The following is a 45,437-nucleotide window of genomic DNA, read 5'->3' on the forward strand; positions in this document are numbered from 1 at the left end:
GGTAGTGATTTTCGAAAAAAAACCTGTGGAGGTAGAACCTCGTCTTCAGCATTTGTTAAAGGAGAAACTGACTATGATAGATGAGCATATTAAAGATCTACAAAAGTTACGACAACACGTTGGAGCGTTTCTGGATTCCCCGAAAGACGTATTCAATCAAGTATATCTTCCTAAGAATTTTACAATCGAATGTAGATATAATCATGTAAGTAACATCGAAAAACAATAAAACTGACAAAAAAATCCAAGGAGGAAAAAGTCATGAAAACTGAAATTCAGGAACTTGTAACCCTATTTGACCAGAACAAGGGAGAGGGAGGAGGCTCCATGAAGTGGCTCTTTCGCCCGTTGTTACAAATGCTAACAAAAGGTGAACCAGTTACCGTTGAGGACATTGCAACAACAACCGGGAAGCCCCTCGATGAGGTTAAGGACATTCTCTCGACCTTATCCAGTGTGGAACTCGATGAACAGGGTCGTGTTGTCGGTTTTGGTCTCACCTTAATCCCTACGCCCCATCGCTTTGAAGTTGATGAGAAACAATTGTATGCGTGGTGTGCTCTTGACACCCTTATGTTTCCGGAACTTATAGGGCATATGGTTCATATTGAATCGCCTTGTTACAGTACTGGAAAGCCTATAAGATTGACAGTGGAACCGGATCGTGTTTTAAGCCTGGAACCAACGACGGCTGTTGTCTCAATAGTAACACCGGATGATACGTCCTCTGTTCGGTCGTCATTCTGCAACGAAGTCCATTTTTTTAGCACGGAAAGTGCAGCCCAAAATTGGCTTAACCAACATCCAAATGGGAAGGTGTACCCCGTTAAGGAAGCCTTTGAATTAGGTCGCCTTCTGGGAAAACGTTACGAGGAATCTGGCCCTACCAATGAGTCTTGCTGTGACATCTAATCCTAAATAATACCCAATCGTCTTGTTTAATTTTTGAAGTACGAAACCCAAACCAATGAATGAGACCGTGAGACTGCGAAATTTGCGGTGTTTAACAGTAGAAGATGGGGTAGAGTCCTGAAAATGCGGATTTACAACGGTAATGTAATTTTCACCCATAAATAAAGCCGATTTTAAGAAATCGACTGTTGAACTAAAGCTCCCTTTACTTTAAGTACATTTCTTCACAATCTTTAGATTAATTTATTGGATTATTTTTATGTGAAAGAGTGATATTAAATAAGAGCTTTAATTCGATTGACAAAAAAACCGTCCAGAAGGTATATTATATGTATCTAAGTTATGGAGGTTATTATGTCTATTTCAAAGCATGCTAATAAGAAAAAAAATATATTGATTGCTGCATCTGAAATTGTAAAAGAAGAAGGAGTTGTCAAACTCACATTAGAGGCAGTCGCCCAAATAGCTGGCGTGAGTAAAGGTGGATTATTATACCATTTTCCTAGCAAGGAAGCATTAATTAAAGGAATGGTGGAAGATTGGACAAATAATTATTTCGAATGCATTAATACGTTAGTTAATAACGACGATGATAACGCAATAGGAAAATGGAATAGGGCTTATCTTAAATCTACATTTTCCGATTTAGAAAACAATAATCTAAATTCCGCACTAATGGCTGCTATGTTTATTAATCCAGATTTATTAGATGAATTCCGGCAGAGATACGATATTTTGCATACAAAGTTAATAACTGATGGAATTGATCCTGTCAAAATAACAATTACAAGATTATCCATAGATGGTCTTTGGTTTTCAGAAATATTTGGAATGGCACCATTAAATGAAGAACTAAAAACACAAGTTTTTGATGAACTAATAAACATGATTCAGGAGGACGAATAATGTCATATCTATATTTAGCACTTGCAATAGTGGGGGAGATTATTGGCTCTTCCCTATTAAAAGCATCTGAAGGCTTTTCAAAACTCTATCCTACAATAGGGGTAATAATAGCTTTCGTTGGTTGTTTTTTCTTTTTATCCTTGTCGCTAAAAACAATCCCCTTAAACACTGCATATGCATTATGGGCAGGTTTAGGACTTGTTTTGACTACAGTAATTTCAGTTTTAGTTTGGAAGGAAAAACTTAACATGGCTAGCATTGCAGGAATAACACTGATTGTTGTAGGAGTTGTAATATTGAATTTGTTTGGACCAGGACATGGAGAATCTGGTCATGAAGCAAGCGAAACTATTACAATGAATGAGACAATGGAATAACACATAAAAAAGTCCTTCTTAATAAAGAGAAGGACTTTTTAGCTTAATTAAGGGTATTTTTTGAAGTCCTTATTCAACAAACCTGCGTACGTTAGTTTAAGTGTATCACTTCACAATTCCAATAGAGTAGAGTTTATTGAGACATAATGAAATTAGCGTTTTAAATGACTTCTGACTGTCTCATAAGACTTGTATCAAATGCTTACCGTTGTAAATCCGCATTTCCCTGACGCTACCCCAAGATCTTCGCGAAACCCTTGCTCCCTATTTGACAATGGCAGAAGAACTAAAGCTGGCTGCCCTTACGTTTGATAAAGATGTATCCAAATTATCTTGTTGTACAGGATAACCATCTTTTATAATATCAAGCCGATATTCCTTAAAGTAAGGAAATCGGCTTTTTTTCATCCGGAAATTGGCTTAGCGTATGTTTTCCGCGTTTTGTTGGTAGGACCCCGTTATGATCGTTCACTTAAAAATTTGGCTGTTGCTTCGAAAATTGCTGACCGGACATACGTTTTTGACAATACTTCGGAGTTTACGCAATTACTCGAAATCAATGAGAGAGGACAAGTACGCTATCTCGTGGACAAGCTGCCTGAATGGGCCAGACATTCGTTTGACTCGCGTTCTACGTTAGCGGAAAAATTGAACCGGATTAAACCTCTAATAGACAATCGTAAGACTGAACGGAAACCTAAAAGCAAGGATGAACCAGAGAGATAGGCTGTGGCCCCTTATCGTTTTTTTATGACCCTAAATGATACATAACAGACCCATCAGGAGGTGTGTTAATGGCTAGAACAACGTCTAAGGATGCAAGGCCGAGGGTGGATTGCAGCAGCGGAGTCAAGGCATCATTACGTTCAGTACGTGAGGCGTTGAAGTGCAAGACCGATTCAGAAACACTCGCGTATTTATTGGCCCTATATGATGATTCTTATGAGAAGATAACGCTTGTGAAGGATAAACAGTATCGTGAGAAGGCAGAAATAATTGATCGGCAACAATCATTCTAATTCTGTACACAAATAACAATCCTGGCGAGCTGCTTCAGATCCATTTTTGTACACAATAAGAGTCGAACCGGCGAGATCCGGAATGATTTTTTGAGTACGATTCTGTCCACTTAACTAAAGGATCAAAACAACTTTATAAGGAGTGTGTGTACGTGTCGAGAGCAACAATACAGGTTCCAGATGAATTGAAAGTGGAGATAGAGAACTTGAAAGATAAGTTCAATGCAAAGACAACATATGGCGTCATTGAAAGCTTAATTCAAATCTATAAAGATTTTCAGAATTATAAACAGGAGATAAAAAAAGAGAAAGCACGTTTGGAAAAAGAGGCTTTAGAAATAGGTGAGGATCACAAGCAGAAATTTGTCGCACTCAAGCAAGAACTTAATCTAAACGAGAATTCTTCGGCGCTTGAATTTCTCTTACATCATTACACGACATCAAACAGACTTGATAAGTCTACGTTTGAGCTGTATCGGTCTTTAAAGTGATGCTGAATCGTCTGCGGAGGGGAAATGCGTAAAGCTGATACAGAGGACATGGCGTTAGTTAAAGCGTACTTGGAATTGCCAGTCTTACTAGATGTTTTAGAGCTGAACATCCAAAAAATGAAGGAAGCTGATTTCAAGCTTCGCCACATATTTGAATTGCAGCTAAAGAGTATACAAGACGAAATTATAAAACAGCAGCGTTCTATTAGGCAGAGAATGAGGCAAAAGGGAATTAAAATAATTGACGAGAAAAGAACGCCTCATTCCCTTGCTGCTGAGTTTCTTTGCAGAGGATATGTGGACTCCATTTCGATGCTTTGGGGTAAGGTGAAAGCTGATGCAGAGATTATGCTTGCAGATCATTTGGGTGTAGATATTAAGCGGATTGAAAGAGATTGAGTGGTTTTAAGTTAATGCAAAAGAAAACGGAGGCGTACGGTATGTACTTTGTAAACGATGCCCATCAAAGTAACTATTATAAGCTTGTTGAGTTTTATCATTCGGTAAATGATCCAGAGTATAAGTCTTTATGTTATATTCTTGCGCTGCCCGAAATTTACAACCGGACTAGTGGGAAGTTTGGTGACGAAGGCCCCATGGAGTGGATGTACAAATTTCAGGACAAGGAAGTTGAAGTGGAAGACATTTTAACAAAAAAGAAGAACGTCATTATTGAGCGAACTTATGAAGAGGATGAAAGCGGAAATGGAATTGAAACCGAAGCATATTCGACTTTATCTAGTGGATATCGAAAATTGATACTTTTGGGGGCTAACCTGTTCAACAGCAGCTATGACGATTTTAACCTTTGCGATGCTTTAAGAACTTGGGACAATGAATTGATCAAAGTTTATCAGCAAGCAGTTTTAGTAAGGTTAGATCGTGAAGTTAATTGATATTAGGACGTGAATGCGATGACTAACCTCTTACAAGAATTTGAAGCATGGCTTTTCGAAGATGGAGCGAGTAAAAACACTGTAGATCGTTATGTTACCGTAGCAAAAATATTCATCGAGTGGCACAACCGGATAATGAAAAGCGAGGCGTTTGATCCCGTAAATGTGTCAGGCCGGGACTTGAATGCATGGAAAAAGTATTTGCTTGAGGAAGCGACTTACCAGCGAGGAAACGAAGAACCAAAACGCTATTCGGTCAGTTCAGTAAATAATTTTGTGAAATCAATTCGCTCTTTCTTTCGGTTTCTTAATGAGAATGAACTTATCCAAAGTAATCCAGCATTGAAAGTAAAAACGCAAAAAATAGCTGCTGATTTTGACCAAGACCCGAGATGGTTGGAGCGCTTTGAACGTAATAAATTGCTCAGGGCTGTTGATGATAAGAATTTAGAGCAAAAGAACCGTTGGAAGTTCACACGTAATCGAGCGATCGTCTATGTACAGCTGTATGCTGGGCTTCGGGTAAGTGAAGTTACTGACCTGGAACCAGAAGATATCTCATTTGAAACGGGATATTTATTTGTACGCGACGGTAAAGGAGGCAAAGCCAGACGTATTGAAATGAATAAAGATTTACGTATGGCACTCACTGAATGGCTGGCTGAGCGCGGCAATCCAGCCACTAAAAAATTATTTACTTCATCAAGAGGCGGCACTAGCCTTACTAAACAAGGTATTGAATATCTATACCGAACATTAAGCGAAAAGACAGGCATAGATGACTTAACTACTCATGTTCCTCGTCATACACTCGCTCATGATCTTATAGAGACTGGTTATTCTCTTCAAAGGGTAGCTGATATCTTGGGTCACACGAACCTGAATTACACTCGCGTTTATACAAAGTCGAGTAGTCAGGAACGCAGGGAGGCTTTAGAAAGTCTTTCCTCAATTGAATGAAAGGGGATTTGATTTATGGAGAAAGGGAGTGTAAGGGCAATAGCTTTGGCTTATCAAACGGCAACACTTACTTATCCTAGTTTCGAAATTATGGAATTGCTAAGACCGTTACCTTTTGAACGAGTATTGGAATTATTACTTATTATGAGGCAGTCACCACGTCCGGTTAAATCACCTTTGAATTTTCTTCGAAGAGCTATTCAGGAAGGCTGGAGTCCTGAAACAATGCCAGAAAAAGTTGATCGACACATGGAGTATGTGGAAGAAAATCATTATATTCGTCAGGGTTACACGATAGATCAAGCTCGGGAAAAAGTCCAAAGGAATAGACGATAACCTATAGATTAGGAGAGTGCGTGGAATGGACATGAAAGATCAAATGAAAACGGAAAAAGTACAATCTGGACAACCTGCCAAAAGAGGCATGACGTTAGGGAATGTTTGGTTTGCTTCTAAGGAACACGGAGAAAACTTCATTCAACTTGTAGAGAGATTTAATGCTTACAAAAATCCGGAATATGCGGCTGCTTGTTACGTTGTTTCCCACCCCGAAATTTATTACAGAGTAAATTGGAGTGAGTCTGATGGGCCGATAGGATGGTACTGGGGAGAGTGGATTGGTGAGGATGATAACGACGAAAATGGTTATCATGCTGAGTCTGAAATCGTCGATCAACTTTCCAGTTCATATCGAGGTTTGATTCGATCAACAGTTGAATTGTTTACTGGTAGTCAGCATTACTTCGACTTAAGTAGCTGGCTTGGGAACGCTGGTGACGAAGTGTACAAACTATTCATACAATCGTTAGAACTTCGCAGGGATCGATTTGTAATTGAACTTTTGTAATTCAATATGAATAAGGAACGTAGTAGCAATATGGGTTTAACTAATTGTTGGAGTTAGGAACGTTTCGCTAAAAGCGTAGCCACCTCATCCCTTTTATACCGTCTGCCGATCTGGCAGGGTACGAGAGGACCTATGGTATAAGGACCTTCCTTTGTAGGGAGGTTTTTTTGTTTTTTCTTTATTCTAAATGATGGAAATGATAAAATGATGGGTAAAGGCGTTTTGGGTTGGTTTAGGGTAGCAAGCATTGGAAGTGTAGCCACACTTCCGAAAAAAACGCTTGTTAGGGTTTCACCCTAATACCCGTTTCATTTAGGGCTGCGCCCTAATACCCCTGTAAAATGAGGATGGTGATCCTGTTGGCAAAAAAGCGATACAGAGATAAAGAAGTGAAGTTTTTTGTTACTGAGGGTGAACTTGAGATTATTGATAAAAAGGCAGATGCCGCTGGTTTAGATAGAAGTAAATACTGTCGCAGCATGACTCTTGATGGTCTGATAGTCAAACAAGATTTTAAACAGGTGGACGATTTGGTTTATGAAGTGAATAAGATCGGGACGAACATTAATCAGGTAGCGCGAAGAGCTAATGAGCTGGAGCATGTGACGCTCGATGACATCAAGTATCTGAAAAAACAACTGGACGTTATCTATCAGCAGATTGAAAAATTTTACGGTGGAGGTTGATTTCATTGCCGTATGTTAAACAAATAACGATTAGATCAACGCTGAACCGTTCTCTTAAATATATAGTGAATGATAATAAGACCGATCATGGCTGTTTGGTTACTGGGGTTAACTGTGCTTCTAATGATAAGCTTGCTTATAAGCAGATGCTTGCGAATAAAAAAAATCATAAAAAAGAAAAAGGAACGCTGGGGTTTCACTTCATGCAGTCCTTTAAAGAAAATGAGATTACTGATCCATACAAGGCGCATGAAATTGGGTTGAAGTGGGCCGAGAAAATGTTTGGCGATAAGTATCAATACGTTCTAAGCACTCACATAGACAAAGGCCATATTCATAATCACGTTGTTATAAATTCTGTTTCGTTGAATGGCAAGAAATTCAATGCTTGTAAACAGAGCTTACAGGATGCAAGAGATTATTCAGATGAGATTGCAAAGGAATACAGCCTCAGTGTTATTCCTCAAAATGAACATGCTATTCCGAAATCTTATAAAGAATGGAACGAAGAGAAGAGGGGGAATTCGTGGAAAGCACATATCAAGCAGGACATAGATGAAGTCATTAAATCATCTAAATCCTTCGAAGAGTTTATGCAGAACATGAAGCGACTTGGGTACACGATGAAGCAAGGTCATGTTAAATATATGACGTTCAAGGCTCCTGGCATGGAAAGATCAGTTCGCGGAAAAACCCTAGGGCCAGAATACACAGAAGATCGTATCAAGGAACGAACTCAGCTTAGAGAATTTAATTTTGTTGAATCAAAACGGAAATACAAATACCGCTTTAAAAGGAAGCCGACTCGAACACAAATTTTTGACGCAGCAAGGAACTACAAATATAAAAGAGGTTCATTGGCGGTTAATTTCATGCTGACTATTGCGTTGCTTCGGGCGCTCACTAACCGGAAGGTAGAAGAGGCAACAAGGAGAAATTCGCGTAGAGATTTTAGCACCGACATTGAAATATTGAAACTGTCCAAGCAGCTCCAGCTAATAACAGATTACAATTTAAAAAGTCGCAGTGATCTACAACAAGCGATCAAAGATACAGAGCAACGATTGAAACAAATCAATGGAGTTATTGAGGAAGCAGATAAAGCAAATCGAAGTATCATACTCATTAATCAGACAATCGAAGCTTACAACAAGCATAAGCCGATTTATGAAGAATATAAGTCAGCGACAATCAGAAAAATGCTCGTGAAGAAAAAATATAGTGCGGAGATCGAAACATTTGAAAAAGCAATGAACCAACTGGATAAGCTTAATATTCAGGAGAAGGACTTTTCAATTTACAGAGAGAGACAAGAAACATACGGAATAAAAATCGAACAGTTGAGGGAACGGCATAACGCAATGACTAAAGAACTATATAAGCTCACTGATATTGAAAAAACGCTGAATCAGAGAGGGCGTTTCGATTTGTCCAAGAATAAAAATAATGAGCGTGATGAAAGGAAAGAACGCTAAAAACAATTATATGTACACAAAATTTAATCCAGGGATCTTGCTGCAGGAGTTCGATTGTACTCATTTCATTTCTTGGCCACAATTGAACTCCTATTATTTGTACACAAAAATAGGACCGGCATCGAAAAGATCGGGACTAGATGCATAGATTTTTTGTATACATGGACTCATTTTGCTCAAACGGATACCTGATAAAATTGGGTGTAAACCAATTATTAGGAGAAGGGAGAACGCATGAACTACATTACAGACTTTTCTTACATTGACGACTTGATTGACAACAAAGGAGTGAGGAACGCTGTTATTGATGTAGATAACACAATAACAAAAAGTAACATCGTACAATTTTATCTGTTTATAAAAAAACAAGAAATTGGAGAAAAGTTGTGGCCCCTATACTTTTCAACATTTGTTCTCCGTGCCCCATATTTTTTAGCATTGGATGCCGTGTCACGGGATTCATTTAATAAACTTTTTGTGCTTCGAAAATTCAAAAAATATTCTTATGCTCAGTTGGAATACTTATCGAAGTTATTTTTTGAGAAAAGCTTAAAAGGTAGGTTCATTAGCTTTACTCACGATTTGATTTTCCATCTGAAAGAAAAAGGTGTTTATGTTGAATTGCTTTCGACGAATTTTGATTTATTGGTAAAACAGTATGGGGAGTATTTCGATGTTCCTTACAGCTGCTTAAAGGTACAACCGGATGGGAATGGGATAACAATAGATTTCTCAAATCTTGATGGATTTAAGGGCAGGGAGATTGCCAAGTTTGATCCTGCCGTAACTCTATCCATTGGAGATTCAAAATATGATTTACCAGCACTGAATCATGTGGACTATCCTTTAGTAGTTGCGAAGAAAGATGAAAAGTGGATGGGTCAGATAAAGAAAGAGGCCCGTTTTATTAAAGCAGATATAGTTCAACTGGGCGAAACATTGTAGGAGGAAATATGGTTTTTGTTCTTATTTTTTTATGGACAATTGCTGCTGTTCTTCTTGTAAATAACCCAAAAAATGAATCTACTCGGTGGGTTGCATTTTCTGCTTTTGCGGCTGGCGGTGGTGGCCTGTCTCGTGCCATGACAGAAACGGCCATTCCTTACTTACATACACATGAGCTGATCACGCCGACCATTGAAAACATACTTTTTAAATTACACATAATAGGTTCATTCATGAATCATAATGGATTGCCCTATTGCTTTTTGATGTTCGCCATTAGTTACAGCGGATTCTTCAACAAACAATTGAAGAGCAAGCTTGCTTATGTTTTACTGATCCCAATAGTGATAATGCTTTTCAACACTCCATTCTATCCAGACATAAAAAATAATTTTCGAATACTCTTTATGTGGTGTGTGCCTTATTTATTGGTGGGGATGACTTTATTGATAGTCAGCTATGCTAAAGAGAGCATCCAGTTAATTAAACGGAATCGCTTCTATATTATTTTGTTCACCTTTCCACCGATCATCTTTCAAATTTTTGTGAACTACACGTTTAAGGCATTTTTTGATTTTGAGGAAGTGTGGAGGTTAATGCCTTTAGTTATAACCCTTTTGTTTATGGCTTTTGTTATTTTGATTTCAAAGCATGGACTTTTAGGGGTCAGACTTCGATTCGATAATAACAAGCGTGAAAGTGCGATGCGTGCGGTTACTTCCGGGGCATCAGCGTTAAACCATACTATAAAAAATGAGATTGGTAAAATTGACATACTTTCTGATCGGATTAAGTATGAAGCTGAACGGGAAAACCCGAAGCCGATTGTAAAAGACATTAATACTATAATGGACTCCACTTCACACATGCTCTCAATGGTTGATCGAATTCAGAAACATTCTCAGGAGATTATACTTATACCTGATTACCATAAGGTCTGTGAGATCATTGAATCCAGTATTGAAATGAGTTTACCGTATTTGGAAAAGAAAAATATAGACGTTGTTATACATGTCAAAACCAATGTGAAAATGTATTGTGACAGTGTGCATATGCAAGAGGTTTTACGGAATTTGATTAAGAATGCAGCTGAGGCTATGGAACAAAATGGGCAGCTGCGAATATCTGCATATGAAACCAGAAAGGCTATCGTTATTGAAATCCAAGATAACGGCTCGGGCATTGATCAGGAAGATTTAACTCGTATATTTCATCCGTATTTCACAACTAAGAACAGAAGCAAAAATTTCGGATTAGGGTTGGCCTACTGCATGAATGTTATGCATAAGCACGATGGGAAAATTGATGTACAATCCAAGAAGGGGTTAGGTACAACTTTTATTCTGCAAATTCCTATAACTGAACAACTTGTATAACGCCATACTGTGTGTTTGAAAAGAAGGTTCTTTTACCGCTATAGGAGGGAATTTGATGACCCAAATAAATGTTATGTTGGTTGAGGATGATCCAGTATGGGAAGACTGCTTGTCTTCCTTCATAGAGAGAGAACAGGATTTGAATGTGGTTAGCTGCGCGGCAAGTAAAGAGGCAGCAATAAGGGCTTATAAAGAAAATAACGTTGATGTAGCCTTGGTCGATGTCATGTTAAGTCCTAACGAATGTGACGGGCTGGATACGGCTTTGGAGTTAAAGCAGCTAGGACTTAGCAATATAATTATGTTGACCGCTCTAAACGACAAGGAAATCATCCTGGATGCCTTTGATAAAGGCGCAGTTAATTATATTACTAAAACGTCTTACCGGGACATACCAAGGGCTGTACGGGAAGCTTACAGTGATCATCCGGGTATTCATTCTGACGCGTCCGCTGTACTCGTTGCGGAGCTGAAAAAGGAGAGGAAGCTAAAGTATATCCTTACTCCCACAGAGAGAGAGGTCTACGATCTACGGGAAAAGGGGATGAATAAAGCGGAGATAGCAAAGGTGCTGTTCAAGTCTGTTGAGACTGTAAAGAAGCAAATAAAGCAAATACAAATCAAAATAAGAGGCTGACCCTATATGGTCAGTCTCTTATTTTTGATTGAGGGGGTATAATTTTGGCCCTCCCTTGAAATTGTCGAAACTTGTACGATATAGCTATCACCTGTTATTTAATATCGAATAAAGAAGGGTGTGAAGATTATTACGTGATTTTTCATCCAACTCATCTAAAGCTGTTAATAAAGGGGTGATTTGCTTTATTACCGGAAGTATGTTGGCCGAGAGTAAAAATTGTATTGTTTTAATTTCTGCATCCGTTAGTTCATCTAATAACCCAAGTAATTGTCTCTTTCCGGAATGATCCGGTTGTGTGTCGGGCAATAAGCCGGCAGGAAGAATGTCATTAAGCGATATTTTGAGAGCATCACATATCTGTATTAGGATTTCGATACTGGTTGAACTTCCATTTTCGATCTTACTGATCGTACTTTGTGATGTTTTTGATAACTCAGCTAATGTCGTAGTGGACATTTTTACTGCTTTTCTAAAATGTTTAATATTGGCTCCAATTATACTGTTTAGCTGATCCATTCACTTCACGCACCATTGCTGAGAATTTTACTTAAATCATAACAGAAAAGAATAAGCGATGCCCGTTACTCAAATAATTATTCGAATAAGAATAAAAAACTGTTGACTAAAATATTCGTTTTCGAATATAATGTCATCAAGGAGGTGCGAGTTATTTATAAACTTAAAAAAAAGAGAAAGGAGAAAGGTTGGACTCAGCTGAAGCTTTCGGAAAAATCGGGGGTTCCGCAACCAACCATATCCCAAATCGAGAAAGGGAATCGCAAGTACCCGACTCACGAAAATATAAGAAAGCTTGCTAAGGCGCTGGAGGTTGATATTAAAGAGCTTGAAGATGAAAGCGAAGATACAGCAACAGTGTAATGGTCATCAATGAAACGTGTACTGTTCCAGTGAAAAATTCGTAATGAGGGGCGATAGAATGTCTGATATCGGCGGTGATGTTTCAACAATTGTTACGCGAATGGCTTCTGACTTCTCCAGAGAAACCGCTAAAATGACTAACGAATCAATAAAACAGATGTTGATATTCCTCATCAATAAGGCTAGAGAACAGGGCGACAAGCCGGGCGAGAAATCATTGAAAAAGCTCCTTGCCAGCAAGGATGAAATTAAGCTATTCGATCTGGATAAAAGCAGATTAAAGGAATTTGCAGAGAAAGCTAAACGTTATCAAATCGCCTATGCTGTGGTTGAAGATGAAGGCCGACATTCTGTTTTCTATAAACAAAGCGATGAAGTTCGGGTCAAAAGTATTATTGAAAACCTTATAAATAAAGAGCTGACCCCGACTGATCGCGCCGATAAGCAGCCTGAAAGAGCATTACCCTATCAGGTGGTTGGAGAATCAAGCATCCGGGTTCCTAATGCTGTGTTGGATATGGACATTAAATTTCATCGTGAATTGGCAGCAAAGGAAGGTATCAATTTAAGTGACCTTCAAGTGAATAACGCACGTCTCGAAAATGAAAAGGCAGTAAGAGATAGTGCGGATACGCCAAACAACGGTAAATCGAAATATGACGTTGTTGGGGACAGTGAAATTAAGGTTAACGATGCCGTGCTGGATATGAATGTGGGTTTTCAACGTGAACTGGCTGAAAGAGAAGGAATTGATACTTCTTCATTCACTGACCCGCAAAAAAATATGGCAGACGAACGTTACTTGCAGGCTGTCGATCTTGCGAGAGAGGCCGGGGAAATAGCGATCCCAAAACTACAGTCCGAGCTTAATGTCGGCTACGGTGAGGCGAGAAGCCTCATTGATCGCATGGAATCGGAGGGACTTGTATCTCAGTATGATGGCTCTAAACCGCAGATTTACATCGGAGGGCAGGCCAAAGAAGCTGAACTACAGGCCGAGCCTCAGAAGGAAGCTCCAGATACTATTCCTGATTTTCTCAAGCAGAGAGAGGGAAGGCAATCTGAGGCAAGTGAGCCTGAGCCAGAGCAGCAAATGCTTTATGAGCGGCTTGAGGGGAATAAAATAAAAGTTCCACATGTAACACTAGATATGAATAATCCTCAACATCGTGAGTTGGCAGAAAGTTACGGCATTAAAGTTAATGAGATTGATTTCAAACGTGAAACGTCTGACTTAACTATTGAAAAGGAAGAAGTGAAGGGTAGGGAATCCCTCACAGAAAGGTTAGGTGCGACTGGTAAGGGGCCAGTACAGGATGACAGGGCCACAATGGTACGCGACATGCTGCACAGAGTTAATACACGCATGAACTTAGATGAAAGAAGACAACAAATTAGGCCGCTAGTGGAAGCTCAAAAACAGGCTCCACCTACAAAAAACAGAAATAGGGAGAAAGGGGGGAGGTAGTTACAATAATGACCGATCAAGAAAAAAGGAAAATACAGAATAGGAACTTTTTGATCCTCTGTGTAATCCTTTACGTTGTTATCGCTTATATAACCTTGCATGTTCATCATGTGATTGAGCTTTCAGGGAAGCCGTTTGATATTGAAACTGTGGATGTAAAGCAGCTTACCGAAGCTTCTAAGGCCAGCATGATCAACAACATTTTTGTATTGCCAAGTGAGAAGACACTTCAAATTTTATTTTTTGAATTGATCGCTGTATTCATTTTTGCACTATATAAGGTCACAACTCAAAAGAACCTTATGCCAGGAAAGGAACACGGCACAGCCAAGTGGGGAGGTAATGCAGAGAGAAATCGAATAAAAAATAGCAAGGATCAATTTGCAAATATTATCTTAACTCAAACCGAACGGCTTAGCCTTGATACAAAGAAGGTAAGGAAGAATTTAAATCTCTTAGTTATTGGGGGAGCTGGTACAGGGAAAAGTAGATTTGTTGTTAAACCCAACATTCTACAGGCAAATACAAGCTTTGTCATTACAGACCCTAAAGGCGAGCTGCTTCGGGATACGGGATATTCCTTAGCACAACAAGGCTATAAGGTTAAGGTTTTTAACCTGATAGATATGTCGCAAAGTTGCAGATATAATCCCTTTGCCTATGTCAAAAAGGAGAGTGATATCCTAAAGGTCATTAACAACCTGATCAAAAATACCAATGGGAACAAACATGGAGCATCAGATCCATTTTGGGAAAGTGCAGAAAGAGCGCTTTTGCAAGCTATATTCCTCTATATCTTTTATGAATTGCCTGAGTATGAACATAAATTTGCAACAGTATTCACTATGTTGAGGCTGGCAGAGATAAAGGAGGATGAGGAAGACTTTAAAAGCGAATTCGATTTTCTGTTCGAAGTGCTACGCGAAGAAAACCCAAATCATATCGCCGTCAAGCAATATGATATTTTTAAAATGGCTTCCGGTAAAACTGCAAAAAGTATTCTCATATCGGCAGGTGTACGTTTATCGCCATTCGGTATTGAAGAGGTAGAACACCTACTAAGTGACGATGACCTTGAACTGCAAGCGTTGGGAGACGAGAAGACAGCACTGTTTGTATTGATACCGGATAGCGATACCACATTTAATTTCCTTGTAGCTATGATGTATGCCCAGCTGTTTGACTCTCTATATTATCAAGCTGACTTTGTGAGTGGCGGCAGCCTAAAGCATCATGTTAAGTTCTGGCTCGATGAGTTTGCTAATATCGGGCAAATTCCGGAATTTGATAAGTTAATTGCCACCATGCGAAGCCGAAATATTTCAGTAGCACCAATAATACAAAATATGACACAACTTAAATCGCTTTATAAAGAGACATATGAAACGATTATAGGTAACTGTGATTCGATTCTGTTTCTAGGTGGACAGGAGCGTTCTACACTTGAATGGGTGAATAAAGGGCTTGATAAACAAACGATTGACACCAAAAATACAAGTCAGTCCAGAGGAAGGAATAGCTCATCAAGTACCAGTTACGGTACTCAAGGCCGTGATTTAATGACTATCTCCGAACTTTCACGAATGCCAGATAATAAATGTATTCTTTTTGTAAGGGGCCTTGATCCTTTTTATTCTGACAAGTATAAGCTAGAGTCCCATCCTAACTATAAGTTACTTTATGAGGCGAATGAGAATAATTACTTTGATTCATCCATGAGTTTGAAACAATCCCCGTCCTCCGATCCGATAGCTGAATTGGTGAACATGCGAGTTCCCGATAAAGAGTTAGAGGAAAGGATGGAAGATTTAACTGTTGTAAATGTTGATGAGTTGGATAGTTTAGAAAAGCAAATGGATGAGCTAATTTAGCTAAAGCTGAATTAGTCACTGCTAAAGCATATTCCAAAAACCTATTATTCTGATATGAAAACTAAAAATTAAAATATGAAAGAGGTAGATTTTTAAATGAAAAATTTTATCATGAACACTTTCAAAAAACCTGTGGTTGCTAAAGTCCTGTCCTTGTCTTTTGCCCTTATGTTGGCGGGTACTAAAATTTATGCCGCAGCCGGAGGGGCAGAGGGAATGGACCAATTCGACGGTGTTGTTGATGTAATTGCCACTTGGGCAGGAAGAATTGGTCTCGTTGTCGCCTTCTTTGGGGGTATCCAAACAGCATTAGGTTTTAAACAAGATGATGCCGATGGGAAAGTTCGAGGAATGAAGACAATGGCCGCAGGGTTTATGGTCTTTGGTATCTCCAAATCACTGGCACTTTTCGGACTGTAATTGTGAGGGGGCTTGCAGCCCCCTATCTCAAAAAAAGTGGGTGGTGAAATAGTTGGCGTCTTCTCCGATTGAGGATATAAAAGCGGCTTTTGAAGGCTTTAGCGGAATTATTACAGAGGTTACAGGGTTAGTAAATCAGGGGCCTTCCGAGTATCCGGGGGTGTACTCGGTTATAACAGAAATTCATCAAGCCATTCTGCCTGTTGCATACAGTCTGCTGACTCTATATTTTTTATTGGATTTTATGAACAAGTCAATGAACTTCGCTTTTTTCAGGTGGGAAACGGTTGTCTCATGTATGTTAAAACTGGTGTTTGCCAAGTTAGTCATGGAACACACGCTTGACTTGTTAAACATCATTTTCCATGTATCCTCTTATGTTTCAAGTCTTGTGGGAACTACTGGAGCTGATTCATCACTTTATAAAATTGATTTTTCAGCCATGGAAGCTGAGTACGAAGATATGGGCTGGTTCGATAAAAAGCTTTATTCAGTTAAACTGATGCCTTTCGAATGGATTCTGCAGGGGATCAAAATCGTTATCATGTTGATTGTTTTTGGACGACTATTCCAGCTCTTAATATACACGGCTGCTGCCCCTATTCCAATAGCTGCATTTATACACGATGAACTTAAAGAAAAGGCTAAAAGGTTCGTATTCGATTATGCCGCGGTCTGCTTACAGGGAATCATCATCATCATCGGATGTATTGTATACGTGGCGATCATAGCCAATGTATCATTCGGATTCTTTACCGGAAATGGGGCTAATATGGAGCTTTGGAAAGGTATGCTGACTTCATTGGCCTTACTGCTTGTTGTGATCAAATCAGGATCATGGTCAAGAAAGATAATGGGTGACTAAGTTCGAGTGTACACAAAATTTAAGCCTGGTTCAGCTGCAGATCCAAAAGTATGTATACAATTTTAAAGCCGGCAGCCAGGAAGATCCCGTTATTTTGTGTACATTCACCGTCTCTCCTAAATCACTAAACATAAATGAGTACACTAATTGGAGGTACTATGATTGAGATAAGAATCCCCAAGGAGATAAGAACCTATAAAGAAAAATTGTTCTTTGGTTTAACGCTCAGACAGTTGATTTGCACCCTAATCGCCGTTGTGGTTAACGTGCCGCTGTACTGGTTTGGCAGGGACGTTATAGGAGCCGATGCTGCAAGTTGGGTGGTTATATTCGTTGCGATGCCATTATTCTTAATCGGATATTTTAACTATAACGGTATGACCTTTGAACAATTTATAAAATCTGTGATTCAGCAGGAGTTCATTTATCCGCAAAAAAGAAAATATATCACTTTGAATATGTTTGAGCTGCTTACAACAGAAAACCAAAAGGGGGGGAATAAGCGTGCTGTTTCTAAACAAAAAAAGCGCAAAAAAGAAAGCGAGAATTCCTAAATCAAGTCAACAATCCATTCCATATTCCGCAGCTTCTGAGGACGGGATTTTGAAACATGGCAAGGATCGCTACTCTAAAACCTTCTCTTATGTGGACATCAATTATCAGGTTAGTAAGCAAGATGATCAAGAAGAAGTATTTTCGAAATACTGCGAGTTTTTAAACTTCTTTGATGACACTGTTAATCTCCAAGTGACCATAATCAATAAAAGCTTTAACAAAGAAGATTTTGAAAGCAGAGTAATGATTAAGTCTCGGAATGACCATATGGAGCCATTTCGTGAAGAGTACAATCAAATGTTGAAACGCAGAATATCGGGCGGTAAGAATGAGATAAAAAAAGAGAAATTTGTCACGGTCAATATTGAGTCTATTTCCATGGACGAAGCACGCAACACATTCCTGAGAATGGAGAGAGAGACGCAGGCCGTATTCAAAAGAATGGGTAGCTCCATCAGTGGTTTAAACCTTAATGAACGTCTGGAGCTGCTACATGATGTGTATCGTATGGGTCAAGAAGGACACTTTACTTATGATCCGAAAGAGCATAAGAGAAAAGGGCTTATAACCAAAGACCTTATAGCTGCGGACTCTCTTACCTTTAAACGGGATCATATGATAATAGGCGATAAATACGCAAGGGCTATTTACATCAAAGATTTGCCTACCTTTCTAAACGACAAATTCCTTAGCGAGATCACCGATTTCTCTTTTAATCTGATCACGACTATGAATATCAAATCTGTGGACTCTTATAAGGCGCTCAGGATCGTTAAGAAGCAGATTACAGGCATGGAAGCTAATAAGATTGAATACCAGAAACGAAGCCTTAAAAACGGTTATCTGGAGGCGTTTATTCCTCATGAATTAAAGCACTCGCTTACAGAGGCAAATGAACTTTTGGATGATTTGATCAATAAAAATCAAAAGATGTTCCTAACAAACATCGTATTGATTCATTTTGCAGATACGCTTGAGGCATTAAACAAGGATACTAAAGAGATTTCAGCCATAAGCAGTAAATTCCTTTGTCAAACGGGTACATTGCATTACCAGCAAGAAGATGCATTGAATTCGTGCTTACCATTTGGGCTGAATCTGCTTAAAATATCACGGACATTGACTACAGAAAGCACAGCTATTTTCATGCCATTCACCAACCAAGAATTGTTTCAGGAGGGTGGAATGTATTACGGGCTGAATGCTGTATCACGAAAATTGATTATGTTCAACAGGCTTTCGCTGGATACACCGAACGGCTTTATATTGGGAACGCCGGGTTCAGGTAAATCTTTCGCGGCAAAAAGGGAAATGGTAAACGTGCTTCTCAACACGGATGATGATGTGATCATCATCGACCCGGAGCGCGAATACACACGACTTGTATCCAATTTCAAAGGAGAAGTTATTCATATTTCTGCTGGATCAAAGAACTACATCAATCCGCTGGATATGACAATGGACTATGCAGATGATGATGACCCATTGATGCTTAAATCTGATTTTGTACTCTCTCTCTGCGAGGTAATAGTCGGTGGTAGATATGGCCTTACACCAAAGGAAAAATCAATTATTGACCGATGCTTGAAACTCACATACCACAAGTATCTACAGACGTTTTCGAAAGATGATATACCGACACTAATTGATTTCTATGAACAGCTCAAACAGCAAGAAGACCCGGAAGCTATCGAAATTGCTACAGCGCTTGAGCTTTATGTTAAGGGTAATCTGTCTGTATTCGCTAATAAGACAAATATCAATATAGATAACCGTCTTGTATGCTTTGACATTAAGGATTTAGGGAAGCAGCTCAAGACAATGGGGATGCTCATTGTGCTTGACCAAATTTGGAACCGAATCACCCTTAATCGTGGTAAGGGTAAGCGGACATGGATATATATTGATGAAATTTACTTGCTCTTTGCTAATGAATATTCAGCAGCTTTCTTATACGAACTGTACAAACGGGCCAGAAAATGGGGAGGGATTCCAACAGGAATCACCCAAAACGTCGAGGATTTGCTTAAATCAGACCTTGCACGAACGATGCTTTCTAACTCCATGTTCTTGATGATGCTCAATCAAGCTAAATCGGATCGCCGCGAGTTAGCGACTTTGCTGGACATATCGGAAACGCAGCTTAGCTATGTGACAAATGCAGATAGTGGGCAGGGGCTAATGTTTATCGGGAACGGTGAAGGTAAAGGGATTGTTCCTTTCCATGACGAGTTCCCAAGGGATACGAAATTATACAAAATGATGACGACCAAGGTTGATGAAGTAAGGGAGGCTAATCTGGAGAGTAATACAGCATGAGGAAGAACAATATCCGTACCCGTACTTCATCTAAAACCACTGTCAGAAATGTATATGCTAAGGGCGTCCTCAATAACAAAGTGAAGTCTAACCGGAACACGGCTGCTCATCCCTCCAGTAACGGAGGGATGAAGTCCAGATTACGCAGCCATATTTCAAGGGAAAGCCAGAATGAAAAAATAAAGACCACTGTCAGAAATACGCATGTTAAGCGTGGCCTCAGTAACAGAGCGAAGATTAACGGGAGAACAGTTGTTCAGCCCTCCAGCCATGACAGGAGGATGAATGCTAGGCTACGCAGCCATATTTCAAGAGAGAGCCAGAATGAAAAGGTAAAAGCCACTATCAGGAATACACATGTTAAGCGTGGAGTGAAGGTTAACCGGAGGACAGCTGTTCACCCCTCCAGTAGTGACAGGAGGATGAACGTTAGGCTACGCAGACATATTTTAAGGGAACGCCAGGACAAAAAGATAAAGACCACCGCCAGAAACGTATATGTTAAGCGTGGCCTCAGTAACAAAATGAAGCTTACCCGAAAAACACCTGTTCATTCCACCAGCAATATCAAAGGGATCAGGGCTGCACTTCGCAACCATATTTCAAGGCAAAGCAAGGAAAAGATAAAGACCGCTGCCAAAGAGACTGCAAGGCAGCTTACACGGACAATAGATCCTCATGATCATGAGGAAGCACATGACGTTATTACATCCTTGGAGCTTCCGAGGGATGGGGTAAAAAAAACCAGAACCGCGTATAAAAATATTAAAAAATCAACAGACCGGATTAAACATGCCAACCATTATATAAAAAATCGCCGCTACCGTGTGCCAACTATCTCAGCACATCGCAAAATAAAGGGAAGCAATGCTACTAAGGGCAGTTCTAAAATCAGTGTCAACAAGATCAAGACATTAAGCAGCAAGTATGTACCCAAAGGGCGTTATTCATCGCTTGGCCTTAAAAATGGGATGAGAAAGGCTGCTTCTTCTGCCGCTTCCTACTTAAAGCTTGCTGCTCAACAGGCTGCTAAAAAATTTGTGGCGGCTATAGCAGCTAACCCCAAAGTTTGGATTGTAGGAGCGGCTGTGGCGGCAGGTATATTCTTCCTAATGATGCTGACAAACAGCATGGGGGGAACCACCACATCTTCAGCTGGTTCGTTTTTTATGACAGATGAAGATAATGCTCGAAAATACAAGGAGGTTGTGGAGAGGCTTAATAATGAATTTCAAGAAGAAATCAACCGGCTTCAAAATAGTGGTGGTTACGATAAGGTTCGAACAGACTATATGAATGAAGATGGTTTTGCCCATGCTAGTTGGGTTGAGATGTTCGCCATTCTTGCAGTTCAATTCGAACAAGATTTAGAGTTCACAGATAAACAAGAAAAATTTATGGAGGAAATTTACGAGAAATTCAATGTTATAGAAACAAGGACAGAGACTGAAAGAATAAGAAAATGTTCTACGGACAGCGATGGGAATAGAGACTGTGAAACGGAAATTAAAACAACACTTGTTATTGAGATTTACACCTATGATATGGAGGATATTTTCGAACAGATTGGTTTCAACGAAGAACAACAAGAATGGGCTAGGCGACTTGTTACCTCGGGAGCGATACAAGAGCAATTTCCGGATTTGGCCCAAGAATTACCTGGAGGGGGAACCGGACCGGGACCGGGGATTCCACCGCCTGAATTTACTGGTGATGTAAGCGAGGCGAGGAAAAAGCTGATTGAAACTGCTCTAACGCTGGAAGGTAAGGTCAAATATTTCTGGGGAGGGAAAAGCGGCCCCGGTTGGAACGATAAGTGGGGAACTCCGGTTAAAGTAACAGCGCCGGGAAGTAGGACGACCGGGACATATCAGCCTTACGGGATGGATTGCAGCGGCTTTATAGATTGGGCATTTAAAACAGCTGGCCTTGGCAACTCGTTTTCTGCTGGCGGTACCTCTTATCAATGGAGTAAAACCTATGCGATCAAGGAAAGCGAGTTAATACCCGGTGATTTGGTATTTAAGAACATACCGGGACAGGGCGGTGTGAATCATATTGGTATTTTCATCGGTAGAGACAGTAAGGGTAAACCTATCTATGTACATTGTCAGGGAGGGACGGGGGTCATTGTAAACAGTTATAAAGGCTTCAAGTACCCGAGAAGACCCTTATTATTTTCAGGAGAGTAGGTGAATATGTGCGAAAGCGTTTTGTCTCTAGTATAGCGATCGCTTCTGTTATCTTCTTTGCAGTATCCGCTGGTTCTTCCTTTGCAGCGGAAGCCACTAAAACGCCGCCGCCTTCTTCGAAGGCGGCAAGCCAAACCAATAAGGCGAATAAGGCTGATCAGAAGCCAGTTACAACCGGATCAACGAGTAAACCAACAAAACAGCCAGAAGCTGAATCTGCGGTAGGGAACATGCTTCAAATAAGCGCTGCTGTTCCTCCAGAATTCGATAAGACTATCCTTGTTAATTTCACATCTACTGACAATGAGAATGTTATGGCCCGACTGGATAAGTTGAACGGATATACGTATGAAGAAGACGTGAAGCCAGGGACTTACAAAGTTGATTTCATTAATGTTGTGGGGGAAAATGCCACGGACTATAACATTGATTCGTCCGAGAAAGTTATCGTCAAGAAAGGTGATACGGTTGAATTCAAAATACAGCTTTCTTTGAAACCCACGGCTAAGCCAAAAGAAGAGCTTTCTTCAAATGAGGAACCTACAGAGGCGAGCGTCGAAAGAATGCTTAACGGGACGGATTCGAGCGGGAATCAGAACGCTGTTACAGATCGCGGTGTTCAAAGCTCCGCAAACAGTGCTTTAAGTGAATCAGCTGCTGTTAAACCAACCGAAAAACCACAGCGGCAAAAATTCACCATACAACCCCAAACACTGAAAATCATTATTGGGATCACTATTATTGCTTTGTTGGCACTCATGGTATTTCTTTATAAACAGATTAGTTACAAGCATGATTACTATGATTGCTAAGGATTTTGTTAAGGAGGTTTTTTTGTGGAAGATAAATTGCTAAAGCTGATGGAGAAAGAAGAGGCTTTGAAAAAGAAAAAGGAGAAAATTGAGGAAGACTTACGGAAGGTAGCCAAACAGATCAAGGAAGTTGAACATCAACAGAAGGTAAGAGATATTGAGGACAGCATAGTGATTTTGAGTAGCCATGGCATTAATTTGAATGATGTAATCAAGGAAATCCAACAAGGGAAATTTGACCATTTAAAGAAAGCTTCTGCTGATGCTGGAGGGAATACATCCGGTGAGGCTGTGGGGCAAGGTTAAATCATTATATCTGAGGGCTGAATAATCGCTATTCAGCCCTTTATTTTGAAGGGAGTATTGTGATGGTGAAACGTAAAAAATGGTTGTTTGTCAGTCTTGGAGTAGTTGTACTGCTTATGATCGCTGGAGCAATGGTGGTGAACACAAGCACCTCAAGAGAAGGTGTCCTAAATAGAATCAGCGCGGCAATAGACAATAACGATACAGAATTGCTCATATCTGTAATGCCTGATGAAATACAAGGCTATCCAACAGTGGAGGATTCGGCTAAATACTTTTTGCAGACAGCAGCTGACAACAAGGAGCTGACAATGCAACTCTTGGATAAGGAAAATTCTGATGTAGCAAACAGCGTTAAAGAAATGCGTTTGAGTGGAGAGTTTCCATTCAGCATAGAAAAATCGGGGAAGAAACTGCTGTTTTTTGATAAATACGTGTTGTTGCCTAAAGAAACTTATGTGACCTTTAAAGACCTTAGCAATGATGTTACGTTGAAACTTAATGGCAAAGAAGTGAAGCGTGAGGACTTACAAAAACCATTACTAGCAGGAAGCTATGAAATTGAAGCTATCAAGTCATCTGCATGGACAAGCATCACTGATAAGAAATCAGTAACAGCTGGAGAAAAGCCGAGTAGGGAATTGTCATTTGACTTAACGGGGTATGTTCTGGATTTGTCTAAGGAACTAAAAGGAGCTGAAATTTTGTTTAAAGGTAAAGGGACAGGAATCCGTGTTGGCGACCCTAAATCAGCAGAGTTTGGGCCTATAGAGGAATCTGACGAGAAAGAGATACAGCTTGCAGCGCAATTTCCGTGGGGAGAAACGTTAAGCTCGCATTATGATAAATCATACTATACCCTTGGTAGCGGATCACACTTCTATTTTATTCCTGATATAGAATTCGCAAACGAGTTGTTCCTTGGTTTTGCAGAGGAATACGCTCAAGCAAGTGTAAAACAAAGTGTTGAGCCTTTCAAAAGTGCCACGGACAAATTCAAGGCTAAACAAGCAAATGCTTATCAGCCTTCAATGTTTGGTAACTACTCTTATAATTTAATTAAAACCTATTTCAATAAGGAAACACCCAAAATTGTAATCGACAAAGAGGGTAATCCGGTCATGCAGCTGGACGGAGTTATTCGATTGAATAGACTGAAAACCGATTATCTTAGGGAAAAGGAGTATGTTTATTCTCTTTCCCTAAAAGCTTTATATGATGAGGAAAAGCAGATATGGAGTATTGATGAGGCAAACTTAGGGTCTTTTGCAAGTATTCCTAATCAAAATGAAGAGGGTAAATACGTTATCACGACTGCAAAAAAATAGAATTGTACACATACACAAGAATGGCCACTCTCGATCAGCGTGGCCATTCTTGTTTTTTGTATACATTAAACGATTCCGGAAAGAGCCGGCAGCTCACATTTTGTATACAGATTATGCTCTGTTGCACATGCCAGGATAGATTTTGTACTTTTTATACTTCGTCAAATACCTCTTTCAATATGTTAAGTGCTTTTCTTTGCTCTTTCTCGCTTCTTTTTAATAGCAGTGCATGGATTTCCATAATATCTTCGCTGTCTTGTCTTCTTCCTAAACTCATAAGTTCAAAGAACTCAATATTTAAAGCGCTTGATATCTTTATGATGGTCTCTAATGTAATGTTGCTTTCACCGCGCTCAACTCTGCCGACAAAGGAGAAGGATGAGCCTATTTCATCTGCTAGGGCCTGTTGGGTTAAACCCTTTTCGGTCCGCAACTTCCTTATAATACTTCCGATTTGTTCAGCAATAGTTTGATTCATAAAAGTGATCTACTCCTCTTACTAAGAAGTGTAGACAATTGGCGAAATGTAGTGGAGCCACTATAAGATTTAAAAGTTTTAAATATTGTTCCCATATGTGTCATGGGGTATACTGTAAATATCTTCAAAAGAAACAATGTTTTGTCGATATATAGTTTCATGGTCAAACTACTTGATACTAAGGGGATTTGACTAATGGGGATTTCGTTGGTTATATTTGTAATTATATGGAGGAAATTTCTATGTAATGACAGCTAAGATGCTCTTATATAGTGAAATGAATCTATTTTATGGAGGCGGTTGGTAGTGGAAAACCAGAACGATATAGACAATGAATTTTATTTGCTGTCGGATCATGTAAATGCCTTGGATAAAGGGTTTGAGTTATTCCGACTAAACTACAGGCAGAACAATTGGAACGAAGCGGATCGCGTTGCTAATCATATTTTGTCCTTGGCAGAACGGATGTATGAAAACAAGAAAAAATGGGGTGAACTTGTTATTCCTTTAAATCAAATGCTAAAGCGTCCTTTGATTTTTTATTTTGGATACGGATATTTAGCAAAGTCAATCGTTTTCCAGAAGCAAGGTCTTTTTGACCGCGCTAGAGAGTACATAGCCAAATATGCGGATTTGGGATGGTATGAGAATGCCACAGATGAAGATATGGAGGAAATTGAGCGGTTTAAAGGATTTGCGAAGGCTAACGGGTACGCCGTTGATTTATTGTCTGGCAAGATAGAATTATTAAAAGAGTATGTTGATTTTATATTTGAGAACGATGAGGAAACACTGCCCGGATTAGTTACAATTTTTGAAGCTGCAAACTTGAATGAATGGAATATAGACGAATATTACTATAGCTCTATTCCTGAGCAGTTAGACACTGTCCAATGATACAAACATGCCATAATTAATACTCAATAAAATCAAGGGTTCTTATTAGTTGAAAGGGGATGTTTGTGTCCTAGTTCAGTGACACAAACATCCCCTTTTACGTATCTGGTGACACAAACATATACTTATAAGGCGCGAAAATTATTTACCGAAAATTATGACTATGATAAGATAATAGCAAAATCTTGTCAAAAAAAGGTGTTTTATGTACGAGCCAATATTCCTATTAAACGAAGCAGTCGGTAGTAGCTATTGGGAAAGGTATAGTTACAAGCTTCAAAAGGACGTTCAATTGTTCGGTGATCTTAAGTACGATCATTGGATATTGGTCGAAACGGATCCCAACATTCTTAAATTTTGCGAAAGACCAAACAGTGAGAAACTGCTAGAAAATAATTTACATAAGATAAGGTTTTTGATATGTGGCAGCTTGAACGAAACGGAAAAGAAACGTTTGTAAACGTAAGATATAAAAACCAAGAGACTGATCATGAGAGGTTAGAAAAATGGTGCTTTAAATAAGGATATGACTATAAAGTACTCTACGAAGAGGACATACGCGGACAAGATCTTTACCTGAAAAATATGAAGTAGTTACTGCCATATATCGGTCAACGGAATATTCCCATCGAAACGGATAAAAGGCACATTCTACGTGCTCTCGGTGACGAAACTAAAACTATCGGAGAGTTGCAAAGCATATGTTCAACAATTCCGATCAGTCGTATCCATATATTTCTTAATTTATTCAGGAGAACTAATTGCATCCAATATAAAGGAAGTCGAATTAGGAATCTTGACCGAGGTGAAGCGAATTGGGTAGAAAACGGATTTTAGAAAATGTCGAAATTGAACCGAAATATTTGGATATAAACAACTGGCCAGTCGTTTTAACCGACGATTGGTCGGAAGAACGTAAAGAGGTTTTCCTTAAAAGGAAAGCTGCAGTCGAAATGAGGGGGAACTTGGATACTGTCAACTTTAGCAGTGGCGATGGGGGCGGCAGTGTTTAGGTTTATCCAAGGTTAGCTGTCTAAACAAAAGAATAGTGGCGAAAAGAGATCAAACCCTACTCAACTTGTAGGGTTTGATCTCTTTTCTAATCTGTTCACCGATGAAAACAGACAAGCCATGTCCTCAATATTCATGGTTTGTCTGTTTTTCTTAAAACCCCTTATATTGAGGTTCTTCATTTTCCAACTGTTGTACGCGGCTTTCTACTTGCTGCACGATTTGTTGGGTTTGTTGGGCCGCATTCGTAAAGAGCGATTTTGCTTCTTGATTTTGTGTTTCCAAAGCAAATTGTTCCAGACTCGCCTGAGCACTTTTTAAAGATGCTACGCACGTTTTCACTTGAGAAGCAACTGTCACGGAATGTCACCTCCTTTACCTTAGGATAGGATAATGTTTCAGGGGTAATAGGAATAGATGCTTACATTCTCCCAATACCGAAATTAATATTTCCGTCTCGCAACAAAAGCATACGTTAGAAAAATTTTCAAATGGAAATGTATGAAAATAATGGAATAGGGACATATTAACTTTTGTCGATTAAATGTGATTGGAAAGGAATGGTGATATTATGCCGGATTGGGTAGAAATTGCTTTGCGAACGTTATTGGCTATGGGGGTTCTTTTTGTCCTAACGAAGATATTGGGTAAACGACAGGTATCAGAGCTTTCATTGTTTGAGTATATCACCGGCATCACGATCGGCAGCCTTGCAGCTTACGTTTCGTTGGATCTGGAGTCCAATTGGTATCTGGGCTTGGTTGCGATGACGGTTTGGACCGTTGTTTCTTTAGGGATTGAACTTTTACAGCTGAAAAGCAAAACGGCAAGAGACCTATTCGACGGCAAAGCAACAGTACTCATTAAGGACGGCAAGATCATGGAGGATAACCTAAAAAAAGAAAGGATTACCACGGATGAACTTATGGAACAGCTTCGAATAAAGAATGTGTTCAAAGCTGCCGATGTTGAATTCGCCATCATGGAGTCAAGCGGTGACGTTAGCGTTCTTTTAACCAAGGAAAATCAACCGTTTACGCCTAAACACCTGGGGATAAATGTCGGGCCAGAACAAGAACCTCAATCGGTCATTATGGATGGAAAAATAATGGACGAACCGCTTGCCACGATAGGTCTAAACAGGCAATGGTTGGATACGGAACTGGAGAAATTAGGTGTTTCGATTGATAACGTATTTCTTGGACAGGTGGATTCCTATGGCCAGCTATACGTTGATTTATTTGATGATCAGATCAAAGTACCGAAACCCCAGAAAAAAGCCGCGTTGCTTGCAACATTGAAAAAGTGTGAAGCGGATCTCGAAATGTTTGGCTTATCTACCAAAGAACAAAATACAAAGCAGATGTACGAGCAATGTTCAAAAGCGTTAGAAAAGATTATTGATGAAGTTAAACCATTGCTGATTCGTTAACAATTCGCCAATTATACGTCAGCTGAAAATCGAGGAGGATGTTCATGGCAAATAATAGCGCGTGGTGGATCGGCTCTTTCGTAGATCAGAAGTCGGTTTCCAAGGCTAGAGTTCGAGGAACCTCCAAGTTAAGCTGGTCTCAGTAACCCCCGCAGAAGAATTCCCTGAACACTCGGCATTACAATCGATCGTAGGGCAAGTTTGGCAGGATAAAAAGAATTACTCGGGAGTACTCGTGCAAGAGAGGTTAGATGGCAAATTGCGATCCATGAATGATCACCAGGACGAGACAAATAGGCTACCAGAAAAAGTAAGTCAGGCAGCCTATTTGCTCTAAATACAAGGAGGGGACTGTACCCCACCATTAGTATATATACCGTGGAGGTTGTATAAGTACAATTATCGAGTTGGAACGAGGTCCGATCAGTGCTGATAGATAAAAATTCTTCGAGGTAAACTTTCCACAACGAATACGAATAAAAGGCATCCAAAATTGGGCACCGTTTTTGCAGCCACGACGAGAGCACGCATCATTTCCTCAATAAGACAGTTTTTTAAATGGGCTGTTAAACAACAATACCTTCGATATGATGTTTCCCAGTATATAGAGAACCCGAAACTCGGTGAACGGCTTCCTAAAAGCCTTTCTCTACAGGATGCCATGACATTTGAACAATACGCCGCGAAGCGCAAATTTAAAGAAAGAGACTCATTAATCACTACGCTGTTTTTATTGCTCGGACTACGGGTTTCTGAACTCGTAAGTATCGATCTCAAGCATTTCAATGAAGATGATGGATCGCTCGCAGTCATTGGTAAAGGGAACAAGGAAAGAAAACTCGTGTTGACACCGAAAATAATTCGGGCCCTGGAGAATTATAAGCCAGTTCGGCAAATGATCCTACAAAAACGCAATAGAATTGATGAACCAGCGTTGTTTATTTCGGAAAAACGAGGGCAGCGGCTAACAAGAAGAGCTGTGGGATTAATCATCGAGGAAATTGCAAAAGATGCCGGTGTTCGAGCAAATAATTATAAAGTAACGCCTCATAAGCTGCGCCATACTTGTGCAACCGTTCTATATAACGACGGTGAGGGAGCTGATTTGTTGGCAATTGCTGATCTATTGGGCCACGCGGACCCCAAAACAGCCACGATTTATACAAAAGTGAATATAGAGAAAATGCGAAAAATCGTGACATCAAACCCTTTGGAATTAACCTAAATTGGATCATGGCATGTTTGTGTCACAAGCGGCATAAAAGGAGATGTTTGTGTCACTGAGAGTATTTCCATTCAGAACTTTGTAAGGAGATGTTTGTGTCAAAAATCCATCCGAATTTGGGCTTTAAGGTGATGTTTGTGTCATTAGACAGACACTTTTTCTGAGCTTGAAGACCTTGGAAATCGTGTATATTACGTAAAATTGCTGAATCAACTTGCAGCATACAATTTGAATCAGCGACGGTACGATATCGCAATTAATTATATCCTTGATTATATGCAAATAGCGGTTACAATGGACTTATACAGGGAATTTATTACAACTATAGGGATGTTTGAAAACGTCCGTAACCTAGCTACCACAGAGCAACAAATAAAGTACCAAAATATCTTACAGGAGGTGCATCATGAAAAAAGCATTAGTAGCTACATTTATGCTGATGACATTTCTTAGTATTGTGATTCCGGTTTCTTCACCGCCTTCCAATCCAACAATAACACCATTTAATCACGGCGTTAACGGGTAAAACAAAGGCCACTTGCATATGCAGGTGGCCTTTTGTAATGGAATCAACAATGTACACGTATATGTTTACGTTTACGTTTGCTTATATTGTGCGTCTCTATAGTAGTTGTGCCGCAGGTGCGGCAAAAGGTTTTCTGTTTCATCACAATTTAATGTGTAGGTTTCCGTTTCGATTTCGTCCATGCTGATAGGAGCCATATATGGATTGGAATTGATACTAAAGAATAAGCGATAAATGCTAAGTTGAATATAGTCTTATGTTGAAAAGTTTGTGCTTGGATATAGTTGCAGGATAGATACATAAGTATTGCGGATATGAAAACGTATTTGTTATATTCCTCTTTGCTCGTGCTGATCCGCAGGATTACCGCATGAAGCCACGCTACAAAAGACAAAATGGCTATAGTAAATACTGTTGCCATATCTTCACGCTCCCTTCTAGTAATATTATACCCATTATGTGAGAGATTCAGTCCTGTACACATATTATCGGCTTCAGATCCGCGGCCGTGATAGTTTCTGTGTACATTTTATCTGCTGCAGAAAGTACCAGGAGAAAAATACGTACACATCAAACCTAAACAAGTGAAGAAAACAGGTGTTTAATCCCCCGGTTCATCGGCCCTAAATCCCAAGCGACCCCGGAAAAAGCATCCGGGTTCCATTGGGATTCTTAACGGGCCTAGCAGGGAAGCTAAAGACTCTGGGGCAATGCTCATACATCATGGGGATTGCTCCGTTCCGTTTCACTCCACTCCACAAACCCCATCATGTACTACGAAGCAAAGGGAACCATGACTCCATTCCGCTTCGCTCCATTCCTTCATCGTTCCAAAACCTATTCAGGTAGACCCTTCGAAGATAAAACCTTGTGGGCAAGATCGAAGAAGTAAAGACAAGGCCCGTTCGCAGTAACCTGCGTGCAGCCTTACCATATTCCGTTTTTCAAAGAGATCATTCACATACCGTAGCCATCTAGTCGCATGGGATCATATAGAACCTCTCCGGGCAAGGCGAAAAAATTTTTTTGAGAAGTACACTCAAAATAATTTTTGTCGTCCCTTCGGGCAGCCTTGCCCTGCGAGAACCTATATGATCTTAAATCTGCGACGGCTACGGTATACGAATGATTTTGCTCTTTGAAAACTTCATACGGTAAGGCAAGACAGCAAGCAAGAAACTGCTCACAAACCTTAAAGGATTCCGCTCATCGCCGCTAGGGCTAGACAGGCAAACGGTTCCGAATAAGGGTTAGGGCCAAAAAAGTCAAGTCCGAATAAGTCATTTTGAAAGGAGGTGATAGCGATATGAACATTGAGATGTTGCGTAATCAGATTGAAAAGTTGCGAAAAGAACTCATTGATTTAGCAGAACGGATGGGTTTTACAGCGATGGAAGTTGTGGAGAAATCGCAAAAGTTGGACAAAGTGCTGAATGAATATGATCGAGCAATCCAAAGACAATCAAAAGGCCCGTTTGTTTAGCAGAACAAACGAGCCGGGGCGAAGATTTGAGACCCCTTCGCCCCTCCATTATAACACATAAGGGAGAGGTTAACATGAGCGAAAAAATCTATGAAATGGTTACAAATCGTATGATAGAGCTTTTGGAAAAAGGGGTTGTGCCTTGGCGCCGCCCGTGGCGAGTGGGTGCGGCTGTCAATTGGAAGACACAGAAGCCGTATCGGGGCGTTAATACGCTACTTCTGGAGCCGGGAGAGTATGCGACTTTCAAACAGGTAAGCGAAGCCGGGGGCAAAGTCAAAAAAGGCGAAAAGGGGCAATTCGTTGTTTTCTGGACATGGTTGGAGAAGGAAAACGACGAAACGGGAGAAATTGAAAAAATCCCATTTCTCCGCTATTACACGGTGTTTGAAATCAATACTCAATGTGAAGGATTACAGAGCAAGCGAAACGACGAAACATTTGACCATGATCCTATAGAAGCAGCAGAGCGGATTTGTGAAGGGTATAAAGACGCTCCGCCCGTCCGGTTTGCTTCCGGGCGTGCGTTCTATCGTCCAGCTGACGATATTGTGAGCGTGCCGCCTATCTGCGATTACAGCAAGCCAGAAGAATACTACAGCACGTTATTCCACGAGCATGTTCACAGTACAGGCCATGAAAGCCGCTTAAATCGTTCAGGAATTACCGAGCTTGCAGCCTTTGGAGATGAGAGTTACAGCAAAGAGGAATTGGTAGCGGAGATCGGGGCGGCAATGCTTTGCGGTGTAGCTGGTATTGATAACAGCACCATAGAGAACAGCGCGGCTTATGTGGGCAGTTGGTTGCGCAAGCTTAAAGATGATAAGAAGTTAGTTGTACAGGCCGCAGGACAGGCACAGAAGGCCGCAGATCATATTTTAGGGGTAACGTTCGAGGCAGCTTCTGAGTAACTAGAGCGGCCCCCATCCAACCGGGTCCCTTCCCGGTTGGATGGGGGAAGTTCATTGTTTTTCTGTACACAAAATTTAAACCTGGATCTCGCCTGAAGGTGAATTTTTGTACTCAAAATATCAGCGGCCGGCTTAAACGTTTCCGGAATTCTGTGTACGGATTTTACGTTAAAAAAAGTGGCCATTGAAAGGAGTGTGTACAATGTACACTCAAAGGAAAAAACAAGCGATTCCCATGTATACCAATGGCAAGTTGAGAAATGGTAGACTATACGTAAGAACCCGTTCGGGGAATTGGATTCATTTGCGATTGCTTCTACTTGATATAGAATAATTACAGGCACATAGGAACGGTGGGAGGTTTTATGAAGGAATTTAATGAAATTGAATTGTGTCTTGATGATATAACAAGTGAATTTTTAAAGAGAACAAGGAAAATCGGTGATCCCTTAAAAGCAGCAACCATTAAGCAGGAAACAGTGGACGAGCTTAGTACAAGGCTTATTCAGATCGTTCCAGCAAAGTCATTATTCATGTTTGCCAACCAATACATTGATACTGTGAAGACTCAGCAGCATGATAATGAAAGCGATGCAGCCAGAGCAAAGGCAACAGTTGAAATTTTGGAAAGAGCGTTAAAAGTAAAATCAGTGGAATACTTGCGTGAGGTTGTACCCATTAACAGGAACATAGCGCAGCACGCTTTGTTTTCTGCTAATCCGAAGAACGTGCCGAATCAGCCCACAACGACTGTACACGGTGTGCGTTCTGTCCATATTAAGAACAATACGGGCGAGGTACTAACTACTTATGAAGCCCGTGTAATGGGCGCTATACAGTCTCTATGGTTCAAGCAGAACATAGACGGGAAACCCTATGTTGAACTAAAATACGCTGATATATTGAATGAATTAGGGCTAACGGATGGATCGGCAAACTATAAGCGCATCCAGGAAGCCTTAATGCGGCTTATGAAAATAGAAGTGACCTTAACACAGTATCAACGTTCAAAGGATTCAGAATATGAAGAGATCGCTTTTACTCGCTTAATAGATCAAATTATATTCAGGCGAAAGGTAGGAACTACCAACCACTTTCAATATAAGTTCCAAATAAAGCTGCCTGAATGGTTAGTTGAAGCTAACCGGGTAGGCAACTTGTTTGATATCTCTCTCATCCTTATGAATGACTTAAAATCATATCTGGCACAGGGTTTGTACTGGTTAGTGTCATCTTATCCCGAAGAATCTACAGTTACGTTTGAACTTCAAACGCTGGCTGGTCATTTTCACTTTTTAGATGATAACGAGCCGATCATGCAGGTGTATAAAATTGTTGAGCGAATCAAGAGCGCATGTATCGAACTGCAAGCAGTAGGCTTTATAGAACGCTTCGAGTTTAAAGGAAAGAAACAAGGGTTGCACGATCGCTATTTGACGGTTACAAAAAACCCGGTTTTCTTGAATACATTATCTCAATCGAGAGAGTTGATACCGGAACAATTAGAGTTTTTCCCTGACCCCTTATAGGGGTCTTTTTTGATACTTAAAACATCCATTTGACTACGGAAAACGATAAGAAACATCCATTTGACTACGGAAAAAGAACAAAAAAAAAGCAAAAATCATGAAATTACTTACTAAATCGTTCCAATTCCCCGAAACATCCGTTTAACTACGGAAAACCACCTCAAAACATCCGTTTGACTACGGAAAAGGCGCTCAAAACATCCGTTTAACTACGGAAAGTGAATACTGTCGCAATTTGCCAAAATTTAAACCTATAACGTATGATATTGATAGGTTCAAAGTTTTACAAAAAGAACCTTAAAAATAGCAAAAAGCCCACACACCAACACTGCAAAATGTCTCCGTCGCCAAACTAAGCCATTTTGTAGCGTTTCAAGAGTATGAGCCTTTACTATAATATGGGCCTATTATACTATAGCCCTTAATTTAAAGTAAAGTAAGGACTCTCTCTTTCCTGATGCCTTTTTTAGGTGTGCGTGCGGAAATTGAGAGTTTTTTTGCGTTCCTATACATAGCATAGGGCTAATTTCATAATCAAATATCAGGCGTTCGCATCCACTTTTTTTAAAAATGGACATGCGAGGGCTTAGTTTCTTATTGCCTTTTTTGAGAACTAAGCAGAATGCCACCCCAAAACGACTATAACTATACGCGGTATGTCGTCCGCGTCTCTCCCAACCGTGCATCCGTGAAAAAAGCCAAAGCCGTTCAATGGTTTAGGTCACGCGACGTCGGATGACTAACATGGACGGAGATGATTAAACCCGCCGAAGGGGATTCGGGCATCCTGCTGCCATTTGGCGGCAGGCACTGCCCTAATTTCGCGTGTCCACCCCTTCCAGATTGGCGATGTGACTCCATCGACCAATGTCCCGTCCGTGTGCGCCTATGGCGCAGGCTGCCGGGGGGAGTTAGTTCGACTATACGCGGTAAAGCACGACCTGGACGCGTCCCACCCCCCGACAAGCGAAACGACCGATGGCTGGCTCCATACGCCTGACATCAGCCCGATTGCCGCAGCTCCCCCCATTTTGGGGGGGCTGCGGCTCTCTCTCTCCTGCTTCTCCTCCGCCTGCCACAAATTCAAGTGACTGTCAACACAAAATTTAGAGCCGCAAATGTAGGGGTGGGCGTGGGGAGGATGATTTTAATCCTTAAGGCGAGCGTAGCTCGGCTACCTTTTCTAAACGGGGTGTGGATATCTTTTGGGGTGGAGGCGACTTTTCCACAGGTTTTAATAGGAGTATGGTAGAAGTACGAATGCTGCGTATAACTTACTATTTATGATTTTTCACTATATGAAATATTCATAATAGGAAGTGGAGGAATGACCACAGAATACACCTGTTGCCGCACCTGCGGCACAACAACATTTTAGCGTGAGGGTTAAGCTGATCAGTTCATGTTTACGTTTATGTTTACGTATACGTAAATGTATGTTATAATAACAACAATATTAAAGGTATAGGGAGGGCATGATATGGCAAAGGTTATCTCATTTGGCATACAAAAAGGTGGTTCGAGCAAGACAACTACTTCCGGAATTGTAGCTTATATTCTTAGTCAGGAATATGAAAAAAAGGTTCTTGCGGTTGATCTGGATTCACAAGGGAATTTGACTGAATTACTGACTCAACAAGACATTTATAACTTTCATGAGAAAACTGTTTTTGAAGCCCTAAAGGAAAAAGACGCACGTAAGTATGTACATAAGGTATCTGAGGGGCTAGACTTGCTCACGGCAGAGGATCATTTGGCGCGTTTTCCATCGTGGTTATATGAGTCTTATAAAGGCAACCGTTCGCTAGTGCTAAAGGAGACTCTTGAGAACGTACAAAGCGAATATGACTATATTATCATTGATACTCCGCCAGCTCTTGGTGATCAGACGATTAATGCACTAGCTGCTTCTGATGCAGTTGTTGCTATGTTTGAAGCAAGTAAATTTTGCTATTCAGCAATTGGCCGCTTTTTAGAAACATGCATTCATGTGCAGGAACTGGTCAATAAGGATATGAAGATTGCAGGAATACTGCGTTCTCTCATAGATTCAAGGAGAACCGATAATAAGGCTTTGATCGAGCTGATTGAGGAAGAATACGGGGAATTATGCTTTGAAACTATAATGACCCGTACAGCTGCTATAGGCCGCTTGTCTATTAATGGGTTTAAAGATAATCCTGAGTTGAATCAAGGTTTAAAACTGTACAGAGAATTCGTTAAGGAGCTGATTAAACGTGTCTAGTAGTAAGATGGATGAGTTGAAAAACAAAATAAGAAGCACGTCAGCCAGCAGCGTTCATCCTGAACTTATTGATACTTCACACGAAGACAAGCCGAAGCCCAAGCCTAAAAAGAAGAAATTTGAAGAAACGCATACAAGAGATACCGTTTGGATCGAGAATGATTTAAAAAAGAAGATAGATAGTCAGAGTGCGGAAAATGGCAGAGGGGAGAAAACAAGGATCATCAATGAAGCATTGAGGCTTTACTTTAATGAAGCACATAAATAATTACGTAAACGTGTACGTTTACATTTACGTATCAAAAAGAGGCTATCTGCTCGGATCGCAGACAGCCTCTTTTATTAGGGCCGTGTATGCAAAACCTATTTCAGCCAAATCCTTATTTGAAATCAACGCCACAAAAGGCATTTATTCCATTTGAACGAGGTGTTATACTTGTTTCAGGAGAACCGTGCTGGTAACACGGTTCTCTGGCAGTCGCTTTAAATAAAGGCGGCGGCTTACAAGGTGGGCTTTATGGGGCAGACCGCATCCTTTGACCGGGCGGTCTGTTTCTCAAATTATAAACGTTTACGTATACATATACGATTACATTTACGTATACGTAAATGTAATCTTTAATTAAGCAAATAGACGGATGAAGTGATTCTTTACGAAAGAAAGCGCGCACACGTAAATGTTTACGTATACATATACGTTTATATAATTACAATTATCGAATGTAAACGTAAACGTAAATGTATACGTATGTGTATTCATGGATACAAAACAGGCTTTGGTTACTATGTCAATACCCTTGAATAAATGCTATAATTAGGAAACGCTATGAAAGGAGGGCAAGAATGCAGGAATTTATTATAATCGTGCTGATCGCCAGCTTTCTGTATCCCATGAAAAATCTGATTGGTCTTTTAACACGTTTAGCCTTGTTCGGAATGATGGCCTACACTCTGTTCTCAGGCTCTATTCCGAATTGGGGGGATAAATTATTTGCATTAGTTATATTGTCCTTGCCTATCCTCATAAATTTGTTGGTTAGATTCCTGAAAATGAAAATAATAAAGGCTTAAACCGTCCTTTCAACAGGGCGGTTTTTTTTCAACACATAACAGAAGTTATGTATTGAAAATTTGCGCTAAACGCTTGTTTTTCAATACATAACTATGGTAAAATGAATTTATAAATTCAACACATAACTTTTTCGAAAAGGTGGCGATTACAGATGAGTCGGATTTCCACAAATGAATTGAAAGAAGTTTTGAAAAAAGCGACACATTCTGCTCGTGAAGAAGCTAAAAGAAACGGTGTACCAGCTGTCTATGAAGAAAATGGGGAAATGGTGAAGGAGTATCCAGATGGTAAAAAAACTAAAGTCGTTTTCACGGAAGAAGGACGAAAAGAAGTAGCCTATCATGAATAAACCTGTCATGACTGTTTTCGCTGGTACAAATGGAGCTGGTAAAAGCACGCTGACTAAACAATTAGTCGGGCGGATCGGAGAGGTAATCGACCCGGACGCGATTGCTAAAAGTATCAACCCTGACAATCCTGAAAGTGTCTCACCAGCAGCTGGCAGGGAAACTTTAAACCGTGTTAAGGAATGCATCCGGTCAGGGAGAAGCTTTTCCATCGAGACAACTCTTTCAGGAAAAACGGCCATTCGTCAAATGGAACAAGCAAAAGCATCCGGCTTTGAGGTTGATTTGTATTATGTGGGATTGAAGAATGTTGAATACCATATAAGCCGTGTTGAAATGCGGGTTGCTCAAGGAGGACATTTCATACCGGAGGAAGACATTAGACGCCGTTATGGGGTCCTACCAACAAAACGCGGAAAACATACGCCAAGAGAAATTCCGAGGTAAAAAGGCCGATGATTCCTACGCTAAGGAATCATCGGCCTTTAATATTATTGAAGAAGAGGGTGTAGGGAATGTAAACTTGTTACTTTTCTTGCATCAAAGTTGTATTCACCAAGAAAATTAATGTGTTCCCATCCTAATGGAGAAATATGTTTAAGTAAGTCTTCTCTCAAATTCCCTTTTTCCTTCAATAGTTTTGTTGCTTCTGTAAGATAAACGGTATTCCATACACTAATGGCATTAATTAGAATGTTTAAAGCACTTGCACGTTGTAGCTGGTCTTGTATTCCTCGTTCCCGCAACTCACCTCGTTTTCCAAAGAATAAGGCTCTCGCTAACCCATTCATCGCTTCTCCTTTATTTAGTCCTCGTTGAATTCGACGGCGTAGTGTTTCGTTAGATATGTAATCCAAAATAAAAATGGTCTTTTCGATTCTCCCCATTTCTCGCAAAGTAGTTGCAAGTTTATTTTGTCTCGCATACGACCCTAATTTCCCCATCATAAGTGAACCGGACACTTTTCCTTCTCGAATAGAATGAGCTACACGTAATACGTCATCGAAATTCTCTTGAATAATTTTTGTATTAATACGACCACGGAGTATATTTTCTAATTTTGGGAATTCATTTGGCGTTTGGATCGTGAATAGCTTAGAGTCAGCTAAATCACGTAGCCTTGGTGCAAAACGAAATCCTAGTAAATGACTCAATCCAAATACTGAGTCGGCGTAGCCAGCTGTGTCTGTAAAATGCTCTTCAATGTTTAAATCTGTCTCATGATGAAGTAATCCATCAATAACGTGTACAGCATCACGAGCATTGGTATTAATGACTTTCGTATAAAAACTTGAAAATTGATCACTAGTAAATCGATAAATGGTTGCTCCTTTTCCAGACCCATAGTGTGGATTGGAATCGGCATGTAACGATGAAACACCAACCTGTACGCGCATTCCATCAGAGGAAGAGGTACTTCCATCTCCCCAATAGGAAGCTAGTTTAAGCTTATGTTGAAAATTCACTAATGTCGCTTGTGCACGACTTATAGCATCATCGAATAAACGCCATTGCGCTGCATTAGCCATTTGATGATAGGTAACTCCTGGTGTCGCTTCTGCCATTTTAGTAAGTCCTATGTTAGTTCCCATCGCCATGAGAGCAGCCATGAGAACTACTTTTTCCTCTCCCTTTGGTGGGCGATTGGTTGAGGCATGTATCAACATTTCGTCAAATCCTGTCCAGTGTGCTACCTCCATTAAAAGATCAGTGAGCTTTATTCTTGGCAACATATTATATAAAGACAGGCTAAAAGCTCTCGCTTCTTCGGGTGTATTCTTCTCCAAACGGTCCAATCGGATCTTAGCCTTTTCGATATTTACTCCTTCTAGAGAATCAAGATTATTTGAAACCCATGTAAGGCGTTGAGCTAGTGACTTTCTTCTTTCCTCAAGATATTCATCTGCCGATGAACGAACGGCTAGTTTAGTTTCCGTAAGACGAGTTGTTTTCCAATCTTCTTTAGGAACAAGATACTCTTCAAAATCTTTATGAAGTCTACTACCGACTACGGATATGTCGCCTGAACGAATATGATTTTTCAACTCTGTTAGTGCAGCCATCTCATAATAGTGTCGGTTAATTATTCCATCATCACCATAAACATGCTTCTTCCAACGTTTAGGAATAAAATCTACCGGGGCATCATTTGGAATTTTTCTTTTACCAGATTCATTTATTTCATTTAGCGTTTTTAGAGCTTGCAATAATGGCTCTGTACCTTGTGTAGAACGAAATTCAAGAGATTTAAGAAAAGTAGGAGTATATTTTCTTAGATAAGAATACCGATTTTCTAACAAATCTAGATAATCGTAATCCATCGGACGGGCTAATTTTTGGGCTTCTTCGACGGAAGAAACAATTTTATCCCACGGCATAATCATTTCAATAGCATTAAATGGATCAAGCCCTTCATTTCGTGCTTGGATAAGTGCTGCACCAATATCTGCAAAATGCACGACTTTTTCATTCACTGCTTTTCCATTTTCTTTTTGCATTTCCTCTTGTGTTTTACGTCCTTTTGATTGCAAGATCATCATTTGTCGATCATGAATTTCAATTGCTTGATCAATTAGATCTTGGCTTAGTGTTACTAGATAGGAAACAAGAATTGCATATTTCTTTTTTTCTTTAAACCTTCGAAATGAGTGTGGTTCATACCTTGCTCCAATACGAGATAATTGAAGTAACCGATTGGGATGGATTTGCTCTGAATTTATCTCTAATTTTAAATCTCGTATATATTCTAAGCGCTTTATTACTTTTAAAAAGGCTTCAGGTGAAGATTGGCCGGGAAGTTCTCTAAGCCATGCTAAGGGGGTTTTTCTATTGTCTACAAAGGGATCTATAAGTTTATCTAACTTTTGTTTTTGCCATTTTGAAAGAGTACAAGTTAATGATTTAAAAATTCTTTCCTCTGCTCGTTGACGAGTTTCCCAAACAAGCCTTTCTATAGTAGTCATGCCAGGGAGAATAATTTTCTGATTTCGTAGTTCTTCTTGCGCTGTACGAAGAAGATACATTGAATTTCCATTTTGAAGGGCATGATTCAACAGAAACTGAGCTACCTTACGATAGTTCCCTAGGGAAAAATTTTCATAACCATAAACTTGACGGATTTCTTCCATATGCTCATGTTTAGTTGGCTCTCGTTGGGCATATAAAGAAAATGAATTAGGATTAACATTTATTTGTCTAGCTATGTATTCGATTATGTAATCTGGAATAGGTCCAACATCTGAAAGGGACCATCCGGGATAGCGTAGAACACATAATTGAACAGCAAAGCCTAATCGATTATGATCTCTTCTGTGTCGTTTTATAATTTCAAGGTCATATTGTGAAAAAGTATAATAAGTTTCTAGTTCACTTTCGCTCATATCAGCTGGAATTCGTACAAATTCCGTTCTTTGATCTTCTGTTAGTAATTCTTTCCCTCTCATGCTACAACTCCTTGCTAGATATCTTTTTCTTTTCTAGATAACGATATAAGGTTGTCGCTCCAATCCCTGTTGCCGTCTTAATTTGAGATAAAGAGTAATCTTTGCTTTCGTACATTTTTATAGCAAGTTCTATTTTCTTTAAATCAACCTTCGGTCTGCCTCCGTTTCTTCCTCTAGCTCTAGCAGCCGTCAATCCATCTTTCGTTCGTTCACTAATAATATCTCGTTCTAATTCTGCTATGCTGGCCAACATTCTAAAAAAGAATCGTCCCATAGCAGTTGTTGTGTCAATCTTGTCTTGTATGGAGACAAAATGAATACCCTTTGCTTCAAAATGTTCCATAAGCTCAATTAAATGTTTGGTACTACGACTGATACGGTCTAATTTATAGACAACTACCGTGTCACCTTTACGCAAAACTTTAAGAAGCTCGTCAAGCTGCGGACGGTTTTTTCTCTTGCCTGATTCCTTTTCTTCAAAAGTCTGGTCCACTCCGTAGTGAGTCAATGCATCGAGTTGTAACGATAATGACTGATCTTGTGTACTGACACGTGCATATCCAAATTTCAACAAGAATCCCCCCTTTTTTAATATCCTAACTATACCAAAAAGGGATTTGTAATAGATATATTGGTATTTAGATTTTGGTTATATTTTTGGTTATGTATTTTAAGTAGTTTTTGAGGTTTTAGAGAAGTTCTCTGTTTTTAACCAAAAACGGTCGTTTTCGGTATTGGAATCATTTAATTGAAGGGAGTAAAATATATTGACCATGTACTATGGTACATGGTTTATATTATATGTGAGGTGAAGTAAATTGCATTTTCGAGTCGGAGAAATCGCAGAGAAGTGTAACGTTAACAAAGAGACCATTAGATATTATGAGCGTTTAGGCTTAATTCCAGAGCCTGATCGTACCGAAAAAGGATACCGAATGTATTCACAACAAACGGTCGATCGGTTGAATTTCATAAAACGGATGCAGGAATTAGGATTTAGCTTAAATGAAATTGACAAATTGCTAGGGGTCGTCGATCGCGATGAAGCAAAGTGCCGTGATATGTATGATTTCACCGTTCTTAAGATAGAAGACATCCAGCATAAAATTCAAGATCTCAAAAGAATTGAACAAATGCTGATGGATCTTAAAGAAAGATGTCCTGAAAACAAAGATATTTACGAATGCCCCATTATTGAAACATTGATGAAGAAATAAGAGGTGAAACAGGATGAAAAACACAATAAAAAGTTCAGGCTGGTTTCTTGTCGCACTAATCACATGCCCGTGTCATCTGTTTTTACTGCTTCCGTTGGTTGCAGGAACGGCACTGGGTTCATACTTCACGGACTTTAAAGATGTTATTTTCATCGTGATGGGTCTGTTATTTGTCTTTGCTCTTTTCAAGGGCTGGAGAAAACTTGACCCAGAAACAAAGAATGAAACAAAAAAGGAAACAAAAACGCATGATTGTTGCAGTATGGAGAGGTTTAAATCATGAAGGAAAAAGTGTCGCAAGTAGCTACTGTATTTTCAGCTTTTGTTATGGCTGCATGCTGCCTAGGTCCACTGATTTTCATTCCTCTTGGACTAACTGGATTTGCAGGAGCATTAGCCTTCTATTCACTAAAGTATCGGTTATTGTTCAGCATCGTTACCATCATCCTTCTTGCATACTCCTTTTACATGGTTTACGGGAGAAAAGGCAAAAGGAAGAGTTCTATCATCGGCTTATGGATCACGACGTTTTTCGTTTTCTGCATGTTTCTTTTTTTATTTCTAGTTGAAGGTGGACTATAAAAGATGAGGTGCTTTATATGAGCGTACAAATAATTAGGATTATGATGCTATTATCCCTTCTGTTAGTGGTTAGTGCGTGTAGCAACGAAAAAGAAGCACAAAATACTATAGATGCTAAGCAGGAAGTAAAAACTACCATTGAAACAACTAAAACAGGGACATTCACGGTTTTGGGGATGGATTGTTGTCCACCGTCTGTTGTAGAAAGCGTCCTGGAACAGGTAGATGGCGTTAGCAAAACAGCCATTAAAGTCAGTGGAAGCAAGGGCGAAGTAACGGTTTCCTTTGATGATAAGAAAACGGATTTACAGGCAATTAAGACGGCAGTTTCGAATTCCGGGCTTGGAGTCGAGTAAAAGGAGAGATTTAACATGAAAAAATATCGAGTAAACGTTCAAGGAATGACTTGTACGGGTTGTGAAGAGCATGTAGCTGTTGCTCTTGAAAACATGGGTGCAAAAGGGATTGAAGTGGATTTTCGTCGCGGAGAAGCTGTATTTGAGCTAACGAATGACGTGGAGGTGGAAACAGCGAAAAAGGCGATTGCTGAAGCCAAATACCAGCCAGGAGAGGTAGAAGAATTACAACCGCAAGAAATGGTGCAGTTAGGCGATGAAGGCGATTATGATTACATTATCATCGGTTCTGGCGGTGCTGCTTTTTCGTCTGCCATTGAAGCTGTGAAATACGGAGCGAAAGTGGCGATCATCGAACGTGGAACGGTTGGTGGAACATGTGTGAATATTGGCTGCGTTCCTTCGAAGACATTGCTGCGGGCTGGCGAAATCAATCATCTGGCAAAAAATAATCCATTCATCGGATTGCACACGTCAGCTGGCGACGTTGATTTGGCACCATTGATCAAGCAGAAAAATGAACTGGTGACGGATCTTCGAAACTCAAAATATGTGGATTTGATTGATGACTACGGCTTTGAATTAATCAAAGGCGAAGCGAAATTCGTAGATGAAAAAACCGTTGAAGTCAATGGCATGCAGTTGTCAGCCAAACGATTCTTAATCGCGACAGGTGCTTCACCAGCAGTGCCAAACATTCCTGGACTGGATGAAGTCGATTATTTAACAAGCACAACTCTGCTTGAATTAAAGAAGGTGCCTAAGCGTCTTACGGTCATCGGTTCTGGCTATATCGGGATGGAATTGGGACAACTCTTCCATAATCTAGGCTCAGAAGTCACATTGATGCAAAGAAGCCCGCGTTTGTTAAAGGAATACGATCCTGAGGTTTCAGAAGCAATCACGCAAGCCTTGACAGAACAAGGGGTCAACTTAGTGACGGGAGCATCTTTTGAACGAATCGAACAAGATGGAGACATTAAAAAGGTCCATGTAGAGGTAAATGGCAAGAAGCGAATCATTGAGGCAGATCAATTACTGGTTGCCACAGGAAGAACACCAAACACGGCAACCTTGAATTTACAGGATGCAGGCGTTGAAGTAGGCCCCCGTGGTGAAATCGTAATCGATGAGTATTCAAAAACAACGAATTCACGCATCTATGCAGCAGGAGATGTCACGCTTGGTCCTCAATTTGTATATGTAGCAGCTTATCAAGGTGGAGTTGCGGCAGGAAATGCTATCGGTGGACTGAACAAAAAGCTGAATTTAGAAGTGGTTCCGGGGGTTACATTTACAGCTCCAGCAATTGCAACGGTTGGTTTAACGGAGCAACAGGCAAAAGAGAAAGGATATGAAGTGAAAACATCCGTCTTGCCGTTAGATGCCGTTCCAAGAGCACTGGTTAATCGGGAAACAACAGGCGTGTTTAAACTGGTGGCGGACGAGAAGACACTGAAAGTGTTAGGGGCTCATGTGGTAGCAGAAAATGCAGGAGACGTAATTTATGCAGCGACACTGGCTGTCAAATTCGGTTTAACCGTGGAGGATCTCCGAGAAACCATGGCTCCATATTTAACAATGGCAGAAGGATTGAAGCTAGCTGCTCTTACGTTTGATAAAGATGTATCAAAATTATCTTGTTGTGCAGGTTAATCACCTTTTTAGGAAGCCTTAATGTACGTCTTCAGTTAAAGAAAGCTTTTATAAAAGACGATTCTTCTCTTAACATAGAGATAATTGTCTTTTTTATTCCAAAAAATGTCTTAGCGTGGGTTTTATGTCAAAATGTTGGTGGTACCCCTGTACTTATCAATTTCATTGGGAAAAGATCTTTTTCTTCTTGACCTTCCCCTTAGGTGAAGGTTGTATACTCTAGTTATAGTTAGTTCAGCTGATGGTACCACCAGTTAACGAGGAGGGAGGAAAGTGGAGCAATTTACGATTGGTCAACTAGCCCAACAAACAGGAGTCAGTCGAAAAGCCATTCGATTGTATGAAGAAAAGGGACTTATCCTACCTTCCATTAAGCGGAGTGAAGGCAATTACCGCGTTTATAACCAAGAGCATGTATTTTGTATCAATGGTATCAAACAACTCCGATCTTTAGGCGTATCGCTGGAGGAAATGACGGATCT

General features: G+C 40.1%; 47 protein-coding genes and 2 pseudogenes. 44 read left to right on the forward strand and 5 right to left on the reverse strand.

Features of this window, described 5'->3' with window-relative positions; genetic code table 11:
* From TCA2_RS27790 to TCA2_RS25460, 16 genes and pseudogenes are all read left to right on the forward strand, one after another.
* Positions 1-229 (forward strand): annotated as a pseudogene (locus tag TCA2_RS27790) (hypothetical protein); the annotation flags it as partial.
* Between the two features lie 32 nt (positions 230-261).
* Positions 262-912 (forward strand): organomercurial lyase MerB, encoded by a 651-nt coding sequence (merB, locus tag TCA2_RS25385; RefSeq protein ID WP_047914400.1) that lies wholly within the window; start codon positions 262-264, stop codon positions 910-912.
* A 342-nt stretch (positions 913-1,254) separates the two neighbouring features.
* Positions 1,255-1,818 (forward strand): TetR family transcriptional regulator, encoded by a 564-nt coding sequence (locus tag TCA2_RS25390; protein WP_081872835.1) that lies wholly within the window; start codon positions 1,255-1,257, stop codon positions 1,816-1,818.
* Positions 1,818-2,195, forward strand: coding sequence for a quaternary ammonium compound efflux SMR transporter QacH (qacH, locus tag TCA2_RS25395; RefSeq protein WP_047914402.1), 378 nt, complete (start codon positions 1,818-1,820; stop codon positions 2,193-2,195). The genes TCA2_RS25390 and qacH overlap by 1 nt, the downstream gene beginning before the upstream one ends.
* Positions 2,196-2,989: 794 nt before the next feature.
* On the forward strand, positions 2,990-3,214 hold the full coding sequence (locus TCA2_RS25405) for a hypothetical protein (protein ID WP_047914403.1): 225 nt from the start codon (positions 2,990-2,992) through the stop codon (positions 3,212-3,214).
* 152 nt (positions 3,215-3,366) lie between these two features.
* On the forward strand, positions 3,367-3,705 hold the full coding sequence (locus TCA2_RS25410; RefSeq protein ID WP_047914404.1) for a hypothetical protein: 339 nt from the start codon (positions 3,367-3,369) through the stop codon (positions 3,703-3,705).
* A gap of 24 nt (positions 3,706-3,729) precedes the next feature.
* A complete protein-coding gene (locus tag TCA2_RS25415; RefSeq protein ID WP_047914405.1) occupies positions 3,730-4,104 on the forward strand; it encodes a hypothetical protein in 375 nt (124 codons plus the stop codon).
* Between the two features lie 41 nt (positions 4,105-4,145).
* Positions 4,146-4,601, forward strand: a complete 456-nt coding sequence (locus tag TCA2_RS25420; protein WP_047914406.1) for a DUF2538 family protein — start codon at positions 4,146-4,148, stop codon at positions 4,599-4,601.
* 18 nt (positions 4,602-4,619) lie between these two features.
* The gene (locus tag TCA2_RS25425; protein ID WP_047914407.1) at positions 4,620-5,561 is read left to right on the forward strand and encodes a tyrosine-type recombinase/integrase; all 942 of its coding nucleotides are present in this window, start codon (positions 4,620-4,622) and stop codon (positions 5,559-5,561) included.
* A 15-nt stretch (positions 5,562-5,576) separates the two neighbouring features.
* The gene (locus TCA2_RS26435; RefSeq protein ID WP_052512299.1) at positions 5,577-5,897 is read left to right on the forward strand and encodes a hypothetical protein; all 321 of its coding nucleotides are present in this window, start codon (positions 5,577-5,579) and stop codon (positions 5,895-5,897) included.
* A gap of 25 nt (positions 5,898-5,922) precedes the next feature.
* Positions 5,923-6,408, forward strand: coding sequence for a DUF2538 family protein (locus TCA2_RS25435; protein ID WP_047914408.1), 486 nt, complete (start codon positions 5,923-5,925; stop codon positions 6,406-6,408).
* A 350-nt stretch (positions 6,409-6,758) separates the two neighbouring features.
* Complete coding sequence (gene mobC, locus TCA2_RS25440) at positions 6,759-7,094, forward strand: plasmid mobilization relaxosome protein MobC (RefSeq protein ID WP_238546513.1); 336 nt, start codon at positions 6,759-6,761, stop codon at positions 7,092-7,094.
* A gap of 5 nt (positions 7,095-7,099) precedes the next feature.
* A complete protein-coding gene (locus TCA2_RS26440) occupies positions 7,100-8,569 on the forward strand; it encodes a relaxase/mobilization nuclease domain-containing protein (protein ID WP_052512300.1) in 1,470 nt (489 codons plus the stop codon).
* Positions 8,570-8,803: 234 nt separating this feature from the next.
* Positions 8,804-9,514, forward strand: a complete 711-nt coding sequence (locus tag TCA2_RS25450) for an HAD family hydrolase (RefSeq protein WP_047914410.1) — start codon at positions 8,804-8,806, stop codon at positions 9,512-9,514.
* A gap of 8 nt (positions 9,515-9,522) precedes the next feature.
* Positions 9,523-10,890, forward strand: a complete 1,368-nt coding sequence (locus tag TCA2_RS25455; protein ID WP_047914411.1) for a HAMP domain-containing sensor histidine kinase — start codon at positions 9,523-9,525, stop codon at positions 10,888-10,890.
* A 55-nt stretch (positions 10,891-10,945) separates the two neighbouring features.
* The gene (locus TCA2_RS25460) at positions 10,946-11,527 is read left to right on the forward strand and encodes a response regulator transcription factor (protein ID WP_047914412.1); all 582 of its coding nucleotides are present in this window, start codon (positions 10,946-10,948) and stop codon (positions 11,525-11,527) included.
* 87 nt (positions 11,528-11,614) lie between these two features.
* Here TCA2_RS25460 and TCA2_RS25465 read toward each other — a convergent pair whose 3' ends face one another.
* A complete protein-coding gene (locus TCA2_RS25465) occupies positions 11,615-12,046 on the reverse strand; it encodes a helix-turn-helix domain-containing protein (protein WP_047914413.1) in 432 nt (143 codons plus the stop codon).
* Between the two features lie 102 nt (positions 12,047-12,148).
* Between TCA2_RS25465 and TCA2_RS25470 the strand changes: the two genes are divergently transcribed.
* From TCA2_RS25470 to TCA2_RS25520, 11 genes are all read left to right on the forward strand, one after another.
* Positions 12,149-12,409, forward strand: a complete 261-nt coding sequence (locus TCA2_RS25470) for a helix-turn-helix domain-containing protein (RefSeq protein WP_081872839.1) — start codon at positions 12,149-12,151, stop codon at positions 12,407-12,409.
* A 58-nt stretch (positions 12,410-12,467) separates the two neighbouring features.
* Entirely contained in the window at positions 12,468-13,877 is a 1,410-nt protein-coding gene (locus TCA2_RS25475; protein ID WP_047914414.1) for a DNA translocase FtsK, read from the forward strand.
* Positions 13,878-13,885: 8 nt separating this feature from the next.
* On the forward strand, positions 13,886-15,748 hold the full coding sequence (locus TCA2_RS25480; RefSeq protein ID WP_047914415.1) for a VirD4-like conjugal transfer protein, CD1115 family: 1,863 nt from the start codon (positions 13,886-13,888) through the stop codon (positions 15,746-15,748).
* A gap of 96 nt (positions 15,749-15,844) precedes the next feature.
* Complete coding sequence (locus TCA2_RS25485) at positions 15,845-16,168, forward strand: hypothetical protein (RefSeq protein WP_047914416.1); 324 nt, start codon at positions 15,845-15,847, stop codon at positions 16,166-16,168.
* Positions 16,169-16,220: 52 nt separating this feature from the next.
* Positions 16,221-17,033, forward strand: a complete 813-nt coding sequence (locus TCA2_RS25490; protein WP_047914417.1) for a hypothetical protein — start codon at positions 16,221-16,223, stop codon at positions 17,031-17,033.
* 158 nt (positions 17,034-17,191) lie between these two features.
* Entirely contained in the window at positions 17,192-17,587 is a 396-nt protein-coding gene (locus TCA2_RS25495; RefSeq protein WP_052512301.1) for a PrgI family protein, read from the forward strand.
* Entirely contained in the window at positions 17,538-19,907 is a 2,370-nt protein-coding gene (locus TCA2_RS25500; RefSeq protein ID WP_047914418.1) for a VirB4-like conjugal transfer ATPase, CD1110 family, read from the forward strand. Before TCA2_RS25495 ends, TCA2_RS25500 begins: the two co-directional genes overlap by 50 nt.
* Positions 19,904-22,099 (forward strand): C40 family peptidase, encoded by a 2,196-nt coding sequence (locus TCA2_RS25505; protein ID WP_047914419.1) that lies wholly within the window; start codon positions 19,904-19,906, stop codon positions 22,097-22,099. Before TCA2_RS25500 ends, TCA2_RS25505 begins: the two co-directional genes overlap by 4 nt.
* 8 nt (positions 22,100-22,107) lie before the next feature.
* Positions 22,108-22,911 (forward strand): hypothetical protein, encoded by an 804-nt coding sequence (locus TCA2_RS25510; RefSeq protein WP_047914420.1) that lies wholly within the window; start codon positions 22,108-22,110, stop codon positions 22,909-22,911.
* A 24-nt stretch (positions 22,912-22,935) separates the two neighbouring features.
* Positions 22,936-23,217 (forward strand): hypothetical protein, encoded by a 282-nt coding sequence (locus TCA2_RS25515; protein ID WP_047914421.1) that lies wholly within the window; start codon positions 22,936-22,938, stop codon positions 23,215-23,217.
* A 62-nt stretch (positions 23,218-23,279) separates the two neighbouring features.
* A complete protein-coding gene (locus tag TCA2_RS25520; protein WP_047914422.1) occupies positions 23,280-24,545 on the forward strand; it encodes a hypothetical protein in 1,266 nt (421 codons plus the stop codon).
* A 151-nt stretch (positions 24,546-24,696) separates the two neighbouring features.
* Here TCA2_RS25520 and TCA2_RS25525 read toward each other — a convergent pair whose 3' ends face one another.
* Positions 24,697-25,023: a helix-turn-helix domain-containing protein gene (locus tag TCA2_RS25525; protein WP_047914423.1), complete on the reverse strand. Its 327-nt coding sequence runs from the start codon at positions 25,021-25,023 to the stop codon at positions 24,697-24,699.
* A gap of 306 nt (positions 25,024-25,329) precedes the next feature.
* Here TCA2_RS25525 and TCA2_RS25530 point away from each other — a divergent pair, with 306 nt between their 5' ends.
* The gene (locus tag TCA2_RS25530; RefSeq protein WP_047914445.1) at positions 25,330-25,920 is read left to right on the forward strand and encodes a hypothetical protein; all 591 of its coding nucleotides are present in this window, start codon (positions 25,330-25,332) and stop codon (positions 25,918-25,920) included.
* Between the two features lie 1,164 nt (positions 25,921-27,084).
* On the opposite strand, the gene TCA2_RS25545 is transcribed toward TCA2_RS25530, so the two are convergent.
* Positions 27,085-27,291 carry a DUF1657 domain-containing protein gene (locus TCA2_RS25545; RefSeq protein ID WP_007781230.1) on the reverse strand — a complete coding sequence of 69 codons (207 nt, stop codon included), beginning with the start codon at positions 27,289-27,291 and terminating at the stop codon, positions 27,085-27,087.
* Between the two features lie 211 nt (positions 27,292-27,502).
* Between TCA2_RS25545 and TCA2_RS25550 the strand changes: the two genes are divergently transcribed.
* The 10 genes from TCA2_RS25550 (at position 27,503) to TCA2_RS25600 (ending at position 38,148) form a co-directional block, all read left to right on the forward strand.
* Positions 27,503-28,363 carry a DUF421 domain-containing protein gene (locus TCA2_RS25550; RefSeq protein ID WP_047914425.1) on the forward strand — a complete coding sequence of 287 codons (861 nt, stop codon included), beginning with the start codon at positions 27,503-27,505 and terminating at the stop codon, positions 28,361-28,363.
* Between the two features lie 493 nt (positions 28,364-28,856).
* Positions 28,857-29,588: a tyrosine-type recombinase/integrase gene (locus TCA2_RS25555; protein ID WP_052512302.1), complete on the forward strand. Its 732-nt coding sequence runs from the start codon at positions 28,857-28,859 to the stop codon at positions 29,586-29,588.
* A gap of 1,832 nt (positions 29,589-31,420) precedes the next feature.
* Complete coding sequence (locus tag TCA2_RS26830) at positions 31,421-31,597, forward strand: aspartyl-phosphate phosphatase Spo0E family protein (RefSeq protein ID WP_081872843.1); 177 nt, start codon at positions 31,421-31,423, stop codon at positions 31,595-31,597.
* Between the two features lie 74 nt (positions 31,598-31,671).
* Positions 31,672-32,508 (forward strand): ArdC family protein, encoded by an 837-nt coding sequence (locus tag TCA2_RS25570; protein WP_047914428.1) that lies wholly within the window; start codon positions 31,672-31,674, stop codon positions 32,506-32,508.
* Positions 32,509-32,873: 365 nt separating this feature from the next.
* Entirely contained in the window at positions 32,874-34,037 is a 1,164-nt protein-coding gene (locus TCA2_RS25575; protein WP_047914429.1) for a replication initiator protein A, read from the forward strand.
* Positions 34,038-35,517: 1,480 nt separating this feature from the next.
* Complete coding sequence (locus TCA2_RS25580) at positions 35,518-36,282, forward strand: ParA family protein (protein WP_047914430.1); 765 nt, start codon at positions 35,518-35,520, stop codon at positions 36,280-36,282.
* Complete coding sequence (locus TCA2_RS25585) at positions 36,275-36,550, forward strand: hypothetical protein (RefSeq protein WP_047914431.1); 276 nt, start codon at positions 36,275-36,277, stop codon at positions 36,548-36,550. Before TCA2_RS25580 ends, TCA2_RS25585 begins: the two co-directional genes overlap by 8 nt.
* 575 nt (positions 36,551-37,125) lie before the next feature.
* Positions 37,126-37,353, forward strand: a complete 228-nt coding sequence (locus tag TCA2_RS25590) for a hypothetical protein (RefSeq protein ID WP_047914432.1) — start codon at positions 37,126-37,128, stop codon at positions 37,351-37,353.
* A gap of 152 nt (positions 37,354-37,505) precedes the next feature.
* Positions 37,506-37,703, forward strand: coding sequence for a hypothetical protein (locus tag TCA2_RS25595; RefSeq protein ID WP_047914433.1), 198 nt, complete (start codon positions 37,506-37,508; stop codon positions 37,701-37,703).
* Entirely contained in the window at positions 37,696-38,148 is a 453-nt protein-coding gene (locus tag TCA2_RS25600; protein WP_081872845.1) for a zeta toxin family protein, read from the forward strand. The genes TCA2_RS25595 and TCA2_RS25600 overlap by 8 nt, the downstream gene beginning before the upstream one ends.
* Before the next feature lie 44 nt (positions 38,149-38,192).
* Here TCA2_RS25600 and TCA2_RS25605 read toward each other — a convergent pair whose 3' ends face one another.
* Both TCA2_RS25605 and TCA2_RS25610 read right to left on the reverse strand, forming a co-directional pair.
* A complete protein-coding gene (locus TCA2_RS25605) occupies positions 38,193-41,144 on the reverse strand; it encodes a Tn3 family transposase (protein WP_047914434.1) in 2,952 nt (983 codons plus the stop codon).
* Between the two features lies 1 nt (position 41,145).
* Positions 41,146-41,715 carry a recombinase family protein gene (locus tag TCA2_RS25610; RefSeq protein ID WP_047914435.1) on the reverse strand — a complete coding sequence of 190 codons (570 nt, stop codon included), beginning with the start codon at positions 41,713-41,715 and terminating at the stop codon, positions 41,146-41,148.
* A 247-nt stretch (positions 41,716-41,962) separates the two neighbouring features.
* Here TCA2_RS25610 and merR1 point away from each other — a divergent pair, with 247 nt between their 5' ends.
* The 6 genes and pseudogenes from merR1 to merR2 form a co-directional block, all read left to right on the forward strand.
* Positions 41,963-42,361, forward strand: coding sequence for a mercury resistance transcriptional regulator MerR1 (gene merR1, locus TCA2_RS25615; RefSeq protein WP_047914436.1), 399 nt, complete (start codon positions 41,963-41,965; stop codon positions 42,359-42,361).
* Between the two features lie 13 nt (positions 42,362-42,374).
* Positions 42,375-42,644 carry a hypothetical protein gene (locus TCA2_RS25620; RefSeq protein ID WP_047914437.1) on the forward strand — a complete coding sequence of 90 codons (270 nt, stop codon included), beginning with the start codon at positions 42,375-42,377 and terminating at the stop codon, positions 42,642-42,644.
* Entirely contained in the window at positions 42,641-42,943 is a 303-nt protein-coding gene (gene merT / locus TCA2_RS25625) for a mercuric transport protein MerT (protein WP_047914438.1), read from the forward strand. Before TCA2_RS25620 ends, merT begins: the two co-directional genes overlap by 4 nt.
* A 17-nt stretch (positions 42,944-42,960) precedes the next feature.
* Positions 42,961-43,299, forward strand: coding sequence for a mercury resistance system substrate-binding protein MerP (merP, locus tag TCA2_RS25630; protein ID WP_047914439.1), 339 nt, complete (start codon positions 42,961-42,963; stop codon positions 43,297-43,299).
* A 15-nt stretch (positions 43,300-43,314) separates the two neighbouring features.
* Positions 43,315-44,955: a mercury(II) reductase gene (gene merA / locus TCA2_RS25635; protein ID WP_031642482.1), complete on the forward strand. Its 1,641-nt coding sequence runs from the start codon at positions 43,315-43,317 to the stop codon at positions 44,953-44,955.
* Between the two features lie 273 nt (positions 44,956-45,228).
* Positions 45,229-45,437: pseudogene (merR2, locus tag TCA2_RS25640) on the forward strand (mercury resistance transcriptional regulator MerR2); the annotation flags it as partial.

It is taken from the genome of Paenibacillus sp. TCA20 (genome assembly GCF_000732325.1).
Classification (GTDB): domain Bacteria; phylum Bacillota; class Bacilli; order Paenibacillales; family Paenibacillaceae; genus Paenibacillus; species Paenibacillus urinalis.

Excerpts from the sequence above, each read along its gene's own strand:
- TCA2_RS25575 (WP_047914429.1), top strand. The coding sequence starts at position 32,874 with ATGAAGGAATTTAATGAAATTGAATTGTGTCTTGATGATATAACAAGT.
- TCA2_RS25580 (WP_047914430.1), top strand. The coding sequence starts at position 35,518 with ATGGCAAAGGTTATCTCATTTGGCATACAAAAAGGTGGTTCGAGCAAG.
- TCA2_RS25505 (WP_047914419.1), top strand. The coding sequence starts at position 19,904 with ATGAGGAAGAACAATATCCGTACCCGTACTTCATCTAAAACCACTGTC.
- TCA2_RS25425 (WP_047914407.1), top strand. The coding sequence starts at position 4,620 with ATGACTAACCTCTTACAAGAATTTGAAGCATGGCTTTTCGAAGATGGA.
- TCA2_RS25455 (WP_047914411.1), top strand. The coding sequence starts at position 9,523 with ATGGTTTTTGTTCTTATTTTTTTATGGACAATTGCTGCTGTTCTTCTT.
- TCA2_RS25520 (WP_047914422.1), top strand. The coding sequence starts at position 23,280 with ATGGTGAAACGTAAAAAATGGTTGTTTGTCAGTCTTGGAGTAGTTGTA.
- merA (WP_031642482.1), top strand. The coding sequence starts at position 43,315 with ATGAAAAAATATCGAGTAAACGTTCAAGGAATGACTTGTACGGGTTGT.
- TCA2_RS25590 (WP_047914432.1), top strand. The coding sequence starts at position 37,126 with ATGCAGGAATTTATTATAATCGTGCTGATCGCCAGCTTTCTGTATCCC.
- merB (WP_047914400.1), top strand. The coding sequence starts at position 262 with ATGAAAACTGAAATTCAGGAACTTGTAACCCTATTTGACCAGAACAAG.
- TCA2_RS25550 (WP_047914425.1), top strand. The coding sequence starts at position 27,503 with ATGCCGGATTGGGTAGAAATTGCTTTGCGAACGTTATTGGCTATGGGG.
- TCA2_RS25435 (WP_047914408.1), top strand. The coding sequence starts at position 5,923 with ATGGACATGAAAGATCAAATGAAAACGGAAAAAGTACAATCTGGACAA.
- merP (WP_047914439.1), top strand. The coding sequence starts at position 42,961 with ATGAGCGTACAAATAATTAGGATTATGATGCTATTATCCCTTCTGTTA.
- TCA2_RS26830 (WP_081872843.1), top strand. The coding sequence starts at position 31,421 with ATGAACATTGAGATGTTGCGTAATCAGATTGAAAAGTTGCGAAAAGAA.
- TCA2_RS25415 (WP_047914405.1), top strand. The coding sequence starts at position 3,730 with ATGCGTAAAGCTGATACAGAGGACATGGCGTTAGTTAAAGCGTACTTG.
- qacH (WP_047914402.1), top strand. The coding sequence starts at position 1,818 with ATGTCATATCTATATTTAGCACTTGCAATAGTGGGGGAGATTATTGGC.
- TCA2_RS25495 (WP_052512301.1), top strand. The coding sequence starts at position 17,192 with ATGATTGAGATAAGAATCCCCAAGGAGATAAGAACCTATAAAGAAAAA.
- TCA2_RS25485 (WP_047914416.1), top strand. The coding sequence starts at position 15,845 with ATGAAAAATTTTATCATGAACACTTTCAAAAAACCTGTGGTTGCTAAA.
- merT (WP_047914438.1), top strand. The coding sequence starts at position 42,641 with ATGAAGGAAAAAGTGTCGCAAGTAGCTACTGTATTTTCAGCTTTTGTT.
- TCA2_RS25480 (WP_047914415.1), top strand. The coding sequence starts at position 13,886 with ATGACCGATCAAGAAAAAAGGAAAATACAGAATAGGAACTTTTTGATC.
- TCA2_RS25605 (WP_047914434.1), bottom strand. The coding sequence starts at position 41,144 with ATGAGAGGGAAAGAATTACTAACAGAAGATCAAAGAACGGAATTTGTA.
- TCA2_RS25475 (WP_047914414.1), top strand. The coding sequence starts at position 12,468 with ATGTCTGATATCGGCGGTGATGTTTCAACAATTGTTACGCGAATGGCT.
- TCA2_RS25600 (WP_081872845.1), top strand. The coding sequence starts at position 37,696 with ATGAATAAACCTGTCATGACTGTTTTCGCTGGTACAAATGGAGCTGGT.
- TCA2_RS25595 (WP_047914433.1), top strand. The coding sequence starts at position 37,506 with ATGAGTCGGATTTCCACAAATGAATTGAAAGAAGTTTTGAAAAAAGCG.
- TCA2_RS25405 (WP_047914403.1), top strand. The coding sequence starts at position 2,990 with ATGGCTAGAACAACGTCTAAGGATGCAAGGCCGAGGGTGGATTGCAGC.
- TCA2_RS25525 (WP_047914423.1), bottom strand. The coding sequence starts at position 25,023 with ATGAATCAAACTATTGCTGAACAAATCGGAAGTATTATAAGGAAGTTG.
- TCA2_RS25460 (WP_047914412.1), top strand. The coding sequence starts at position 10,946 with ATGACCCAAATAAATGTTATGTTGGTTGAGGATGATCCAGTATGGGAA.
- TCA2_RS25465 (WP_047914413.1), bottom strand. The coding sequence starts at position 12,046 with ATGGATCAGCTAAACAGTATAATTGGAGCCAATATTAAACATTTTAGA.
- TCA2_RS25390 (WP_081872835.1), top strand. The coding sequence starts at position 1,255 with ATGGAGGTTATTATGTCTATTTCAAAGCATGCTAATAAGAAAAAAAAT.
- TCA2_RS25420 (WP_047914406.1), top strand. The coding sequence starts at position 4,146 with ATGTACTTTGTAAACGATGCCCATCAAAGTAACTATTATAAGCTTGTT.
- TCA2_RS25450 (WP_047914410.1), top strand. The coding sequence starts at position 8,804 with ATGAACTACATTACAGACTTTTCTTACATTGACGACTTGATTGACAAC.
- TCA2_RS25620 (WP_047914437.1), top strand. The coding sequence starts at position 42,375 with ATGAAAAACACAATAAAAAGTTCAGGCTGGTTTCTTGTCGCACTAATC.
- TCA2_RS25570 (WP_047914428.1), top strand. The coding sequence starts at position 31,672 with ATGAGCGAAAAAATCTATGAAATGGTTACAAATCGTATGATAGAGCTT.
- TCA2_RS26435 (WP_052512299.1), top strand. The coding sequence starts at position 5,577 with ATGGAGAAAGGGAGTGTAAGGGCAATAGCTTTGGCTTATCAAACGGCA.